This window comes from Pseudomonas sp. C2.3V (assembly GCF_058536325.1).
Genome location: NZ_JBZUBN010000001.1, coordinates 3752501 through 3809852 on the forward strand (window position 1 = coordinate 3752501; position 57352 = coordinate 3809852).

52 protein-coding genes, 2 tRNA genes and 1 pseudogene (2 of these 55 cut by a window edge) are annotated in these 57352 nt (G+C 55.4%); 28 read left to right on the forward strand and 27 right to left on the reverse strand.

Annotated elements, in window-relative coordinates:
- On the reverse strand, window positions 1-765 hold the 5' portion of the coding sequence (tyrS, locus tag AC4LF3_RS17785; RefSeq protein WP_491836072.1) for a tyrosine--tRNA ligase. Its footprint begins 435 nt before the window's first position; 765 of the gene's 1200 nt are visible here — the first part of the coding sequence; it begins with the start codon at window positions 763-765; its stop codon lies beyond the left edge, outside the window.
- Between the two features lie 171 nt (window positions 766-936).
- Here tyrS and AC4LF3_RS17790 point away from each other — a divergent pair, with 171 nt between their 5' ends.
- On the forward strand, window positions 937-2367 hold the full coding sequence (locus tag AC4LF3_RS17790; protein WP_491836073.1) for a peptidoglycan DD-metalloendopeptidase family protein: 1431 nt from the start codon (window positions 937-939) through the stop codon (window positions 2365-2367).
- A 5-nt stretch (window positions 2368-2372) separates the two neighbouring features.
- Window positions 2373-3467, forward strand: coding sequence for an anhydro-N-acetylmuramic acid kinase (locus AC4LF3_RS17795; protein WP_491836074.1), 1095 nt, complete (start codon window positions 2373-2375; stop codon window positions 3465-3467).
- Window positions 3468-3510: 43 nt separating this feature from the next.
- On the opposite strand, the gene erpA is transcribed toward AC4LF3_RS17795, so the two are convergent.
- A complete protein-coding gene (gene erpA / locus AC4LF3_RS17800) occupies window positions 3511-3861 on the reverse strand; it encodes an iron-sulfur cluster insertion protein ErpA (RefSeq protein WP_491836075.1) in 351 nt (116 codons plus the stop codon).
- Window positions 3862-4039: 178 nt separating this feature from the next.
- Between erpA and hemJ the strand changes: the two genes are divergently transcribed.
- The 5 genes from hemJ to coq7 all read left to right on the forward strand — a co-directional run bounded on the left by hemJ (window position 4040) and on the right by coq7 (window position 7415).
- Window positions 4040-4465, forward strand: coding sequence for a protoporphyrinogen oxidase HemJ (gene hemJ / locus AC4LF3_RS17805; RefSeq protein ID WP_010795956.1), 426 nt, complete (start codon window positions 4040-4042; stop codon window positions 4463-4465).
- Between the two features lie 69 nt (window positions 4466-4534).
- Window positions 4535-5473: a DUF805 domain-containing protein gene (locus tag AC4LF3_RS17810; protein ID WP_491836076.1), complete on the forward strand. Its 939-nt coding sequence runs from the start codon at window positions 4535-4537 to the stop codon at window positions 5471-5473.
- A 57-nt stretch (window positions 5474-5530) separates the two neighbouring features.
- The gene (locus AC4LF3_RS17815) at window positions 5531-6319 is read left to right on the forward strand and encodes an SDR family NAD(P)-dependent oxidoreductase (protein ID WP_122041493.1); all 789 of its coding nucleotides are present in this window, start codon (window positions 5531-5533) and stop codon (window positions 6317-6319) included.
- A gap of 65 nt (window positions 6320-6384) precedes the next feature.
- A complete protein-coding gene (locus AC4LF3_RS17820; RefSeq protein ID WP_239383559.1) occupies window positions 6385-6726 on the forward strand; it encodes a histidine triad nucleotide-binding protein in 342 nt (113 codons plus the stop codon).
- A 41-nt stretch (window positions 6727-6767) separates the two neighbouring features.
- Window positions 6768-7415 carry a 2-polyprenyl-3-methyl-6-methoxy-1,4-benzoquinone monooxygenase gene (gene coq7 / locus AC4LF3_RS17825; protein ID WP_125888580.1) on the forward strand — a complete coding sequence of 216 codons (648 nt, stop codon included), beginning with the start codon at window positions 6768-6770 and terminating at the stop codon, window positions 7413-7415.
- Between the two features lie 48 nt (window positions 7416-7463).
- On the opposite strand, the gene speD is transcribed toward coq7, so the two are convergent.
- Together speD and AC4LF3_RS17835 are read right to left on the reverse strand one after the other, a co-directional pair.
- A complete protein-coding gene (gene speD, locus AC4LF3_RS17830; protein ID WP_010795961.1) occupies window positions 7464-8258 on the reverse strand; it encodes an adenosylmethionine decarboxylase in 795 nt (264 codons plus the stop codon).
- A gap of 218 nt (window positions 8259-8476) precedes the next feature.
- Window positions 8477-8899, reverse strand: coding sequence for an OsmC family protein (locus tag AC4LF3_RS17835; protein ID WP_491836077.1), 423 nt, complete (start codon window positions 8897-8899; stop codon window positions 8477-8479).
- A 208-nt stretch (window positions 8900-9107) separates the two neighbouring features.
- On the opposite strand from AC4LF3_RS17835, the gene crp reads away from it, so the two are divergent.
- Window positions 9108-9752: a cAMP-activated global transcriptional regulator CRP gene (crp, locus tag AC4LF3_RS17840; RefSeq protein ID WP_010795963.1), complete on the forward strand. Its 645-nt coding sequence runs from the start codon at window positions 9108-9110 to the stop codon at window positions 9750-9752.
- Between the two features lie 50 nt (window positions 9753-9802).
- Here crp and trpC read toward each other — a convergent pair whose 3' ends face one another.
- From trpC to rpe, 6 genes and pseudogenes are all read right to left on the reverse strand, one after another.
- Window positions 9803-10639 (reverse strand): indole-3-glycerol phosphate synthase TrpC, encoded by an 837-nt coding sequence (gene trpC, locus AC4LF3_RS17845; protein WP_491836078.1) that lies wholly within the window; start codon window positions 10637-10639, stop codon window positions 9803-9805.
- Complete coding sequence (gene trpD / locus AC4LF3_RS17850) at window positions 10636-11685, reverse strand: anthranilate phosphoribosyltransferase (protein ID WP_286788980.1); 1050 nt, start codon at window positions 11683-11685, stop codon at window positions 10636-10638. The genes trpC and trpD overlap by 4 nt, the downstream gene beginning before the upstream one ends.
- Window positions 11686-11687: 2 nt before the next feature.
- Window positions 11688-12281: an anthranilate synthase component II gene (locus tag AC4LF3_RS17855; protein ID WP_010795966.1), complete on the reverse strand. Its 594-nt coding sequence runs from the start codon at window positions 12279-12281 to the stop codon at window positions 11688-11690.
- A gap of 12 nt (window positions 12282-12293) precedes the next feature.
- Window positions 12294-13784 carry an anthranilate synthase component I gene (gene trpE / locus AC4LF3_RS17860; protein WP_491836079.1) on the reverse strand — a complete coding sequence of 497 codons (1491 nt, stop codon included), beginning with the start codon at window positions 13782-13784 and terminating at the stop codon, window positions 12294-12296.
- Between the two features lie 64 nt (window positions 13785-13848).
- A pseudogene (locus AC4LF3_RS17865) lies at window positions 13849-14706 on the reverse strand (phosphoglycolate phosphatase).
- Complete coding sequence (rpe, locus tag AC4LF3_RS17870) at window positions 14703-15380, reverse strand: ribulose-phosphate 3-epimerase (protein ID WP_122041487.1); 678 nt, start codon at window positions 15378-15380, stop codon at window positions 14703-14705. The pseudogene AC4LF3_RS17865 and the gene rpe overlap by 4 nt, the downstream one beginning before the upstream one ends.
- A gap of 261 nt (window positions 15381-15641) precedes the next feature.
- On the opposite strand from rpe, the gene AC4LF3_RS17875 reads away from it, so the two are divergent.
- Entirely contained in the window at window positions 15642-16673 is a 1032-nt protein-coding gene (locus AC4LF3_RS17875) for an alpha/beta hydrolase family protein (protein ID WP_491836080.1), read from the forward strand.
- Here the strand turns inward: AC4LF3_RS17875 and AC4LF3_RS17880 are convergent.
- The 3 genes from AC4LF3_RS17880 to AC4LF3_RS17890 are packed head-to-tail and all read right to left on the reverse strand — an operon-like array spanning window position 16670 to window position 19103.
- Window positions 16670-17419, reverse strand: a complete 750-nt coding sequence (locus AC4LF3_RS17880) for a DnaJ domain-containing protein (protein WP_074826831.1) — start codon at window positions 17417-17419, stop codon at window positions 16670-16672. The two genes, AC4LF3_RS17875 and AC4LF3_RS17880, sit on opposite strands and share 4 nt — an antisense overlap.
- Complete coding sequence (murU, locus tag AC4LF3_RS17885) at window positions 17419-18090, reverse strand: N-acetylmuramate alpha-1-phosphate uridylyltransferase MurU (protein ID WP_491836081.1); 672 nt, start codon at window positions 18088-18090, stop codon at window positions 17419-17421. The genes AC4LF3_RS17880 and murU overlap by 1 nt, the downstream gene beginning before the upstream one ends.
- Complete coding sequence (locus AC4LF3_RS17890; protein ID WP_491836082.1) at window positions 18087-19103, reverse strand: aminoglycoside phosphotransferase family protein; 1017 nt, start codon at window positions 19101-19103, stop codon at window positions 18087-18089. The genes murU and AC4LF3_RS17890 overlap by 4 nt, the downstream gene beginning before the upstream one ends.
- A gap of 125 nt (window positions 19104-19228) precedes the next feature.
- On the opposite strand from AC4LF3_RS17890, the gene AC4LF3_RS17895 reads away from it, so the two are divergent.
- The 11 genes from AC4LF3_RS17895 (at window position 19229) to AC4LF3_RS17945 (ending at window position 33086) form a co-directional block, all read left to right on the forward strand.
- Complete coding sequence (locus AC4LF3_RS17895; RefSeq protein ID WP_491836083.1) at window positions 19229-22042, forward strand: LPS-assembly protein LptD; 2814 nt, start codon at window positions 19229-19231, stop codon at window positions 22040-22042.
- On the forward strand, window positions 22023-23318 hold the full coding sequence (locus AC4LF3_RS17900) for a peptidylprolyl isomerase (protein WP_491836084.1): 1296 nt from the start codon (window positions 22023-22025) through the stop codon (window positions 23316-23318). The genes AC4LF3_RS17895 and AC4LF3_RS17900 overlap by 20 nt, the downstream gene beginning before the upstream one ends.
- Complete coding sequence (gene pdxA, locus AC4LF3_RS17905) at window positions 23315-24313, forward strand: 4-hydroxythreonine-4-phosphate dehydrogenase PdxA (protein WP_491836085.1); 999 nt, start codon at window positions 23315-23317, stop codon at window positions 24311-24313. Before AC4LF3_RS17900 ends, pdxA begins: the two co-directional genes overlap by 4 nt.
- The gene (gene rsmA / locus AC4LF3_RS17910; protein ID WP_491836086.1) at window positions 24306-25109 is read left to right on the forward strand and encodes a 16S rRNA (adenine(1518)-N(6)/adenine(1519)-N(6))-dimethyltransferase RsmA; all 804 of its coding nucleotides are present in this window, start codon (window positions 24306-24308) and stop codon (window positions 25107-25109) included. The genes pdxA and rsmA overlap by 8 nt, the downstream gene beginning before the upstream one ends.
- Before the next feature lie 40 nt (window positions 25110-25149).
- On the forward strand, window positions 25150-25530 hold the full coding sequence (apaG, locus tag AC4LF3_RS17915) for a Co2+/Mg2+ efflux protein ApaG (RefSeq protein ID WP_010795978.1): 381 nt from the start codon (window positions 25150-25152) through the stop codon (window positions 25528-25530).
- The gene (locus tag AC4LF3_RS17920) at window positions 25530-26351 is read left to right on the forward strand and encodes a symmetrical bis(5'-nucleosyl)-tetraphosphatase (protein WP_491836087.1); all 822 of its coding nucleotides are present in this window, start codon (window positions 25530-25532) and stop codon (window positions 26349-26351) included. The genes apaG and AC4LF3_RS17920 overlap by 1 nt, the downstream gene beginning before the upstream one ends.
- Before the next feature lie 2 nt (window positions 26352-26353).
- Window positions 26354-26680, forward strand: coding sequence for a thiosulfate sulfurtransferase GlpE (glpE, locus tag AC4LF3_RS17925; protein WP_010795980.1), 327 nt, complete (start codon window positions 26354-26356; stop codon window positions 26678-26680).
- Window positions 26681-26939: 259 nt separating this feature from the next.
- Window positions 26940-28862, forward strand: a complete 1923-nt coding sequence (locus tag AC4LF3_RS17930) for a PrkA family serine protein kinase (protein WP_122041480.1) — start codon at window positions 26940-26942, stop codon at window positions 28860-28862.
- A gap of 138 nt (window positions 28863-29000) precedes the next feature.
- Complete coding sequence (locus AC4LF3_RS17935; protein ID WP_491836088.1) at window positions 29001-30275, forward strand: YeaH/YhbH family protein; 1275 nt, start codon at window positions 29001-29003, stop codon at window positions 30273-30275.
- On the forward strand, window positions 30272-31819 hold the full coding sequence (locus tag AC4LF3_RS17940) for a SpoVR family protein (RefSeq protein WP_491836089.1): 1548 nt from the start codon (window positions 30272-30274) through the stop codon (window positions 31817-31819). The genes AC4LF3_RS17935 and AC4LF3_RS17940 overlap by 4 nt, the downstream gene beginning before the upstream one ends.
- 91 nt (window positions 31820-31910) lie before the next feature.
- Window positions 31911-33086 carry a multifunctional CCA addition/repair protein gene (locus tag AC4LF3_RS17945; protein ID WP_491836090.1) on the forward strand — a complete coding sequence of 392 codons (1176 nt, stop codon included), beginning with the start codon at window positions 31911-31913 and terminating at the stop codon, window positions 33084-33086.
- Here the strand turns inward: AC4LF3_RS17945 and folK are convergent.
- Both folK and folB read right to left on the reverse strand, forming a co-directional pair.
- Entirely contained in the window at window positions 33065-33601 is a 537-nt protein-coding gene (gene folK / locus AC4LF3_RS17950) for a 2-amino-4-hydroxy-6-hydroxymethyldihydropteridine diphosphokinase (protein ID WP_491836091.1), read from the reverse strand. The genes AC4LF3_RS17945 and folK overlap by 22 nt on opposite strands.
- The gene (gene folB / locus AC4LF3_RS17955; protein WP_010795986.1) at window positions 33592-33945 is read right to left on the reverse strand and encodes a dihydroneopterin aldolase; all 354 of its coding nucleotides are present in this window, start codon (window positions 33943-33945) and stop codon (window positions 33592-33594) included. The genes folK and folB overlap by 10 nt, the downstream gene beginning before the upstream one ends.
- A gap of 112 nt (window positions 33946-34057) precedes the next feature.
- On the opposite strand from folB, the gene plsY reads away from it, so the two are divergent.
- Window positions 34058-34627, forward strand: a complete 570-nt coding sequence (plsY, locus tag AC4LF3_RS17960) for a glycerol-3-phosphate 1-O-acyltransferase PlsY (protein WP_239383545.1) — start codon at window positions 34058-34060, stop codon at window positions 34625-34627.
- Window positions 34628-34682: 55 nt separating this feature from the next.
- Here the strand turns inward: plsY and tsaD are convergent, their stop codons facing one another.
- Complete coding sequence (gene tsaD / locus AC4LF3_RS17965; RefSeq protein WP_026004189.1) at window positions 34683-35708, reverse strand: tRNA (adenosine(37)-N6)-threonylcarbamoyltransferase complex transferase subunit TsaD; 1026 nt, start codon at window positions 35706-35708, stop codon at window positions 34683-34685.
- 204 nt (window positions 35709-35912) lie between these two features.
- Between tsaD and rpsU the strand changes: the two genes are divergently transcribed.
- From rpsU to AC4LF3_RS17990, 5 genes are all read left to right on the forward strand, one after another.
- A complete protein-coding gene (rpsU, locus tag AC4LF3_RS17970) occupies window positions 35913-36128 on the forward strand; it encodes a 30S ribosomal protein S21 (protein WP_010795989.1) in 216 nt (71 codons plus the stop codon).
- Between the two features lie 248 nt (window positions 36129-36376).
- A complete protein-coding gene (gene dnaG, locus AC4LF3_RS17975; protein WP_491836092.1) occupies window positions 36377-38311 on the forward strand; it encodes a DNA primase in 1935 nt (644 codons plus the stop codon).
- Window positions 38312-38389: 78 nt separating this feature from the next.
- Entirely contained in the window at window positions 38390-40240 is a 1851-nt protein-coding gene (gene rpoD, locus AC4LF3_RS17980) for an RNA polymerase sigma factor RpoD (protein WP_010795991.1), read from the forward strand.
- Window positions 40241-40326: 86 nt separating this feature from the next.
- A tRNA-Ile gene (locus AC4LF3_RS17985) sits at window positions 40327-40403 on the forward strand.
- An 18-nt stretch (window positions 40404-40421) separates the two neighbouring features.
- Window positions 40422-40496 (forward strand) — tRNA-Gln (locus AC4LF3_RS17990).
- A 66-nt stretch (window positions 40497-40562) separates the two neighbouring features.
- On the opposite strand, the gene AC4LF3_RS17995 is transcribed toward AC4LF3_RS17990, so the two are convergent.
- The 11 genes from AC4LF3_RS17995 to glcD form a co-directional block, all read right to left on the reverse strand.
- A complete protein-coding gene (locus AC4LF3_RS17995) occupies window positions 40563-41852 on the reverse strand; it encodes a hybrid sensor histidine kinase/response regulator (RefSeq protein ID WP_219651603.1) in 1290 nt (429 codons plus the stop codon).
- The gene (locus AC4LF3_RS18000) at window positions 41845-42456 is read right to left on the reverse strand and encodes a chemotaxis protein CheB (protein ID WP_010795993.1); all 612 of its coding nucleotides are present in this window, start codon (window positions 42454-42456) and stop codon (window positions 41845-41847) included. Before AC4LF3_RS18000 ends, AC4LF3_RS17995 begins: the two co-directional genes overlap by 8 nt.
- Before the next feature lie 5 nt (window positions 42457-42461).
- Entirely contained in the window at window positions 42462-43283 is an 822-nt protein-coding gene (locus AC4LF3_RS18005) for a CheR family methyltransferase (protein WP_074826865.1), read from the reverse strand.
- A gap of 2 nt (window positions 43284-43285) precedes the next feature.
- Complete coding sequence (locus AC4LF3_RS18010) at window positions 43286-46834, reverse strand: response regulator (RefSeq protein WP_491836093.1); 3549 nt, start codon at window positions 46832-46834, stop codon at window positions 43286-43288.
- A gap of 145 nt (window positions 46835-46979) precedes the next feature.
- Window positions 46980-47138 (reverse strand): YqaE/Pmp3 family membrane protein, encoded by a 159-nt coding sequence (locus AC4LF3_RS18015; protein ID WP_010795996.1) that lies wholly within the window; start codon window positions 47136-47138, stop codon window positions 46980-46982.
- 273 nt (window positions 47139-47411) lie between these two features.
- Window positions 47412-49187 (reverse strand): acyl-CoA dehydrogenase C-terminal domain-containing protein, encoded by a 1776-nt coding sequence (locus tag AC4LF3_RS18020; RefSeq protein WP_312509356.1) that lies wholly within the window; start codon window positions 49185-49187, stop codon window positions 47412-47414.
- 185 nt (window positions 49188-49372) lie between these two features.
- Window positions 49373-51547: a malate synthase G gene (locus AC4LF3_RS18025; protein WP_491836094.1), complete on the reverse strand. Its 2175-nt coding sequence runs from the start codon at window positions 51545-51547 to the stop codon at window positions 49373-49375.
- A 29-nt stretch (window positions 51548-51576) separates the two neighbouring features.
- On the reverse strand, window positions 51577-51984 hold the full coding sequence (locus AC4LF3_RS18030) for a heme-binding protein (protein WP_491836095.1): 408 nt from the start codon (window positions 51982-51984) through the stop codon (window positions 51577-51579).
- A complete protein-coding gene (glcF, locus tag AC4LF3_RS18035; protein WP_475257193.1) occupies window positions 51953-53233 on the reverse strand; it encodes a glycolate oxidase subunit GlcF in 1281 nt (426 codons plus the stop codon). Before glcF ends, AC4LF3_RS18030 begins: the two co-directional genes overlap by 32 nt.
- Window positions 53233-54291 carry a glycolate oxidase subunit GlcE gene (gene glcE, locus AC4LF3_RS18040; RefSeq protein ID WP_491836329.1) on the reverse strand — a complete coding sequence of 353 codons (1059 nt, stop codon included), beginning with the start codon at window positions 54289-54291 and terminating at the stop codon, window positions 53233-53235. The genes glcF and glcE overlap by 1 nt, the downstream gene beginning before the upstream one ends.
- A gap of 8 nt (window positions 54292-54299) precedes the next feature.
- Complete coding sequence (gene glcD, locus AC4LF3_RS18045) at window positions 54300-55799, reverse strand: glycolate oxidase subunit GlcD (RefSeq protein ID WP_491836096.1); 1500 nt, start codon at window positions 55797-55799, stop codon at window positions 54300-54302.
- Window positions 55800-56033: 234 nt separating this feature from the next.
- Between glcD and glcC the strand changes: the two genes are divergently transcribed.
- Window positions 56034-56807, forward strand: a complete 774-nt coding sequence (glcC, locus tag AC4LF3_RS18050; protein ID WP_010796003.1) for a transcriptional regulator GlcC — start codon at window positions 56034-56036, stop codon at window positions 56805-56807.
- 115 nt (window positions 56808-56922) lie between these two features.
- Window positions 56923-57352, forward strand: partial view of a type VI secretion system Vgr family protein gene (locus tag AC4LF3_RS18055; RefSeq protein WP_491836097.1) — the beginning only. It continues 1646 nt past the right edge of the window; the window shows 430 of its 2076 coding nt (coding positions 1-430); its start codon is at window positions 56923-56925; the stop codon falls past the right edge of the window.

Consider the following 57352-nt stretch of genomic DNA (forward strand, 5'->3'; position numbering starts at 1 on the left):
CAGCGAGTCAGGCATTGAAACGATCTTATTGTACATAACGCCAGGCGCTTCCTGGATACCTATATAGTTGCCAAGCGACTTGGACATCTTCTTGACGCCATCCAGCCCCTCAAGCAAAGGCATGGTGAGAATGGACTGCGCCTCTTGGCCATAGGCACGCTGCAACTCGCGGCCCATTAACAAATTGAATTTCTGATCAGTTCCACCAAGCTCGACATCTGCTTTCAATGCAACCGAGTCATATCCCTGAACCAAGGGGTACAAGAACTCATGAATAGCAATGGGTTGATTAGTCGCGTACCGCTTACTGAAATCGTCACGTTCAAGCATACGTGCGACCGTGTACTGAGACGCCAAGCGGATAAAGTCAGCCGGTGTAAGCTTGTCCATCCAAGCAGAATTAAACGCCACTTCAGTCTTCGCCGGATCCAATATCTTGAATACCTGAGCTTTATAGGTTTCGGCGTTTTCAAGAACCTGGTCACGCGTCAATGGTGGACGAGTCGTGCTTTTACCACTGGGATCGCCAATCATGCCTGTGAAGTCACCAATCAGGAAAATGACCTGATGACCCAGCTCCTGGAATTGACGTAGCTTATTGATCAGAACGGTATGGCCTAAATGAAGGTCTGGAGCTGTAGGATCAAAGCCTGCTTTGATACGCAACGGAGTCCCTTTCTCAAGCTTTGTAATGAGCTCAGATTCAACCAAAAGCTCGTCAGCTCCACGCTTGATCAGCGCTAACTGTTCTTTTACTGATTTCATTAGCCAATCCCGCTTAAATTAATGGCGCAACCATACAAGATCACCTGATAAAAACAAGATTTCCAGAAACCTCTACCTATCAGGCACATATTGAAAATTATTAAGGGTTGTTCGGAACTTTATTTGATTATATTTTAGGCAGTTATTCATGCTCAAAAGCACCGCTACGTCATGACACAACCAACTCCAAAAAGCCCGTTGTATCCTAAAAGCCATATCCTGGCTGCTAGTGGGGTCGCTGCGCTTCTGAGTTTGGCTCTGCTGGTGTTTCCTTCTCGCGATGTCGAGGCAAAGAAAACGCTCGTTAATATGGATATTCAGAATAGTGCTGAGCGCATTATTCAAGAAAAGGATGACCTTCAACAGCTAAGCACTCTCTCAGAGCCTGAAGCGTCCACAACTGAAAGTCCGTTCGCCAGTATTCCTGAGTCAACCGAAACGGCTCAAGAACCCAACTCAGCTGAACCCTCTTCTACCGAAAGCCTTGCCTCAGTTGACCCTCAGTGGAAAGTCGAAACTGTTAAAAATGGCGACACGCTTTCCACATTATTCTCGGCAGCCGGTTTGTCAGCAAACGTTCTGCAAGACGTTTTAAATAGTGACAAAGAAGCCAAAGCCCTTAGCCGAATTCATATAGGCCAAAAGCTCGAATTCAAGGTATCTCAGACCGGTGACCTGCTCGGCTTCCGAAGCAAGCCAAACGCCTTGGAAACCATCACGATCTCCAAAGCTGAAAGTGGTTATGACTTTAAGCGTGAAATAGCACAGCCTGACGTTGAAAAGGCTTATGCACGCGGCGTTATTGATAGCTCTCTATTTACAGCTGGCCGGCGCGCCGGCCTGTCCCACGACATGATCATGTCACTGGCCAACGTGTTCGCCTATGATATTGACTTCGCATTGGATATACGAGAAGGCGACGAATTCGAGGTCATCTACGAAAAGAAGGTGGTCGATGGAAAGCGTGTCGGCAACGGCAACATTTTAGCGGCGCGCTTCACCAACCGCGGTAAAACCTTTACCGCGGTCCGCTATACCAGCAAGCAAGGCACTACGAATTACTACACGGCTGACGGTAGCAGCATGCGTAGGGCATTTATTCGTACCCCAGTAGAGTTTACCCGTATCAGCTCTCGTTTTTCCCTGGGTCGTTACCATCCTGTCCTGAGCAAGATTCGTGCGCATAAGGGTGTGGACTACGCAGCACCAACCGGTACGCCTATCCATGCGACAGGGGATGGCAAAGTGGTAGAAGCTGGGCGCAAGGGTGGTTACGGAAACGCTGTAGTAATTCAGCACGGACAGCGCTACAGCACTGTTTATGGACATATGAGCAAATTCGGTCAAGGCATTCGACCAGGCGTACAGGTTAAGCAAGGACAGGTTATTGGATATGTAGGCATGACAGGACTCGCAACGGGACCTCATTTGCACTATGAATTCCGCATCAATGGTACGCATGTCGATCCGCTCGGCGTAAAGCTACCTATGGCTGATCCTATCGCAAAAAATGAGGTGAAACGTTTCTTGAGCCAAAGCCAGCCTTTAATGGCCCGCATGGACCAGGAAAAGTCCACCCTTCTTGCCATGAACAAGCGTTGACAGGTATGACGCTTTATATAGGGCTAATGTCTGGTACCAGCTTGGACGGACTGGACATTGCCCTTATTGATCAAACGGCTAATAGATGCACGCTTATCGGCTCTCATTATGTGCCGATGCCATCGAGCCTCAAACATAAGCTTCTTGAACTGTGCAGTGCTGGCGACAACGAACTGGAACGTGCCGCACTGGCTGAGCAGGATTGGGTCCATTTGGCTGCTCAAGGTATTGAGCAACTCCTCAGCGAAGCGCAGCTATCGACCTCGCATATCAGAGCGATTGGTAGTCACGGGCAGACAGTCAGGCATAGTCCATCTGATGGCTACACGATTCAGATTGGCAACCCGGCACTTCTTGCAGAGCTGACAAGGATTGATGTTGTTGCAGATTTTCGTCGACGGGATGTGGCTGCTGGTGGACAAGGCGCTCCCCTCGTCCCCGCTTTTCACGCGGCCATCTTTGGAGATCCGGCGAAAGAGCGAGCCATTCTTAACATCGGTGGTTTTACTAATATTACATTGCTATCACCTAGCCACCCTATAGAGGGCTTCGACTGCGGCCCAGGTAATGTATTGATGGATGCATGGATAAATGAGCACAAAGGCGAGCCTTATGACCAGTTTGGTGCCTGGGCTGCCAGTGGCTCCATTTCATCCACGCTTCTTAATGCCTTTTTGTCTGATTCTTTTTTTGCCAAACAGGGGCCTAAAAGTACTGGGCGAGAGCTATTCAATTTAAGCTGGTTAAAACAAAAGCTCTCAGTGCTTCCTGCGATACCGGTAGCCGATGTTCAAGCAACCCTGGCCGAGCTTACCGCCATTTCTGTCTGTGATTCGCTGCGACTGGCTCAACCCACATGTGCCGAGCTATTTATCTGCGGCGGCGGTGCTCACAATGAGTTTCTGCTTAAGCGACTCTCTGCTCATTTACCAGAAACGCTCGTTACAACCACAGACGCACTTGGCGTTTCGCCAGACTGGGTAGAAGCAATGGCATTTGCCTGGCTGGCACATTGTTTTGTTGAGCGCATACCGGGTAACTGCCCGGACGTAACAGCGGCTAAGGGGCCTAGAATCTTAGGCGCGCTGTATCCTGCCTAAGCGAAAGCGCCGCGTTTAAACGCGGCGCCTCAGTAAAGCCTTCTTAGATTGAGAAAGACTGACCGCAGCCACATGTAGTTGCCGCATTAGGGTTCTTAATGACGAAACGCGAACCCTCCAGCCCCTCCTGATAATCGACTTCAGCGCCAGCCAGATACTGGAAGCTCATGGGATCGACAACCAGACTTACGCCGTCACGCTCTACAATGGTGTCGTCTTCAGCCGTATCTTCATCAAATGTAAAGCCGTACTGGAAGCCAGAACACCCTCCCCCCGTCACAAACACGCGCAGCTTAAGACGAGGGTTGCCCTCCTCATAGATTAAGTTCTTTACCTTATTGGCTGCACCGGGGGAGAACAATAAGGGAGTCGGAATGAAGGTTTCGATGGTCATGCTTGAATCTCCCGGCTTTCGCCGATACCAACTGCAATATGCAACATTATCCGCTTAACCCAGAAAAATGGTCAACTATTCTGCGACCGACCGATAATTAAAACTTAAATCGCTTATAAGGTGACGCCTGTAACACGGGCATCTACTATCTCTGGTTTTATATTGCCGGAGATACTTGATGCTCTATCTATGGATCAAAGCGTTACACATCATAGCTTTAGTCTGCTGGTTTGCCGGTCTGTTCTATTTGCCCCGACTGTTTGTCTACCACGCGCAAAGTGAAGACACCGTTAGCCGTGAGCGCTTCATTCTGATGGAGCGAAAGCTGTATCGAGGAATCATGCTGCCTTCAATGTTGGCTACGCTTGTTTTCGGCATTGTATTACTGGTCCTGAATCCAGGCTGGCTGAGTCAGGGCTGGATGCATACCAAGCTTGCACTTGTCTTTTTGCTGGTCGGCTATCACCACATGTGCGGTGCCATGCTGAAACGCTTTGCGCGAGGTGAAAACAAACACAGTCATGTATTCTACCGCTGGTTTAATGAAGCTCCTGTCCTGATCCTGATTGCGATCGTGATCCTGGTTGTCATCAAACCCTACTAAATTTCCAGACGCAGCATATCCTGACAATATGCTGCGTGCCTCTTCTATTGTGCGACAAGGAAGCTCGCCATGTCCGATACGCGTTACAAGATTACTTTTGATGGGCAATTGATCCCCGGTGTCAGTCGAGATGATGTACTGGAGAATCTTGCGAAACTTTTCAAAAGTGATACGCAGAAAATAGCCCAGCTGTTTCGCGGTCCCGTTACATTAAAAAGGGACCTTTCGGAACCTGAAGCTGATCGTTATCTGGCAGCCTTGAGACAAGCTGGCGCTCAAGCCAGGAAAGAACAGGACTTGGCCTCCATGCTTACGCTGGTTGAGGACAAAGAAACACCAGCAAAAGAAAGCACACGGTTAATGACTTGTCCAAAATGTGGACATGAGCAGACCAAGCGCGACGAATGCGAGCAGTGCGGCATTATTGTTGAAAAGTACCTGGCACGTCAGGCTGAGCTAGCGTCAGAGCCGCCCGCACCGTCAACTGCGCCAGTCATGGCCGCGTCTCCTTATGCTCCGCCTCAAGCAGACCTTTATACCCATGGCGAACATGAATACGGTACCCTGAAGGTCTTCAGCCTCAAAGGTCGAATAGGACGCCTGCGCTTTTTAGCTTGGTCGCTTGTAGCATCTGCCGCTTTTTTTGCCGCCTTTTTTGCACTACTGACAACGGTAGGGATCGCAAGGCTCATGACGTCGCATCCCTCAATCCTTACAGGGCTTGGGCTTAGTGCGCTGCTTGGTCTTGCAATGCTATTTATTAACCTGAGCATAGGTGTTCAACGCTTGCATGATTTAGGCTGGTCAGGCTGGCTCTGGCTTTTGAGCATCGTTCCGCTCATAGGAGGCCTGTTTACTTTCGTGCTGATGGTCTTACCAGGATCACGTACAGCCAATCGCTATGGTGCACCGCCTCCACCTAACAGCATAGCGGTCAAGCTTTTAGCGGGTGTCTGGCTATTTATTGTGATCGCTGTGATTCTGGCCTCCCTTGTGCGCCCTAGCTAAGGGCACCCTGCCACGCCGGAGCGGTCCAACTCCATGCCGTACTTCTGAGGGAGCATCATGCCTCGCTATGCATTAATTACTGGCGCCTCTAGTGGAATAGGCCTTGCGCTTGCTGAAGCACTGGCGCGCCGCGGTCATCCCTTGATCTTACTTGCCCGAAAGCGGGAGGCACTTGAAAGCATTGCCAGTGAACTGGCCCAGCGATTTGGCGTGGAAGTACTTTATCGCGTTTGCGATCTGTCGGAGCCGCTGCATGTGACAGGGCTTCTGCACGAGCTTGAGCAGAGCGAGAAGGTTATCGACCTGCTTGTGAACTGTGCAGGCATGGGGACTGGCGGCCCCTTTCTTTCCTCCGACTGGTCACGCGAGCAGCACCTTATTGAATTGAATGTGCTGGCCTTGACTCGCCTCTGCCATGCCCTAGGTGAGCACATGGCTCAACAGGGCGGCGGACAGATTCTCAACGTGGCTTCGACGGCCGCCTTCCAGCCCATTCCGCTTATGAGCAGCTATGCCGCCAGCAAGGCGTATGTCCTGCATTTTTCCGAAGGGCTGCGTGAAGAGCTAAAAAGCCGAGGCATTTCCGTCTCGGTGTTATGCCCCGGCCCAACGCGTACAAGCTTTTTCCGAAAAGCCGGCATGCAGACTGCCTCAATGGAGAAAGGCAAAACCATGATGGGCGCCGAGGAGGTTGCATTGATCGCCATGCATGGCCTCGCCAAGCGCAAGGCCATCATTCATTGCGGATGGCGAAACCGCCTGACGACGATGGTACCTCGTTTTTTGCCACGCTCACTTGTAAGAAAAGTTACCGCCAGAATAGGCCGCATGCTGACATCACCTTGACTTGCGTCTGTGCGCAAAAGATAACCCTCGCTACACTTCGATCTTCAAATACACAGGAGACATCCATGGACTGCCTGTTCTGTAAAATCGTGGCGGGAGAGATTCCAGCCCGCAAGCTTTATGAGGACGATCATGTCATTGCCTTCCATGACATATCGCCTCAGGCCCCCGTTCATTTTCTTGTCATTCCCAAGAAGCATATCGCCACGCTTCATGACCTGAGCGAAACCGATGACAAGACGCTAGCAGGTCATATCCTGCTTACGGCACAACGCCTGGCCCAGGAACAAGGTTGCGATGAAGGCTTCCGGGTGGTCATGAACTGTAATCCAATGGGTGGACAAACGGTTTACCACATCCATATGCATGTACTTGGCCAACGGCAAATGACGTGGCCGCCGGGTTAAGCGTTCCTTTACCCTCCCCTGATTTGAACCTGGAGACTGGAATGGCTAACGATCGTCACTATTCCCCTGCAGATCACCTGTTCATGCAGGTTGATGCTGCATTAAAAACACTACTGCCCTTCAATGGACACCCTAATAGGGCCTCTCCTGCGCTGAGTCATTCGGAAGCCGAGCTGGATGAGCCCAGCACCCGGCACGTGGCTGGACTGATGCGCATCAACCACACCGGAGAAGTGTGCGCACAAGCGCTCTATCAGGGACAGGCCTTGACAGCCAAGCTGCCTGAAGTTCGAAGCGCCATGGAAGAAGCCGCTGACGAGGAAATTGATCACCTCGCCTGGTGCGAACAGCGAATTAAAGAGTTGGGAAGCCATACCAGCGTACTTAATCCCTTGTTCTATGGCCTATCATTTAGCATCGGCGCGACTGCTGGCCTGATCAGCGATCGTCTCAGCCTTGGCTTTGTCGCCGCGACAGAAGAGCAAGTCTGTAAGCATCTTGATGAGCACCTGATGCAACTTCCTTCGGAAGACAAGCGCTCCCGAGCGATTCTTGAGCAGATGCGCATTGACGAGGAGCAACATGCGGATCATGCCCTGGATGCAGGCGGGCTACGCTTCGCTACGCCTATCAAACTTGGCATGACGCTTCTTTCAAAGGTCATGACCAAAAGCACATACCGCATTTAAGACAACAAAAAGGGCGCTCAAAGCGCCCTTTTAATTTCAACCTGCTGCTTAACGAGGCAGGTTACGACCAGAAAATATCTCACGCATCTCATGCTTGAGGCGTTGCGTTACCTGCTCACGCTGCTCACGCGAAAGATTCTGAGTAGCATCACCAAACAGGTAATTTTCTAGCTCGAACTCTTTCAATAGCATCTTGGTGTGGAACAGATTGTCCTGATAGACGTTTACATCCGTCATCTGATAGGCCGAACGCGTGTCTTCAGACAGGTAGTTCTGGATGGAATTGATCTCATGATCGATAAAGTGCTTGCGTCCTTCCACATCGCGGGTAAAACCACGAACGCGATAATCGACAGTCACAATATCCGAATCAAACTGATGAATCAGATAATTCAATGCCTTTAGCGGTGAGATGACGCCACAGGTAGACACATCGATATCGACACGGAATGTGGCGATGCCGTCAACTGGATGAATTTCCGGGTAGGTATGAACCGTAATATGGCTTTTATCCAGATGCCCTAGAATTGTTTCGCGTAGCGGACCGGGTGATTCCTCGATCTGGCTTTCGGTAGGCTCAACAGGCTGCTCCGAAATGAGAATGGTCACGCTGGCGCCCTGAGGGTCATAATCCTGGCGAGCGATATTCAGAATATTGGCACCGATGATATCCACGACGTCTGTCAGGATCTGAGTCAGACGCTCGGCGTCATACTCTTCATCAATGTACTGTACATAGGCTTGCTGATCTTCTGACGTCTCTGCATAGCAGATGTCATAGATATTGAAGCTCAAGGTCTTCGTCAGGTTGTTGAAACCATGGAGCCTGAGTTTACTTTTCACCGTAGGGAACTCCCATAGGTACGGTCTCTGACCGTGGTCGTGAATGCCCGTCATCTGCATAAAGCGCAGGTGCGTAGGGCCGTTTCATACCTCTTCGCATTGGCGATTGTGGCTGTGCTTGTCGGGCCTTGCCCTGAAAAGGGGCGCATTATGCAGAGCCTGAGGGCTATCCGCCAGAGGTTGCGCCCGAAAGACGATGAATTGATGACAGTCAGGGCTTAATTAAGCTCTATGATCTCGTATCCGTGCGAAATCTCGACGCCCGCACGCTCCAGCATGATGGAAGCTGAACAATACTTTTCTGCAGATAGCTCAATGGCGCGCTTGACCTGCGCTTCCTTCAGGTCACGGCCCTTGACCACAAAGCGGATGTGTATCTTGGTAAATACCTTGGGTTCGGATTCAGCCCGCTCAGCCTCAAGAAAGGCCTCACAGTTCTCTACAGCCTGGCGAGATTTCTTTAAGATACTCATCACATCAAAGCTGGTGCAGCCACCCAAGCCGATTAGCAGAGCCTCCATTGGGCGGACGCCCAGGTTACGACCGCCATGATCAGGAGGGCCATCCATGACAACCACATGGCCACTGCCCGACTCGCCCAGAAACATGGCCTCACCGGCCCATTGAATTCGTGCTTTCACCATGAGACTCCACAGCAAGTAAAAAAATAGAGTACCACAGCCCCATAAATGTGATGGAATGCCATCAAACTGCCATTAAACTGTTAGTCACGTCGCACACTTCACAAGTCGTGATCTGCAGAGTAAAAATTCACTTTAATTTAGTGGCAAACTTGCCGATATGTTCAAATCCCTGTAGACAAGGCTTGTCTCAACTTCAGGAACCAGCATGGCCGCTATTATTCCTCCTGCAAAACTTCAACATCTCGATAAACTGCTCGCGCATTGCTCGCGTCGCCGCTATACCGCCAAGACGACTATCATTTATGCGGGTGATAACAGTGAAAGCCTGTTCTTCATCCTCAAAGGGTCGGTAACGATTCTGATTGAGGACGACGAAGGTCGCGAAATGATCATCGCCTATTTGAATGCGGGCGACTTTTTCGGCGAGATGGGGCTATTTGCCAAGGAAGGAAGCGAACCCGAACGCAGCGCCTGGGTTCGTGCACGCACGGAGTGCGAGGTTGCCGAGATCAGCTACAGCCAGTTCAGAGAACTGAGCCAGCAAGATCCCGACATGCTCTTCTCGCTGGGCCGCCAGATGGCCGAGCGTCTGCGCCAGACTACGCGTAAGGTAGGTGATCTTGCCTTCCTGGACGTGACTGGTCGTGTCGCTCGTACGCTGCTTGACTTGTGCAAACAGCCCGACGCCATGACGCATCCGGACGGTATGCAGATCAAAATCACGCGCCAAGAAATTGGCCGCATCGTTGGATGCTCACGTGAAATGGTCGGTCGCGTACTCAAGTCTCTGGAAGAACAGGGCCTTGTCCATGTGAAAGGCAAGACGATGGTTGTGTTTGGTACTCGCTAAACACACCATGCTCTGACAAAAAAGCCGGCTCGCGCCGGCTTTTTTATTAATCACTCTACGTCGAGAGAGGAGATCCCCGTGCGTCTTTCAGGAAAGAACAGCCGGTGCAGCTCGTGTCCGGGATCCTCTGCACGCATGAATGCTTCACCTACTAAAAAGGCATGCACATCGCTGACTTGCATCAGCTCAACGTCAGCCCTGTTCAGAATGCCACTCTCGGTTACCACCAGACGTTCTCGTGGAATAGACGGCAAAAGGTCCAGTGTTGTTTCCAAGCTCACTTCAAATGTATGCAGGTTACGGTTATTGATACCGATCAGCGGCGTATCGAGCGTTTTCAGCGCTCGCTCCAACTCATTTGCATCGTGAACTTCAACAAGCACATCGAGGCCAACCGACTTTGCCGTAGCGGCTAGCTCTGCCATCAAGGTATCGTCCAGGGCGGACACGATGAGAAGAATGCAATCAGCACCAATCACACGGGCTTCAACGACCTGATATGGATCGATCATGAAGTCTTTACGAATGATAGGTAACGAGCAGGCTGCCCGGGCTTCCTTCAAATAGGCATCGCTGCCCTGAAAGAAATCGATATCCGTCAGGACCGAAAGACAGGTCGCGCCGCCTGCTTCATAGCTTCGTGCAATATCTGCCGGTACGAACTCCTCACGTAGGACACCCTTACTGGGCGAGGCCTTCTTGACCTCAGCAATGACCGCTGGTTCTCTGCGTGCCACGCGATCTATCAGGGCCTGGGCAAATCCCCTTGGTGATTCAGAGGCCTGCGCCAAGGCCTCCAGATCGGCCAGTGGAAGCGCTGACTTACGCTGTGCTACTTCTTCAGCTTTGCGGGCCAGGATTTTTTGCAGAACGGTAGGTACGCTCACGCTTGATTCTCCACTTTGTATACCGCTGTAAAGCTGGCCAACTCATCCATTTTTTCCCGGGCAAGGCCGCTGTACAACGCGTCATGCGCCAGATTGACACCTTCTTGCAAACTTGAAGCTAGATCAGCTGCATACAATGCGGCTCCCGCATTAAGCACAATCATGTCAGCGGCCTTTTGCCCAGCCTCGGTTTTCCGACGCCCCAGGGCATCCCGGATCAGACTTAATGAAGCCTCCGGGCTGTCGACTGTAAGCCCGATCAAGCTCTGACTCTTGATACCAACATCCTCCGGAAGGACTTCATACTCTTGAATTTGTCCATCCTTGAGTTCAGCAACACGTGTAGGCGCCGCCAGGCTGAACTCGTCAAGCCCATCCCTGGAGTGAACAACCAGCACATGCTTGCTGCCTAGCCGCTGCAGCACTTCGGCAAGGGGACGGCACAGTGCAGGCGTGAATACCCCTACTACTTGATGCAAGACACCGGCTGGACTGGTCAACGGACCTAGCATGTTGAATAACGTACGCAGCCCCAGAGACTTTCGAGGGCCTGCAGCATGGCGCATCGCACTGTGGTGCGATTGGGCAAACATAAAGCCTACCCCTATCTCGTTAACGCAACGGGCTATTTGTTCGGGCGTCAGGTTGAGATAAATCCCCGCCGCTTCAAGCAGGTCGGCACTGCCGCTTTTACCTGAAACAGCACGGTTGCCGTGCTTGGCTACTTTTCCCCCAGCAGCCGCGACAACAAAGACAGAAGCCGATGATACGTTGAAGATATTGGCCCCATCCCCTCCTGTTCCCACAATGTCCACAACGTGCTCAAGGCTGGGCAATTCAACCTTGGTAGCCAGCTCGCGCATCACGCTTACGGCACCACAGATTTCATCGATGGTTTCGCTCTTGATACGCATGCCCATGAGAAAAGCGCCGATCTGGGCATCATCACATTGCCCGGTCATGATCTGGCGCATGACGTCCTGCATTTCGCTTGTGGTCAGGTCGAGTTGACTGACGATTTTGCCGAGCGCTTCCTTGATATCCATGACTAGCGTGCGCCTCCGGTCTGCTTGAGGAAATTGGCCAGCAGGTCATGACCGTATTCGGTAAGAATCGACTCGGGGTGAAACTGGACACCTTCCAGCATGTACTCGCGGTGACGGAGCCCCATGATTTCATCCATGGTTCCATCTTCGTGTTGAGTCCAGGCAGTAATTTCCAGACAGTCCGGCAGCGTTTCTCGTTTCACCACAAGCGAATGGTAGCGCGTGACCGTAAAGGGGTTGGGCAATCCGGCAAATACACCCTCACCCTTGTGATAAACCAGGCTCGTTTTGCCATGCATCGGCTCACGCGCTCTGACCACCTCACCTCCAAATGCCTGCCCCAGGCTCTGATGACCAAGGCACACACCCAAAGTAGGCACTTTGCCTGCGAAATGTTTCAGCAGTTCGAGCGAGACGCCTGCCTCATTCGGTGTGCAGGGGCCTGGGGAAACGACAATGCGCTCCGGCGCCAGCGCATCGATTTCGTTTACGGTCGTTTCATCGTTGCGTACGACTTTTACGTCTGCCCCTAACTCGCCCAGGTATTGCACGAGGTTATAGGTGAAGGAGTCGTAGTTATCCAGCATCAGTAACATGGTAGCGCTCCTTCAGGTACGCGAAGTCGTAGAAGTTTGTTCAGCCAGTGCAACCGCGCGGAACATCGCACGACGTTTATTGATCGTTTCTTCCCATTCCGCAGCAGGTTGAGAGTCTGCAACGATGCCCCCACCGGCCTGAACATGAAGCTCACCGTTTTTGATGACGGCAGTACGAATCGCGATGGCAGTATCCATATTGCCATTCCAGGCCAGATATCCTACGGCACCGCCGTAGACACCTCGCTTGACAGGCTCCAGCTCGTCGATGATTTCCATGGCGCGGATCTTCGGCGCGCCGGACAGCGTACCTGCCGGCAGGATGGCACGCAGGGCATCCATGGCATTGAGACCGTCCTTGAGCTGGCCGGTCACGTTGGACACGATGTGCATGACATTGGAATAACGCTCGATCACCATTTTTTCGGTCAGCTTGACCGAGCCGGTCGACGATACGCGGCCAACATCATTACGACCTAGATCGATCAGCATCAGATGCTCGGCAATTTCCTTTTCATCACTGAGCAGATCTTTTTCGAGTTCAAGATCCTGCTCCTCAGACGCTCCTCGTGGACGCGTTCCGGCGATAGGTCTAACCGTTACCAGCCCTTCCTCTACTCGAACAAGGACTTCCGGCGAACTGCCTACGACATGGAAATCACCGAAGTTGAAGAAGTACATGTAGGGCGTTGGGTTGAAGCAGCGTAGCGCGCGATAGAGGTCGATGGGGGCGGCCTTGAAATCGATGGACATCCGCTGGGAAGGCACGACCTGCATGCAGTCCCCAGCCAGGATATAGTCCTTGATCTTGACAACCGCCTGTTCGTAATCCGCTTGAGTAAAGCTGGCTCGAAACTTGGGCTCCTGCGCCTGAGGTGCACTGAAATCGAGCCCACGGCGCGGCATAATAGGCTGACGCAGGCGCTCCAGTAATTCATCCAGGCGCGCTTTGCCTTGGTCGTAGGCATTTTCATCGGCCGGGTCGACCAGCACGATGGCATGCATCTTGGTAGATAGATTATCGAACACCACGACAGCATCAGATACCATCAGCAGGATATCGGGATTGCCCAGCGGGTCAGGATTGGGGCAGGCACCCAGGCGCTTTTCAACGTAGCGGACACAGTCGTAGCCGAAATAGCCGACCAAGCCACCATTGAAGCGCGGAAGGTTAGGCAGTGTGGGCACGCGATAGCGCTGCTGGAATGCTTCGACAAACGCTAGCGGGTCTTCGACCTCAACGGTTTCGACGACCTCATCGCCCTCATGAATCGTGGCCTGGTGGCCATAGACTCGCAGTACGGTGCGACTGGGCAGCCCGATAATGGAGTAGCGACCCCATTTTTCACCACCTTGGACAGACTCAAGCAGGTACGTATTGGTGGTATCGGCCAACTTGAGATAAAGCGACAGCGGCGTGTCGAAATCAGCCAGGGTTTCGAATGTCAGGGGAATACGGTTATAGCCGGCAGCGGCCAAATGCAGGAATTCTTCGCGGGTCATGATCAGCCTCGTGGAGGGTAAAGGTCAGGTGCAAAACGCGCCGGGCATGCCGGCCAGGAATGAGTCAGGCGCGCCAGCGCCAACGCGCCAGGGCCTTGATGACCTTCATCCACAGTTTGCAGGTGACCACCACGATTCGATCTCTTCGCCGGGTAGATAGGAATACGGCCACACTAGCTCAGGCAACTCGCTGAATCAACCTCTTTGCCATAGCGAGTGTGGCATTTTATCGCTAAGCCAGTAACTGCCTAAGGTCGTCCAGTAGCCAGTCAGGTGACTCATCAGCTATGGGCTGACCATGATTGTAGCCATAGGTCATCGCGACGCAGCGCACTCCGGCAGCCCGTGCGGCGCGGATATCGTTACGTGAGTCGCCAATGAACAGGGCGTCGTCAGGCTTGGCACCCGCCTTGCCCATGACATAGAGAAGCCCGGCAGGATCAGGCTTTTGTTGAGGTAACGTATCCCCTCCTACGATCCATGAGAAAAAATCGCCCAACTGCATGTCATCCAGAAGTGGGCCAACAAAGCGCTCCGGCTTGTTGGTAATGACGGCCATCGCAATCCCTTTGGCCTTGAGCGTCGCCAGCGCTTCCTGAACGCCGGGGTACACGACCGTGAGCTCGTGGCTGCCCCCATAAAGAGACATGAAAAGGCTCAGTGCCTCATCTGCCTCAGCCTCCGTGATGTGGCTGTGCTCCATCTGATCCGCCAAGGCACGACGAACCAGCACACGGGCTCCATTGCCAATCCACAGCCTGACCTTATCCAGCCCTGCAGGGGGTCGACCTAGCGTTTCAAGCATGGCATCAACCGCTGCGGCCAGATCTGGGGCTGAATCGAGAAGCGTGCCGTCCAGATCAAACATGATCAGCCGTGGCTGCTCTCCATCAAACAAGGTTTCCAGCACGCCTTGACTCATACCGCACGTGCCTTGGCCAGCTCATTACGCATGGTCTTGATGACCTCTGCATAATCCGGCGCATTAAAGATGGCGGAGCCCGCAACAAACGTATCGGCACCGGCACGTGCGATTTCACCGATGTTGGAAACGTTGACGCCGCCATCAATTTCCAGACGAATCGGCAGGCCGGAGGCATCAATCAGCTCACGTGCCTCGCGCAGCTTGTCGAGTGTTTTCGGAATGAACTTCTGGCCACCAAAGCCCGGATTCACACTCATCAGCAACACCATGTCGATCTTGTCCATGACATATTTCAGGCAGTCCAGGGACGTCGCCGGGTTAAAGACCAGCCCTGCTTTACAACCACCTGCCTTAATGAGCTGCAGTGAGCGGTCGATATGCTCTGAGGCCTCGGGGTGAAAGGTGATGAACGAGGCGCCCGCCTCGATGAAATCACCGATAATACGATCCACTGGCTTGACCATCAGATGCACATCGATAGGCGCCGTCACGCCATACTTGCGTAGCGCCGAACAGACCATGGGGCCAATCGTGAGATTGGGCACATAGTGGTTGTCCATAACATCGAAATGGACGATATCGGCGCCCGCTGCGAGCACCTTGTCTACATCTTCACCCAGACGGGCAAAGTCAGCGGAGAGGATCGACGGAGCGATAGCATAAGGTTGCATGGAAAAGCCTCAAGGCAAGTCAGCGGAAAGCGGCATTGTACCCAATGCAGCGGCTGGGCATTCATGCATTAGAGAGCTGACAACCGGCATTTCTCCCCGCTGCTGTCTTGCACAGCACATCTTGCAGGGCACACTTGCCGCTTGTGGCGGTCAGTGCAAGTAGATGCCTCTTATTTGCGTGCCGCGGTAGACATCGCCCATGACAGCATGACCAAAGGTGATTAGTCTTCCGCCCATTCTGGACAGGACGAAGTGCACTTCATGTTTAGCCGACCCGGTGTGTTCAACAAGACCCTGCTGCTGATTGCTCTTGGCATGGCCAACAATGCCTCTGCCGAAGAAGCTACTACCCCGCCAGCCCCTGCTGCCGAACGAGCAGCTCCGATTGGACGCAGTCAGGATACTGCGCAGGCGCTGGAGCGCACGCTCCCCAAAAGCGAGCAGCAGACCCTGACGGCGGACAACGAGCAATTCCTGGCGTTATGGAAACCTGCCAATACTGCCCAGCCTCAGGGAACGATCGTCCTGATACCGGGCGATGGCGAGTCCGCTGACTGGCCCAACACCATCAGCCCACTCAGGCAAAAATTGCCCGACGAAGGTTGGCAGACACTTAGTCTGACCCTGCCCGACCCGCAAAACCAGGCTCCACTGCCGCGTAACGCCAATGGGGCGACTTCTGCTCCTGCCGATGCCGATGCATCCACTGCAGAGGGTGCGTCCCCCACACCCGTAGAAGGTGTGACCGGCACCGCACCAACACCTGAAACCCAAGCTGAAATAGGTAGTGGCGAACCCGCACAGGCAGGCAAGGCACCCTCGGATGCCAAAGCATTGCAGGATGCCTATGCGGAGGGCGTCATGGCTAGACTGGCGGCCGGAATCGACTTTGCGCTACAGCGAGGCTCCAAGCAGGTGATTCTGCTCGGTCACGGTACCGGAGCCTATTGGGCAGCTCGCTACCTCGCTGAACGAGAGCCCAGCGAGCTTCATCACTTGATTATCATTGATGGCAAGGCACCGGTTAATTCGGGCTCAAATCTGGATGCGATCGTGCCCAAGCTCAAGGTAGCAACAGGCGACTTCTATCATAACCAGTCTTCGATCGCTCAAGCCTCAGCCCAGCAGCGCCGCCAGGCTGCCAAGCGGGAACAGGCCAGCGATTACACCCAGGTTGCCCTAAAGACGATTCCCGGCGACCCCTCCGATGAGCAGGAACAGTTGTATCGTCGTGTGCGAGGCTGGCTTAGCACACACATAGCGGCAGGCGGCGGAGAGCAGCCTGCGCCCTAACGAAAGCCATGCCGTTCTTTGATAAGCCGATAGGCTGCGTGCAAGGCAGCGGTTTTTTCCGCTGCCTCCTGAACCACATATTTATTGGCGCCGGCACCTTGAACCTTGTCGGGATGATGCCTGCTGAGCAATCGCCGATAGGCTTGCTTGATACTTTTGCTATCGCTGCTCTCGCTTACCCCTAGCAGCGCCAAGGCCTCTTTATAGCCATTGTTTGCCCGCGGCTTCTTCGCTGACCGCATGGGCTGCAGTTCATCTACTCGCGTTTGTGAGAGCCCGGCCCACAATCCCCATTGCCGGATCAGGTCCCGCTCACCAGGCCGGACGCTGCCGTTCACCCATACCATTCGCCAACAGGCACGAATGATAATTTCAGCCTGACTTTCCGCTGCAGCCAGCCGGGTACGAGCCGAGCGAACTGCCGTTTTACCCTGATTGAACGCAGCGATTGCACGGCGGCGGCCCTCAACGTCCAAACCCAATCGCTTAATTTCACCTTCAGCCTGGCGAATATGTGCCGTCGACACTTGCCCCCCTGCCTTGGCCAGATGGCCGAGCAGTTCAAACAAGAGCTGATGCTCAAAACCAACCTGCCCCAGCCGCAGGCGCAGCGCAGACCAGGAGGTGAGTCCCAGCTTACGCTCGGCCGCATGCCCTAACATTGCACCCAGCAATGCCCCAGAAAGATCGGCTGCCGCCCAGCCGGTAAGCGCCCCGGACAGCGTTAAAGGCCATGGCCAGAACACTAGGCGCTCGCCTCGATCAGTTGCTCGACTTCTGCCAGCCGCTCATGGGTTCCTACATCGACCCAACGACCGGTATGCAGCGTCCCGCTGACGCGCCCCTCTGCAATGGCTGCGCGCAGTACAGGCGCCAACTTGAAGGCGCCTGCCTCGCAGGTGCGAAATAGATCGGGATGCAGTATTGCAATACCGCTGTAGGTAAACCTGTCGCAAGCCTCGCCAGCTTCAACCACGCGTCCATTACTCAAAAAGAAATCCCCTTCAGGGTGGTGAAGAGGGTTATCGACCAAAATCAGATGCGCTAAATCGCCGGCGGTCAGCTGTAACGGCCGATAGTCGTAATCCGTCCAGATATCGCCATTAGCCACCAAGAAAGGCTCTTTGCCTAACAGAGGAAGCGCCTTGAAGATGCCGCCGCCGGTTTCCAGCGGCTCACCTTCAGACGAATACACGATGCTGACGCCTAACCGCGAGCCATCTTGCAGGTAGTCTTCTATCTGCTGCCCCATCCACGCATGGTTGATGACGAAATCGTTGAAGCCAGCCGTTTTCAAAGCCCGAATCTGATATTCGATCAACGGCACTCCGCATGCTTTAACCAAAGGCTTCGGGGTATGCAAGGTAAGCGGGCGAAGCCGCTCCCCACGCCCTGCTGCAAGAATCATAGCTTTCATATGGTAGAGGCCTCCCGAAGCTCGGCGAGCAAGGCCCTCAAAGGCGCGAGTTCAGGGCGCCGCGCGATAACCGCCTCTATATAGGCGAAGAAACGCGGCACGTCAGCCAAATACTTGGGCTTGCCGTCTCGATGGCAAATGCGCGCAAAGATCCCGATGACCTTGAGGTGTCGTTGTACGCCCATCAGGTCGCTGGCTCGGTAAAAATCTTCAAAATCCTCGCCAACCGGCAAGCCTTGCTGCCGGGCACGGGTCCAGTAAGTTTCGAGCCACCCTCTGACACGCTCCTCCGGCCAACTCAGGAAGGCATCCTTGAAAAGGCAGGTCACGTCATAGGTAATCGGGCCGTATACCGCATCCTGAAAATCCAGGACACCCGGATTTGGCATACTGGCCATCAAGTTGCGCGGCATGTAATCGCGATGTACCAAGACGCGCGGCTGCGCCAGTGCGCTGTCAATCAGCAGCTCACAGACCGACTCCCACGCGTCCTGTTGCGCCGCATCGAAGCGATGATCAAGAACGTAGCGGACATACCAGTCAGGAAATAGCTGTAGCTCACGTGCCAACAGGGCGCGGTTGTACTCTGGCAGACGACCTTCCGTCGGAAGAACCTGATAGGTCAATAACGCACTCAAAGCGTCATTAAAAAGCGCGTCGGCATTATTGGATGTCAGGACGTCAAGGTATGTTTGCCGCCCTAGATCATCCAGCAGTAAAAAGCCCTGTTCTATATCCTGAGCCAGGATTTCCGGCACATGCACACCGGCCTTGGCCAGTAGCGCGGCCACATGCACAAACGGCCGGCAGTCTTCCTGTGGAGGTGGTGCATCCATAACGATCAGGGTACGGCCGTCACATTCCCAGCGAAAATAACGACGAAAACTTGCATCGCTACTGGCGGGGGTCAGCTCGCCTTCTCCAGGCGCTCCCCAGCCTTTTTTATTGAACAATTCAGGCAGACACGCGTCCAGCCACTGACAGAGTTGGGTAAAGCGAACATCTTCAGACATTTATAACGGTTTCCCTCGGCCCTAGCCGTTGCGCAGGTCATGCTTTATTATCCGATATCTTTTTGAGCCCATCGAGAGGCCTGCGGTCCGTTTCCGGGCCGATGGCGCGCAGGATAACTTTAAGGATGGCCGTGAAATCCCCCGCGTTTCGCAGAAAGTTTCCCTTGCTGGTTACTGGCAGTCTGCTGGCTTTTCAGCCGCTGACCTCCGTTCTTGCTGCCCCGGCAGCCCAGCAGTTCAACTGCGCTCCTTCCGCCACAGGCGGCTGGGCGTGTAATACTACCGAGGCCACGAGTAATGTGCCTCCCCGCCCAGCTCATACAGAGTCGGCTGTCAGTGCAGGCGATGGCCCGCAGAACGCAGCCGCCCGCGAGCCGGAGAAGACGCTGGTCACCGAGAGCGAAGGCCGAGGCCTTGCTTCCCGAAGCGCGGACTATAGCCATCTGGATTGGGTGCCGCGTGAAAAGCTGACCCCTGCGCAGCTGGCGGAAACAGGCCCCTACTGCTCGGGCGCCTATGTCGAGCCACAGCGCCCCGGCATGAATGACAAAACGCCGATGAGCGAATCGCCGACGTACGTCACCGCCAAGGTGTCTCGCTATCAGGAAGAGACTCAAACCGCCACCCTCGCAGGTGATGTAATCCTGCGGCAAGGTCATATGCAGGTCGAGGCGAATGAGGCCAACCTGCATCGAACTGAAAACCGGGGCGAGCTGAACGGTAACGTCAAGTTCCGTGACAATGGCATGCTCGTGGTGGGCGACAATGCTCAAGTGCAACTCGACAACGGCGCCGTTCAGGTGGATAACGCCGAATACGTTGTGCACCAGAACCGCATTCGGGGCAGCGCGCTGTATGTCAAGCGCGGCGAAGACGCCATTATCCGTCTGAAAGACGGTACCTATACAACATGCGAGCCGGGCAGCAACTCATGGACCGTCAAGGGCAACAACGTCACGTTGAACCCGGCGACCGGCCTGGGCTATGCCACTAACGCGACCTTGCGCGTCAAGGACTTTCCAGTCCTCTATACACCGTTCATTTATTTCCCGATCGACAATCGTCGTCAGTCAGGCTTCCTGCCGCCGACTATTGCCTCGTCGAGCGATAACGGTCTGACCGTCGTAACGCCCTATTACTTCAACCTGGCGCCCAATTACGACGCGACTCTGTACCCACGCTACATGGCCAAGCGCGGCCTGATGATGGAAGGTGAGTTCCGTTATCTGACGCATAGCAGCGAAGGTCAGATCAGCGCGGCGTACCTGAACGATCAGGAAAATGATCATGAAGGCATGCCGGAAGCAACGGACAGGCGCTGGCTGTACGGTTGGAAAAACCGCACAGGCCTGGACTCGCGTTGGCTGGCAGAAATCGATTACACCAAGATTAGTGATCCGTATTACTTCCAGGATCTGGATACCGACCTAGGCATCAGCAAACCCACCTACGTCAACCAGCAGGGCCAACTGACATACCGTGGCGACACTTACACGGCTCGCCTGAACGCTCAGGCCTACCAGCTGGCTACGGTATCCGACGTGACACCATATAACCGCCTACCTCAAGTCACGCTGGATGGACGCTTGCCTTACAACCCAGGCGGCTTGCAATTTACCTATGGTACCGAGTTTGTTCGCTTCGAGCGCAGCTTAGATGATGATGAATATCCTGTATTTAATGATAATGACGAGCAAATCGGTACTAGGCGACGCCCAGATGTAAACCTGTTTGGTTTGACGCGGGCTGAAGGTGATCGTATCCATGCTGAGCCTGGTATTTCTTTACCTATGAATGCCAGCTGGGGCTATCTGACGCCATCTGTTCGGTATGCTTACACCCGTTACGACTTGGACCTTGACGCCCAAGGCAAAAGCGATTTGAACTCTCCATTATCAGCTGGGCGCCGGCAATTTTCTGGCTCCAGCCTACAAAGCTTTAATGACAGCCCAAGCCGCTCCGTCCCGATCATAAGCATCGATAGTGGTCTTTATTTTGATCGTGAGTCCAATCTGTTTGGTGAGGGTGGCAAGCAAACCTTGGAGCCTCGAGCCAAATACTTGTACGTTCCGTACAAGGATCAGGACGACATCCCAGTATTTGATACCAGCGAGTACACCTTCAGCTATGATTACCTGTGGCGTGACAATCGCTTTACCGGTAAGGACCGGATTGGCGATGCCAATCAGTTAGCACTGGGCGCAACCTCTCGATTCATTGAGCCAAGTGGATTCGAACGAGCCAATGTCAGCTTTGGCCAGCTGTTCTATTTCCGCGATCGCCGCGTACAGCTGCCAGGTTTGACGGAAGATGATATTGCTTACGCCCGCAGCCTTGGCCAGGACGTCGACAATCCTCAGGCTGACTCCTGGCGCTCGCCTTATGCATTGGCCGGTATGTACCGCTTTAATCGCGACTGGCGCGTCAATGGTGAATTCAATTGGGATCCGACCATTAACCACACGGACTCTGGCAGCGTAATGTTCCATTACCAGCCGGAAAACGATCCTCGGAAGATCGTCAACGCAGGCTATCGCTACCGCAATAACACCCGTGTCTATGATCCTAATTTAGGCCGTTTTGCTTACAGTAGCGATGATTACAAAATCAATCAGCATGATTTCTCCGTGATCTGGCCGATCGTTCCGCAATGGTCCGCTATTGCCCGCTGGCAATTCGACTATAACAAGAGCCGTACGCTCGAGGCCTTTGGCGGCTTCGAATATGACAACTGCTGTTGGAAGCTGCGTCTGATCAACCGCTACTGGGTCGATACGGATGATGATGCTTTCTACAGCTCACAAACGTCCAAGTCTGACCGCGGCGTCTTCCTGCAGATCGTCCTGAAAGGGCTCGGCAACGTCTTCGGTGGCAAGACCGAAGGCTTCCTGGATAAAGGCATTCAAGGCTATCGTGAACGTGAAGACCAAGCTATGTAACGCCATGCGCCCACTTGCTTTAGGTGTGGCGCTGACTATCAGCTCAATGGCCCATGCTGCCGTGGTACCGCTGGACCGAGTGGTTGCCATCGTAGACAACGATGTGGTGATGGAGAGTCAGCTCAGACAGCGCCTGACCGAGGTGAAGCAGAACATTGCCAAGCGGGGCGGCGAAGTACCGCCCGACAGTGCTGTAGAAAATCAGGTACTGGAACGGCTGATTCTGGAAGACATACAGCTGCAGATCGCTGAACGTAGCGGCATTCGTATCTCGGAAGACGAGCTAAACCAGGCGGTTGCCACAATCGCTCAGCGCAACGGACTGAGCGTGGCTCAGTTTCGTCAGGCGCTGGCTCAGGATGGCCTGACCTATGACGATGTTCGCGACCAGGTACGTCGTGAGTTAACTATCAGTCGCGTACGGCAGCGTCAGGTGGCCCAGCGCATCCAAATCAGTCAGCAGGAAGTGCAGAACTTCCTGAACTCCGATTTGGGCCGCATCCAGCTATCAGAAGAATACCGCCTGGCCAATATTCTGATTCCTGTCGCGGATAGCGCTTCTTCCAGTGAAATCCAGGCTGCTGGCCAAAAGGCCATGCAGATCTATAACAAGGCTCGTCAGGGTGCTGACTTTGGCGAGCTTGCCATTGCCAACTCGGCTGGCGATAACGCCTTGGATGGCGGTGAGATAGGCTGGCGGAAAGCCGCCCAGCTTCCACCTCCCTTCGATCAGATGATCAGCTCGATGAAGCCAGGTGACGTCACTGAGCCTGCTCGTGTACCAGGCGGTATTATCATCCTCAAGGTTGAGGACAAGCGTGGCGGCGAAAGCTCGGTGGTTGACGAAGTTCATGTTCGCCATATCCTGCTAAAGCCAAACGAAATTCGCAGTGACGAGGAGACACGTCGTCTAGCGGAACGCCTGCGTGAGCGCATCGAGGGTGGTGAAGACTTTGCCGAACTGGCCAAGAGCTTTTCGGAAGATCCCGGTTCGGCACTTAACGGTGGCGACCTGAACTGGATCAACCCGGAGTCTCTGGTACCTGAGTTCCGCGAGGTCATGAACAGCACCTCTGCAGGCCAGCTGTCTCAGCCTTTCCGTACGCAATATGGCTGGCACATTCTGGAAGTCCTGGGTCGTCGTGCTACGGACAACAGCGAGCAGGTTCGTCAACAGCAAGCCCTCAACCTTCTGCGTAACCGCAAGTACGATCAGGAGCTGCAGCTGTGGCTGCGCCAGATCCGCGACGAGGCTTACGTGGAAATCAAAAAGTGACAGGGCCAAAGCGCTTTGCTTTGACGCCCGGGGAGCCAGCAGGCATTGGTCCGGACCTTTGCCTGCTGCTTGCCCAGCATCCTCAGCCCTACCCTCTTATTGCTATTGCCAGCCAGTCTCTACTGGCCGAGCGAGCCCAGCAGCTCGGCCTCTCAATTTCCCTTATCAGCGTTACGCCATCTGACTGGCCTGTGCAGCCCACTAACGCCGGGGCGCTTTATGTATGGGACACACCACTAGGCGCACCCGTGGTGGCTGGCCAATTGAGCCCTGCCAATGGTCACTATGTTCTGGAAACCCTGACTCGGGCCGCGCAGGGCTGCCTCAATGGCCACTTTGCCGGCATGATTACCGCACCGGTTCACAAGGGCGTGATCAATGAAGCAGGCGTTGCGTTCTCCGGACATACCGAATTTCTTGCCGACCTGACCCATACTCCGCAGGTTGTCATGATGCTGGCAACGAGGGGCCTGCGCGTAGCGCTTGTCACTACGCACTTGCCCTTACGTGAAGTGGCGGACGCCATCACTGGCGAGCGTGTCCAGGGTGTAGCACGGATACTTCAGGCCGACCTGCAAGAGAAATTCGGTATTCCGAAGCCGCGAATTCTGGTCTGTGGCCTCAATCCCCACGCCGGCGAAGGCGGACACCTGGGCCGGGAAGAGATCGAGATCATCGAGCCTGCACTTGAGCAGTTGCGTGAAGAAGGTCTTGAACTGATAGGCCCTTTGCCAGCTGATACACTATTCACACCCAAATACCTCGATCACTGCGACGCCGTGCTCGCCATGTATCACGACCAGGGCCTGCCTGTGCTCAAGCACAAAGGCTTTGGTGCCGCGGTCAATATTACCTTAGGCCTACCGATCATTCGTACATCGGTCGACCATGGTACTGCCCTAGATCTGGCTGGAACGGGCCAAGTCGATACCGGCAGCCTGAGCGTTGCCCTGGAGACGGCCTATCAAATGGCCGAAACACATATCAATGACTGAGCTTTATCAACACAAGGCGCGCAAGCGTTTTGGACAGAATTTTCTTCATGATGCCGGCGTCATCCACCGCATTCTGCGCGCCATCAATGGAAAGGCAGGTGAACATCTGCTGGAAATCGGCCCTGGCCAAGGAGCGCTCACGGAAGGACTGCTGTCCAGTGGCGCAACGCTAGATGTCATAGAACTTGACCAGGATCTTATCCCCCTGCTCAAGCTAAAGTTTGGCCTGAACCCTCAGTTCATCCTCCATCAGGGTGATGCCCTCAAGTTCAATTTTGCCGAACTGGTTAGTGGCGAGAAGCTGCGTGTCGTGGGCAACCTGCCCTACAACATTTCCACTCCATTGATCTTCCATCTTTTGGACCATGCAGACGTTATCTCCGACATGCACTTCATGCTGCAGAAGGAAGTCGTCGAGCGGCTGGCAGCAGAGCCAGGCGGCGGCGATTGGGGACGTCTGTCAATCATGGTTCAATACCATTGCCGCGTTGAGCACCTGTTCAATGTAGGCCCTGGTGCATTCAATCCTCCACCCAAGGTGGATTCGGCCATTGTGCGCCTTGTTCCACATACCGAACGTCCGTATACCGCTAAAAATCCAAAGATGCTTGAGCGAGTCGTACGTGAAGCGTTCAATCAGCGCCGCAAGACTCTGCGCAATACACTCAAGAGTCTCATGAACAGTGATGCCATCGAGGCTGCCGGCGTTGAGCCGGGTCTACGCCCCGAGCAACTCGATATCGCAGCCTTTGTCCGCTTGGCCAATGCCTTGGCAGATCAGCCACAGAGCAACTAAGGTCATCTGAATAACCTGAATATTTAAGAGGTCAGCCTCAGTGTCCGACCCACGCTATTCCATTAAAGTGGCTGTTTCCACACGCTACCTGCCGGAGCAGTCTCAGGAGGCGCAGAATCGCTTCGCCTTCGCCTATGACGTCACCATTACCAATGAGGGCAGCCTGCCGGCACAGCTGCATGCACGCCACTGGATCATTACCGATGGCAATGGTCGGACCCAGGAGGTGCGCGGTGCTGGCGTGGTAGGCGAACAGCCTGTACTCGCACCAGGAGCAACGCACCAATACAGCAGCGGTACGGTGCTCGAAACCCGCGTAGGCAGTATGCGTGGCAGTTATCAGATGGAGGCCAGTGACGGCCATACCTTCGATGCCGTTATTGCGCCCTTCCGCCTCGCTGTTCCAGGTTCCTTACACTGATGACGCTTTATGCCGTTGGCGACTTGCAAGGTTGCCTTGACCCGCTCAAGTGCCTGCTCGAAGAAGTAGACTTCGATCCTGCGCAGGACCGTCTCTGGCTGGTTGGTGACCTGGTCAACCGTGGCCCGCAATCACTGGAAACGCTGCGTTTCCTGTATGACATGCGGGAATCCATCGTCACCGTACTGGGCAACCATGACCTTCATCTTCTGGCGGTTTCGCTCCATCCCGAACGCATGAAGAAAAGCGATACGCTGCGCAAGATCCTCAAGGCGTCAGACTGCGACGAGCTGCTCTCCTGGCTTCGCCAGCAGCCGCTTCTTCATTACGATGAGCCGCGCGATACGATTCTGGTTCATGCTGGTCTGCCGCCGCAGTGGACGCTGGAGAAGGCACTCTCCCTGGCCAAGGAAGTAGAAACTGTTCTGCGGGATGATGAGCACTTTCCACAGTTCATAGACGGTATGTACGGCAATGAGCCGGCACTCTGGGAGGAGAGCCTGGAGGGTGCTACTCGCTGGCGCGTTATTACCAACTACCTGACGCGCATGCGTTTCTGCGCACCGGACGGCACGCTGGAGCTGAAAACCAAGGAAGCCTCCGGCAGTGCGCCTGACGGCTATGCCCCCTGGTTCAGCCATCCTGGTCGTCTGACGCGTCAGCATCGGCTGATCTTTGGCCATTGGGCGGCACTCGAAGGCCGCTGCGATGAGCCGGGCGTGTTTGCGCTGGATACCGGCTGTGTCTGGGGCAACAAAATGACCTTAATGAATGTCGATACCGGCGAGTGCCACAGTTGCGCCTGCCAGGAAGGAGGCTAAAGATGAGCGAGTTTCACTGCATTGATCCTGAACAGGCGCTGGAGCTGCGCCAGCGTGGCGCAACAGTTGTGGATATCCGCGACCCTCATAGCTACGCCACCCTGCATATTGCGGGCTCTCAGCGGATCGATAACCAGACCCTGCCCGACTTCATGGCCCAGGCCGATATGGATCAGCCGCTGGTTGTCGTGTGCTATCACGGTCATTCAAGCCAGAGCGCTGCCGCCTTTTTTTCCCAGCAGGGCTTCAGTGAAGTCTACAGCCTAGATGGCGGCTTCGAAGTCTGGCGAAGCGTATATCCCGACGAGACGGAAAGCGGCTCGTTTTGATTGATCCTTCAAGTGCTTAGCACACGCTTTTGACGATCCCGTTACACATAAGTCCAAAGAGGGGCTTCCACATCTCCATAATCGGACTATTCTTGGATTAGGCCTTCCCATTCAGGGAGCCGGATTTCCGGCGGGCCATCGGTACGACCATTAGGTGTTCGGGGGAATTCCAAACGGTTGCTCCGTCGACTGTTGCTGTTTTCCGTGCACGCGTACGACCGATCCCAGCCGGCTCGAGGGTATCCAGCGAGGAGACGTCATGAGCATTTTCAGTCACTTCCAGGGGCGTTTCGAAGCGACTCGTCAGGAAGAATATTCCCTTCAGGAATATCTTGAGATCTGCAAGAAGGACCGTACTGCCTATGCCAGTGCCGCTGAGCGCATGCTCATGGCTATTGGTGAACCGGAGCTGGTAGATACCGCCAGCGACCCGCGCCTTTCGCGCATCTTTTCCAACAAGGTGATCCGTCGTTACCCTGCTTTTGCAGACTTCCACGGGATGGAAGATTGCATCGAGCAGATCGTTTCGTATTTTCGGCACGCAGCCCAAGGCCTCGAAGAGAAAAAGCAAATTCTTTATCTCCTGGGTCCTGTAGGGGGCGGTAAATCGTCATTGGCGGAAAAGCTCAAGCAGCTGATCGAGCGTATTCCGTTCTATGCCATCAAGGACTCTCCGGTCTTTGAATCTCCGCTGGGCCTATTCAATCCTGATGAAGATGGCCAGATTCTTGAAGAGGACTATGGCATTCCTCGCCACTATCTGCGTAGCATCATGTCGCCTTGGGCAGCCAAGCGATTGCAGGAGTTCGGCGGAGATATCAGCAAGTTCCGTGTTGTAAAGCTGCACCCCTCCATCCTCAACCAGATCGCTATCGCCAAGACCGAGCCAGGCGATGAGAACAACCAGGACATTTCCGCGCTTGTCGGCAAGGTCGACATTCGTAAGCTTGAGGAATATCCGCAAAACGATGCAGACGCCTATAGCTACTCAGGCGCTTTATGCCGAGCCAACCAAGGCTTGATGGAATTTGTGGAAATGTTCAAGGCACCTATCAAGGTGCTGCACCCACTCCTGACCGCGACTCAGGAAGGCAACTACAACAGTACCGAAGGTCTGGGTGCCCTGCCCTACAGCGGGATCATCCTGGCTCACTCTAACGAATCAGAATGGCATACCTTCCGTAACAATAAGAATAACGAGGCCTTCATCGACCGTATCTACATCGTCAAGGTCCCGTATTGCCTGCGTGTTTCGGATGAAATGAAGATCTACGATAAGCTCCTCATTAACAGCTCTCTATCCAAGGCTCATTGCGCGCCCGATACGCTCAAAATGTTGGCGCAGTTTTCTGTACTTTCACGCCTGAAAGAGCCTGAAAACTCGAATATCTACTCCAAGATGCGAGTGTACGACGGTGAAAACCTGAAGGACACCGACCCCAAGGCCAAATCGATTCAGGAGTATCGCGACACAGCAGGTGTCGATGAAGGCATGAACGGTTTGTCGACCCGTTTTGCCTTTAAGATTCTTTCACGTGTCTTCAACTTCGATGCCAACGAGATTGCAGCCAACCCTGTTCATTTGCTGTATGTGCTTGAGCAGCAGATCGAGCAGGAGCAGTTTCCGGCAGAAGTCCGCGAGCGCTACATGCGCTTTATCAAGGAATACTTGGCACCTCGTTATGTCGAGTTCATCGGCAAAGAGATTCAAACCGCCTACCTTGAATCGTACAGCGAATACGGACAGAACATTTTTGACCGCTACGTGTTGTACGCCGATTTCTGGATTCAGGATCAGGAATACCGTGACCCGGAAACAGGTGAAATTCTCAATCGCGCGGCGCTGAACGAGGAGCTGGAGAAGATCGAGAAGCCGGCAGGCATCAGCAACCCGAAAGACTTCCGCAACGAGATCGTCAACTTTGTGCTGCGCGCGCGTGCCAATAACAATGGCAAGAATCCCAGCTGGCTTTCTTACGAGAAGCTGCGCACGGTCATCGAGAAGAAGATGTTCTCGAACACCGAGGATCTCCTGCCGGTTATCAGCTTCAACGCCAAGGCAAGCAAGGAGGACCAACAAAAACACAACGACTTCGTGACTCGCATGGTCGAGCGTGGCTATACCGAGAAGCAAGTGCGGTTGCTGTCCGAGTGGTATCTGCGGGTACGGAAATCGCAGTAAAGAACGCAGTCGTATCGTCACAGGCAGAGGCGGCGTGACCGTGCTCTGCCGTGACCTGTCCGGCGGTAGGCAAATCGCAATATGCCAAGCCTATCGTAGGACCGCGGACTGCTCCATTTCCGAGCCCGGAGGGCGTCTATGAGTTATGTCATCGACCGGCGTTTGAATGGCAAGAATAAGAGCACGGTAAACCGTACACGTTTTCTGCGGCGTTACCGCGAGCACATCAAGAAGGCGGTCGAAGAGGCCGTGAGCCGCCGTTCCATTACCGATATGGAGCATGGCGAGCAAATCAGTATTCCCGGCCGCGACATTGATGAGCCCGTGCTGCATCACGGTCGTGGCGGCAAGCAAACGACCGTTCATCCCGGTAACAAGGAGTTTTCTTCAGGAGACCGCATTCCGCGCCCCCAAGGAGGCGGTGGTGGCGGCGCAGGCCAAGGCAAGGCCAGCAACAGTGGCGAAGGCATGGATGACTTCGTGTTCCAGATTACCCAAGACGAATTTCTCGACTTCATGTTCGAGGATCTTGAACTGCCGAATCTGGTGAAAAAACAGCTGACCGGCAGCGACACGTTCAAGACAGTACGTGCTGGTATCAGCAGCGAAGGGAACCCGTCGCGCATCAATATCATCCGGACTTTACGCTCCGCTCATGCCCGGCGAATTGCTCTGTCGGGCGGGAGCCGCAACAAGCTGCGCGAAGTTAAGGCAGAGCTTGCACGCCTGCGTGTCGAGGAGCCGGACAACATCACTGATATCCAGGCGCTCGAAGCCGAGATTGTGCGTCTGCGCGCCCGGATCGATAAGGTCCCGTTCCTGGATACCTTTGACCTCAAGTACAACCTGTTGAGCAAACAGCCTACGCCAAGTTCAAAGGCAGTGATGTTCTGTCTGATGGACGTTTCCGGCTCGATGACCCAGGCGACCAAGGACATCGCCAAGCGCTTTTTCATCCTGCTCTATCTGTTTCTCAAGCGTAATTACGAGCGAATCGATGTGGTGTTCATTCGCCACCACACCAGCGCACGTGAAGTGGATGAAGAAGAGTTTTTCTATTCCCGTGAAACGGGCGGCACGATTGTGTCCAGTGCATTGAAGCTCATGCAGGAAATCATGGCGGAGCGGTACCCCATCAACGAGTGGAACCTGTATGCCGCGCAGGCTTCGGACGGTGATAACTGGAACGACGACTCGCCTATCTGCAAGGATATCCTGGTCCGCCAGATACTGCCGTTCATGCAGTACTACACCTATGTAGAGATCACGCCACGGGAACATCAGGCCTTGTGGTACGAATACGAACAGGTGCGCGGGGCGTTTCCCGAGTCCTTTTCGCAACAGCAGATCGTATCGGCTGCCGATATTTACCCGGTGTTTCGTGAACTGTTCCAGCGGAGGCTTGTGTCATGAAGCGTCAGCCTATTTCCACCGGCTCGGAATGGACATTCGAGCTCGTACAGGCCTACGACCGGGAAATCGGTCGTATCGCTAAGCGCTATGCCCTGGATACCTATCCCAACCAAATTGAAATCATCACAGCCGAGCAGATGATGGACGCCTACGCGTCCGTTGGGATGCCCATCGGCTATAACCACTGGTCCTACGGCAAGCACTTCCTGCATACCGAAAAACATTACAAGCGCGGGCAGATGGGCTTGGCCTATGAAATCGTGATCAATTCGGATCCTTGCATCGCCTATCTGATGGAGGAAAACACCATCACGATGCAGGCCCTCGTAATTGCCCACGCCTGTTATGGGCATAACAGCTTCTTCAAGGGCAATTACTTGTTCCGGACCTGGACAGACGCCAGCTCCATCATCGATTACTTGGTGTTCGCCAAGCAGTACATCACGCAATGCGAAGAACGCCATGGCATTGATGCGGTAGAGGACCTCCTCGATTCCTGCCATGCACTGATGAATTATGGCGTGGATCGCTACAAGCGGCCCTATCCCATTTCCGCTGAAGAGGAGCGCCGTCGGCAAAAGGAGCGTGAGGAGCTCCTGCAGCGACAGGTAAACGATCTCTGGCGCACCATCCCCAAGATGGGTGACAAGGATAAACACGAAGAGGATGCGCGCTTCCCCTCTGAGCCTCAGGAAAATATTCTTTATTTCCTTGAGAAACATGCCCCGTTGCTAGAGCCCTGGCAGCGTGAAGTTATCCGGATCGTGCGCAAGATCGCTCAGTACTTCTATCCGCAGCGGCAAACGCAGGTAATGAATGAAGGCTGGGCAACCTTCTGGCATTACACCTTGCTCAACGATCTCTACGATGAAGGCCTCGTAACCGATGGCTTCATGTTCGAGTTCCTGCAGTCTCACTCAGGCGTGATCTACCAGCCAAGCTTCGACAGCCCCTATTACAGCGGCATCAACCCTTACACCTTGGGCTTTTCCATGTTCCGCGATATTCGTCGGATCTGTGAGAATCCCACCGAAGAAGACAAGCGCTGGTTCCCGGATATCGCAGGCAGCGACTGGCTCTCTACCGTTACGTTCGCGATGAAGAGCTTCAAGGACGAAAGCTTTATCCTTCAGTTTCTGTCGCCCAAGGTTATCCGGGATCTCAAGCTGTTCAGCATTCTGGACGATGATCACCGTGATGAGCTGGAAGTCGCGGCAATTCATGATGATCGGGGTTATCGCCTGATCCGTGAGCAGCTGGCAGCCCAGTACAACCTGGGCAATCGTGAGCCTAATATCCAGATCTGGAATATCAACCGTCGCGGTGATCGCTCGCTCACGTTGCGGCACACCCAGCATGATCGCAAACCCCTGGGCGATTCTACCGAAGAGGTACTCAAGCACTTGCATCGCTTATGGGGCTTTGACATTCACCTTGAAACCGCTCAGGGCGATCAGATCGTCAGCACCCAGCACGTTCCGCCCCGGAACGGCCACCGGGACCTTGACCCTCGGCGTACCGACATCGCCATCTCGCCCATCTAAACCCAAGGCCTCCTGTGAGGCCTTGTTTCTTTACATCCTTTTTGGCGTTTACCTACTTCATCGTTATCCTGCTGCCTTCAGGAGGTGAAGCATGCAGATATACAAGGTGGGTGGCGCGGTCCGGGATCGATTGCTAGGACAGCCCGTTACGGAAGTCGATTGGGTTGTTGTCGGAGGTACCGCTGAAGAGCTTACCGCTCAGGGTTTTCGCCCCGTCGGTGCGGACTTTCCCGTCTTCCTTCATCCCAAGACCGGTGAGGAATACGCCTTGGCGCGCACTGAACGTAAAAGCGGTCGTGGCTATGGCGGCTTCACCTTTTTTGCAGACCCGGACGTCACCCTGGAAGACGATCTCATCCGCCGCGATCTGACTATCAACGCAATGGCAGAAGACGAAGCGGGCCACGTGATAGATCCCTATGGCGGCCTGAAGGATCTACACGCACGTCTGCTGCGCCATGTGTCCCCAGCGTTCATGGAGGACCCATTGCGGGTGCTGCGCGTAGCTCGTTTTGCAGCCCGCTATGCTCCGCTTGGGTTCAATGTCGCTCCGGAGACCCTTGAGCTGATGCAGCGCATGGCGACCAGCGGTGAACTGGACGCCCTGACACCCGAGCGCATGTGGAAAGAAATCTCCCGGGCGCTGATGGAGTCAAGGCCGGATGTTTTCATTCAGACCCTGCATGTCTGTGGTGCGCTGGCTGTACTGATACCCGAGATCGACTCCCTGCTCAAAGCCGATGCCGATCCGTCTACCAGCCATACCTTGCGGGTACTGCGCCAATGCGCCAGTCATAAGCAACCCCTTCCCATACGCTGGTCATGTCTACTCATGCAGGTGAAGAGCGATCAACACGAGCCAAACCAGGTTACCGACACGATCGAAGCCATCAATAACCGCTTCAAGTTGCCGCGTGACTGCAGTGAGCTGGCGTTATTGGTCAGCCAGTATCACCCGCACGTCCAGCGTGCAGCCGAGCTGAGCTCAACAGCGCTTCTGGCGCTATTCCAGTGCTTCGACCTGTTCCGTCGGCCGGCTCGCTTCGAGGAGTTCCTTCAAGCCTGTGAAATGGACCACTATGACGCAGCACTCCCCTATACGCAGGCAAATTACATGCGCTCGGTTGCGCAGGCTGCACGCGCAGTAACAGTACAACCTTTACTGGAGAAAGGACTTAAAGGCGCCGAACTTGGGGAGGCTTTGAAGCAGTCGCGCCTCGAGGCCATCGAGGCGTATTGCCGTGACTATTCAGCTGGAAAGGCCTGACACAGCGTGGCTGGCGTCAATGCCTGTCCACGCCATGTAAACGGTACCGGCCATAAACGCTGGACCTTGGGCATCGCAGCCCAAAGAGAAGCGTAATCACGGCCATCGACAGGATGCCTGACTGTGGCGGCTAATAACGAGAGCGGCCAAAGCACGAAGGCATTCTTGAGAATTTCTGCCCGCGGCAGAATCAGCCCATCCAGGTTTCCTACGAGATCGCCATAGGTCAGAATGTCGATATCAAGCGGCAAACCGGTACGATCTGCCGCGTATCGGCCATTATCAGCCTCGATGTGCTTTAAGCGAACACTCAAGTCAGCCAGGGACAATTCTGTCTGGGCCTTGACGACCATGTTGAAGAACGGCTCGCTCTTGATACCCACGGCCTCGCTTTCAAAAACGGGAGAACATGCCAGCTCTCCGCATAAGGCGGACAAGGCCTCCAGTGCCGCCGTCAGATGCTGCTCACGCGCGGTATTGCTGCCAAGGCCCAGGTATACCGTGGTCAGAGACATCCGCGCTCGATCTCCACACCAACCCCTGCCGCCGTCGGTACGGCACCCGGCTTGGTAATCTTCAGCCGCAACCCGGGCAATTGAAACTCCTGCATCAAGAGACTGGCCAGACGCTCGGCAAACGTCTCGACCAACTGGAAGCTCGACTGCTGGGCGAACGCTGTAATACGTTCTGCCACCGCGGCGTAATTCAACGTCTTGTCCAGTTCATCGCTCTCGGCGGAAGGACGAATGTCCCAAGCCATGGTGACATCCAGACGCAAGCATTGACGAATTTCGCGCTCCCAGTCATACACACCAATAACGGTGTCAACTTCCAGTCCCTCGATGAATACCTTGTCCACGACCCTCTCCAGCGCCCATATGCGCATTATTTGAAAAGCCCAGCCACCGTATCGCGGTCAGACGAAGATTCCCATTAGAATCTGAAGGGACTGCCCCTCCGGGAACATCATCATGGTTTGGTTGCTGGCCACTTTTGCCTACCTGCTCGGCTCCGTATCGTTTGCCGTCCTGCTCAGCCGCGCCTTTGGCCTTAACGATCCCAGAACCAGTGGATCAGGCAATCCCGGTGCAACCAACATGTTTCGTCTTGGTGGCAAGCGCCTTGCCATCCTGACATTACTAGGCGACCTGAGCAAAAGCCTCGTCTCTATTCTCCTGGCACGTACCCTGGGCCTGTCAGAGGTCGAGCAGGCCTGGATCGGTCTGGCAGCAGTACTGGGCCATGTCTATCCGCTCTACTTTCAGTTTCGCGGCGGCAAAGGCGTCGCCACAGCGGCCGGTATGCTGCTAGGCCTGTATCCCTGGGCTGCATTGCTGGCGGCTGGCATCTGGGGAATCGTCTTCGCAATGACCCGTATCAGCTCCCTGGCTGCACTGGCCGCCACGTTGCTGTGCCTGCCGCTTATCGCCTGGCAACAACATGCCGCGTTATTGCCTCTGCTCGCGCTGACCATCCTTATCGTGCTTCGCCACCGTGCCAATCTCAAAGCCTTGCTGGCAGGACGAGAACGTCACTTCTAGAGAGCGTGACAGCTTTTGTCCCAAAAGATTTGCCAGACCACGCCCTTGACGTTACTCAGACCGCCGGCAACTGCTCCATTGGCCAACGCGCCTGCACCTGAATGGCGGGACCATCCTGCTGACCGGCCAGCAGACGCTGGCAACCGGCATACGCAATCATGGCGCCGTTGTCCGTACAGAAACGTGGGCGGGCATAAAAGACATGCCCACGTAGCTCCTTGAGCATGGTCTCCAACGAAGTTCTCAGCGCAGTATTGGCGCTGACACCGCCAGCAATTACCAGAGACTTGAGGCCTGTTTGCTTAAGGGCACGCTTGCACTTGATCGTCAGCGTCTCGACGACCGCACGCTGAAAGGCCAAGGCGATATCGCAACGCGTCTGCTCACTGTTATCCCCTGCCGCCTCGCATTGCTGCCAAGTGTTGAGAGCAAAAGTCTTTAAACCGCTGAAGCTGAAATCCAGACCAGGCCGGTCTGTCATCGGACGCGGAAAGACAAAGCGATCAGGATTGCCATTGAGCGCAAGTCGAGCAATCTCCGGCCCGCCTGGATAACCGAGCCCCAGGAGCTTGGCAGTCTTGTCAAAGGCTTCCCCCGCAGCATCGTCTACCGACTCGCCCAGAAGCTGATAACGGCCGATACCGTCCACCCGTACAAGCTGCGTATGGCCACCAGACACCAACAAGGCGACGAACGGAAATTCCGGCGGCTGCTCCTCCAGCATGGGCGCCAACAAATGGCCTTCCATGTGATGAACCCCCAACGCCGGAACACCCCATGCCAGACTCAGCGCCTGGGCAAAGGAGGCGCCTACCAGCAGCGCACCGACCAGGCCCGGACCGGCCGTATAGGCAATGGCATCGACATCGGCCGGCTTGCTGCCTGCCTCAGCCAATACCTGATTAATAAGAGGAAGCATTCGTTTTACATGGTCACGGGAGGCCAATTCAGGCACTACCCCACCATAAACACGATGCAAATCGATTTGACTGAATAGCGCATCGGACAAAAGTCCACGTTCGCTGTCAAAGAGTGCGACACCTGTTTCGTCGCAGGACGTTTCGAGTCCCAGAACACGCATGGGCAGATGGCCTTCGGCCTGACGATGAATGAAGGAAGGCATGATAATCCCACCCATTTGCTCAGACCAGTGCTTTCGTCCGGAAGCTTTGCATTTACCCCGGCGAAGCGTTACTATCCGCAACCCTTAAAAACCGACGCTTTACATGGCCAAGGCCTCAAGCGTTGAATCAACCCCCGGTAAAACATTGAAGGTACGACCTGGATGCCCGCCGTCAAAGTCAAAGAAAACGAACCCTTCGACGTAGCCCTGCGTCGTTTCAAGCGCTCTTGCGAAAAAGCCGGTGTTCTGGCTGAAGTTCGCAGCCGCGAGTTCTACGAGAAGCCTACTTCCGAGCGTAAGCGCAAGGCAGCTGCTGCTGTTAAGCGTCATGCCAAGAAAGTGCAGCGCGAACAGCGCCGCCGCGAGCGTCTGTACTGATCAGACGCCTGCAAGGCTAACGGCTCCGCCCGACCACTGGTCGGGCTGAACGTATGTGATCTGCTAATCCGCACCACCTGTCAAGCATGTCCCATGCCTGGCGCATTCCTTTTGAACATCCTTTCGCAACGTGCGTTAGTATGCTCAAGTTTCGATAGTCGAATTTATAATTCAACCAAGCGACCTGCGCATGGAAGCAACCGTTTTTCATCGCGTATGCTAATGGCCCTCCCTGAGCCGAATGCACCATGGCCGGATTGATCCCCCAGAGCTTTATCGACGACCTGCTCAACCGCACCGACATTGTCGAAGTGGTAGGGTCACGCATCAAGCTAAAAAAAACCGGCAAGAATTTTAGTGCGCTCTGTCCTTTTCATAACGAAAAGAGCCCTTCGTTCAGCGTAAGTCCAGACAAGCAGTTCTATTACTGCTTCGGCTGCGGCGCAGGCGGAAATGCCCTCGGCTTTGTCATGGACCATGACAATCTGGAGTTTCCCGAAGCTGTTGAAGAGCTGGCCAGAAAAGCCGGTCTTGACGTTCCCCGGGAAGAAAGCACCAGTGGCGGCCCACGCAAGCCGCGGCAGATGGTGGACTCTCCGCTGTATGCGCTGCTGGCCGATGCAGCCACGTTCTATCGTCAGTTGCTCAAGAGTCACCCCCAGCGTAAAGCCGCAGTGGATTACCTGAAGAAACGCGGCCTGACCGGCGAGATCGCGCGTGATTATGGCCTGGGATTCGCACCGCCTGGCTGGGACAATCTGCTCAAGCATCTGGCAGGTGACGAGCTTCAGCAAAAAGCCATGATCGAGGCCGGCCTGCTGATCGAAAATACTGAAAACGGCAAACGCTACGATCGCTTCCGTGATCGGGTCATTTTTCCGATCAAGGACAGCCGTGGACGCGTTATCGCGTTTGGCGGTCGGGTACTGGGCGATGAGAAACCCAAGTACCTGAACTCTCCGGAAACGCCTGTTTTCCATAAGGGTCAAGAGCTGTACGGGCTGTTCGAGGCTCGCCGAGCCAACCGCGATCTTGACGAGATCATTGTCGTGGAAGGCTATATGGACGTGATTGCCCTGGCGCAGCAAGGCATACGAAATGCTGTTGCCACCCTGGGTACGTCTACTAGCGAGGAGCACATCAAGCGCTTGTTTCGTCTGGTGCCTCAAATTCTGTTCTGCTTTGATGGCGACAAGGCCGGTCGTAGCGCAGCATGGCGCGCGCTGGAATCAGCGCTCCCCACCCTACAGGACGGTCGCAAGATCCGCTTTCTCTTTCTTCCCGAAGGCGAAGATCCAGATTCTCTCGTCAGATCAGAGGGCCCGGACGCGTTTCAGGCACGTTTCGTCCAGCAGGCGCTGCCACTGGCCGAGTATTTCTTCCAGCAACTGGCAGCCGAGGCTGACCCGTCTACTCTGGAGGGAAAGGCGCACCTGGCGACATTGGCCATACCGCTGATTGAAAAGGTTCCGGGAAATAACCTGAAAGCGCTCATGCGCCTGCGCCTGACCGAGCTGACCGGGCTCAACAACGAGTCGCTCAATCAGTTTGCCAGCGCACCAGCCGCGACACCACGGCCTACGGACGAGCCTTACTACGAGCAGGATGCCTACTACGACAGCGGCTATGACTCACCTGCGCCTGCTGCGCCCTACCCGAGCACTCGCACAGGCAAGCCCTCGTATGGCGGGAAAAACGGGTTCCGCGGCAAGAAGTCGTTCGGCTTCAAAGGTGACCCTGCCATGCGTGCCCCACGCGAGCCGGTAAAGGTTGAACCGCCTACGCTTGCCGCATTACGCAGCCTGGTACACCGCCCTTCGCTGGCCTTGCAGGTTCAGGATGCAAAGAACATTGCCGAAGAAAATGACCAGTACGCACAGCTTCTTGTTGCCCTGGTTGATGCCTTGCAGAAGAAGCCCGAACAGAGCACGTTGCAGCTGCTGGCACGCTGGCACGGCACTGAACAAGGCAAACTATTACGTGTTTTAGCCGAAAAAGAGTGGTTGATTTCAGGTGATAACCTTGAACAACAGTTTTTCGACACCATTACTAGGCTTGCAGCAAGCCAGCGTGAACGCAGCCTTGAACAGCTGCTCCGCAAGGCGCGCCAAAGCGAACTCAGCATTGAAGAGAAGGACCGTCTGCGCGAGCTTCTTAGCCGCCCAGCTGTGCCATCAACCTGATTCTGGCAAGAAAGCCGCCTGATCGGCTATAATACTCAGCTTATTTTTGCCCGCCTATGCCTTCGTGGAAGGGTGTTTATGTCCGGAAAAGCGCAACAGCAATCTCGTCTTAAAGAGTTGATCGCCCGCGGTCGCGAGCAGGGTTACCTGACGTACTCGGAAGTCAACGATCACCTGCCGGAGGATATCTCCGATCCAGAACAGGTGGAAGACATCATCCGCATGATCAACGACATGGGGATCAACGTATTCGAAACAGCTCCGGATGCGGATACCCTACTGCTCGCAGAAGCGGATACCGATGAAGCCGCCGCTGAAGAAGCCGCCGCCGCACTGGCAGCAGTTGAAAGCGATGTTGGTCGTACCACCGACCCCGTGCGCATGTACATGCGTGAGATGGGTACCGTTGAACTCTTGACCCGTGAAGGCGAAATCGAAATCGCCAAGCGTATCGAGGAAGGTATCCGTGAAGTCATGAGCGCTATCGCTCACTTCCCGGGCTCGGTTGAATACATTCTCAGCGAATATGATCGGGTTACGTCCGAAGGCGGTCGCCTGTCTGACGTTCTCAGCGGCTACATCGATCCCGATGACGGCACGCTGCCTGAGAGCGAAAGCGATGACATTCCTGTGCCCAAGGCCAAGGATGCCGCTGCAGCCCAGAGCGACGACGAAGAAGAAAGCGAGAGCGATGATTCCGAGGAAGAGACCGAAAGCGGTCCGGACCCGGAAGAAGCTCGTCAGCGCTTCGCAGCCGTAGCCGAACAACTGGAGAAAACCCAAAAGGCGCTCCAGAAGCATGGCCGTAGCAGCGATCAGGCCATTGAAGAGCTGGTGGCCCTGGCCACGCTGTTCATGCCGATCAAGCTGGTACCCAAGCAGTACGAGATACTGGTAGGCCGCGTTCGCGAGTCGCTGGATCGTGTTCGTGCCCAGGAACGCGCCATCATGCAGCTGTGTGTACGTGATGCACGTATGCCCCGTGCTGATTTCCTGCGTTCGTTCCCGAGCAACGAAACCAACCTTGAGTGGGTAGACAAGGTTCTCAAGAACAAGCCCAAGTATGCCGAAGCGATTGAGCGCCTGCGTCCTGATATCCAGCGCAACCAGGAAAAGCTGATTGCCCTGCAAAAGGAGCTTGATCTGACAGTTGCCGAGATCAAGGAGATCAACCGCAACATGTCCATCGGCGAAGCCAAGGCTCGTCGGGCGAAAAAAGAGATGGTTGAGGCCAACCTGCGTCTCGTGATTTCGATCGCCAAGAAGTACACAAACCGTGGTTTGCAGTTCCTTGATCTGATCCAGGAAGGCAATATCGGCCTGATGAAGGCGGTAGACAAGTTCGAATACCGCCGCGGCTACAAGTTCTCCACCTATGCGACCTGGTGGATTCGTCAGGCGATTACCCGCTCCATTGCGGACCAGGCACGGACCATCCGTATTCCGGTTCACATGATCGAGACGATCAACAAGCTCAATCGTATTTCCCGCCAGATGTTGCAGGAAATGGGTCGCGAGCCGACGCCGGAAGAGCTGGGTGAGCGTATGGATATGCCTGAGGACAAGATCCGCAAGGTATTGAAGATCGCTAAAGAGCCAATCTCCATGGAAACACCGATTGGTGATGATGAAGATTCGCACCTGGGTGATTTCATCGAAGACTCCACCATGCAGTCTCCGATCGAGGTAGCGACCAGCGAAAGCCTGAAGGAAGCGACTCGCGATGTACTGGCAGGACTGACGGCTCGTGAAGCCAAGGTACTGCGCATGCGTTTCGGCATCGATATGAATACTGACCATACACTTGAAGAGGTCGGTAAGCAGTTCGATGTGACACGCGAGCGTATTCGCCAGATCGAAGCCAAGGCCTTGCGTAAGCTGCGTCATCCGTCTCGTAGCGAGCATCTTCGCTCGTTCCTCGACGAGTAAATGAAAAACCGGAGCAAACGCTCCGGTTTTTTATGCGCTTTATTTTGCCATTTGCTTCTATATGGGTATAATGCGCCCCTCTCGTAGGGCCTGTAGCTCAGTCGGTTAGAGCAGAGGACTCATAATCCTTTGGTCGAGAGTTCGAGTCTCTCCGGGCCCACCAGAAATTCGAAAGTATCACAGGGGCGTCGCCAAGCGGTAAGGCAGCAGGTTTTGATCCTGCCATGCGTTGGTTCGAATCCAGCCGCCCCTGCCATATCTCAGCGCCAAGCGCGTAATAAAAAAGGCTTACCTCGGTAAGCCTTTTTTATTTCTGCTCTCCTTACGCCTTCAGACCTGACGATCCGGAGGCCGAGCCCTGCGCGGAATGCATACCTGTCTCTACCAGGGTCAACCTCGGCTTAGCCGATTCAGTCGCCGTCGACTCGCCGAGAGGAAGCGTCACGCTGAACGTAGCCCCCTGTCCTTCGATGCTGCAGACACCTATCGTGCCACGGTGCGCCTTGACGATCTGATCGGCGATATAAAGCCCCAAGCCCAGCCCTGCAACGCCTTCGCTTCCACTAGCGCGCTCAAACTGGCGGAAAATACGCTCCTGATTCTCAGGCGAGATACCGATACCAAAGTCGCGTACGCTAAGTACAGCGCAGCCGTCCTTGACATCCAGTTTCACATGAACGGGCTTGCCTGCACCGTAGCGCATGGCATTGGTAAGCAGATTGGCAACAACCTGCTCGATTCGGAATTCGTCCCACTCCCCTTCGATGTATTCGGGAAGCTCTACCGTGACGTCACAGCCAGTCGCGTTGAGTTGCGGCATGAAATTTTCGACGATACTGGAAACCAGTTTCACCAGATCGAAACGGGAAGGTCGGATAGACAACTTGCCCGTCCGGATACGGGATACGTCGAGCATGTCATCGATCAGACGTACCAACTTCTGTACCTGACGCTCGTCCCTCTCGACCATCTCCATCAGCTTTTCAGGCGTAAAAGCTGCCATATTATTCTTGCCCAGGTAGATCTTGCGCAGCTGGGCTTCAAGAATCAGGGTATTGAGCGGGGTCTTCAGCTCATGGGAAACGATAGACATGAAGTCGTCGCGCATCCGCACCGCATGCTGCAACTCAACTTGCGTCTGGCGCAGCTCGGCCAGCAGCACCTCCTGCTCCTGACGGCTACGCTCAAGCGCCTCAAGCTGACGCCGCATGCCCTTGCGGTGCCGGTACAGGTCCACGAATACGCTGACCTTACTCTTGACCGCATGGATGTCGAGCGGCTTGTAAAGAAAGTCTACAGCTCCGCTCTCATAGCCTTTGAAGGCATAGTTGCGGTCATGACCGGCAGCACTGACAAAGACGATTGGAATATGTTTGGTCTTCTCGGTACTTCGCATCATTTCGGCAAGCTCGAAGCCGTTCATGACCGGCATCTGCACGTCCAGAATGGCAAGCGCAAATTCGTGCACGAGCAATAGCTCAAGCGCAGCCTCGGCAGAACCTGCCTTGAATACAGAGAGGTCCTCGTGTTTCAACAACGCCTCAAGTGCCAAAAGATTCTCTGGAAGATCGTCAACGATGAGAATCTTTGCTGTATTCACTTCTTTAAGCATTGTTCTGTTCCAGCTCGACGAGCAATGTATTAATGTCTCTGACAGGCAAAATGAAATCAGGAGTAAACAACTTGAGAGCCGCTTCCGGCATCGTAGGCACGAAGGCTTCAGCCGGATCCTGAACAACGGTCAACCCACCGGCACGGTGGATCGCTCTCAAGCCTGCCGCGCCGTCCTCATTGGCTCCGGTCAGTAGAACACCACAAAGGTGCTCGCCAAATACGTCTGCAGCACTTTCGAACAATACGTCGATTGAAGGCCGCGAAAAGTGCACACGCTCTTCCCGGCTCAGGGAGAGCGTTTTGTCCTGTTCGATCAGCAGATGGTACCCAGGCGGCGCAAAGTACAGCGTGCCAGGGTGCAGCGGTTCCTTTTCATCTGCTTCCTTGACGTCTATCTCCAGACGCAGCCGGAAAATTTCCGCTAGTTTACTGTCCTTGTCCTCGGGCATGTGTACTACCACGACGATAGGCAGGCGAAAAGTTTCGACCAAGCCGACCAATAGTACACTAAGTGCTTGTAGCCCACCCGCGGAAGCGCCTACAACAATTGCTTCAATTTGCCGCTGCGGCAGCGAAAAGAGGGTATCCGGCCCTTGTTTCATGACGATTATAACCGCCTGAAAAGTCGTTCTTTTTTGACGACCGGTTCGAAATGACCCGCATAGGCAGAGAAATCGAGCGACTCCTTGCTGCCGAGCCCGAGAAAGCCCCGGTGGCACAGCGACTCATGAAACAAACCGAACGCGCGATTCTGTAAGCCTTTGTTGAAATAGATCAGAACATTTCGGCAGGAGATGAAGTGCGTCTCAGAAAACACCATGTCCGTAGCCAGGCTATGGTCGGCAAAGGTGACATTGGCCATCAGTGACTTATCAAACAGCGCCCCATCATAGGCGGCTGTGTAATAGTCGGAAAAGGAGCTCTTGCCGCCGGCCTGCTGATAGCTTTGTGTGTATTTACGCACCCGCTCCAGCGGAAAGACGCCCTGCCGGGCACGATCCAGCGATTGTGGGTTGATATCGGTAGCGTAAATCAACGTACGGTCCAGCAGCCCCTCTTCCTTGAAGAGGATGGCCATGGAATAGACTTCTTCCCCCGTACTGCAACCGGCAATCCAGATCTTGAGCGATGGATAGGTCTTGAGCACAGGGACTACGTGCTCTCGAATGGCCAGATAATAGGTGGGGTCACGAAACATCTCGCTGACCGGAATCGTCAGAAACTGGAGCAGCTCGCTGAACAGCTGCGGATCATGCAGCACGCGAGCCTGCAGCTCTGAAATGGTTTCGCATTCAAACTTCGACAGCGCATGGAGCACTCGGCGCTTGAGCGAAGCGCCGGAATAGTCCCGAAAGTCGTAGCTGTATTTGAAATAGATACCCTCGATGAGCAAGCGCAGCTCAATATCCAGGGTACGGTCGGGACACATGGTTACAGCTTCTCCAGTGACGGCATCCATACCCTGATTAATGAGAACAGCCGGTTCAGATCGACAGGCTTGGCCAGATAGTCATTGGCACCGGCACGCAGACAACGCTCCTGGTCGTCCTTCATGGCCTTGGCAGTAATGGCAATAATGGGTAATTTTTGCAGGTAAGGAATCTTGCGAATTTCCTGCATGGCCTGATAGCCGTCCATCATTGGCATCATGATGTCCATGAGTACAAGGTCGATACCCTCGATTGTTTGTACCTTCTCCACCGCCTCAAGACCATTGCGGGCGATTTCGACGATTGCTCCCTTCTGCTCGAGCGCACTGGTCAGGGCGAAGATATTGCGTACGTCGTCATCTACCAACAGGAGCTTGCGACCTTCGAATGCCTTGTCGCGGCTGCGGGCAGTCTTGAGCATTTTCTGACGCTCAGGTGGCATGTCGGCTTCGATCTTGTGCAGGAAGAGTGTGACTTCATCCAGCAGACGCTCGGGCGAACGGGCTCCCTTGATGATGATCGAACGCGAGTACTTCATCAGGTTCGCTTCTTCGTCACGGGTCAGACTGCGCCCGGTATAGACAATGACCGGCGGGAAAGAGCAGATTTCCTCATTGGCCATGCGCTCAAGCAGCTCGTTGCCTTCCATATCGGGCAGCTTGAGGTCGATTACCATGCAGTCATAGATATTGTTGCGCAGCAGCTCAAGCGCTTCTTGGCCAAGCTCTACCGCGGTAATTTCCACATCCGAATCACCGATGAGCTTGGTGATGCTGTCGCGCTGCAGCGCATCGTCTTCGACCAGGAGAATGCGCTTCATCTTCTGCGAAAACTTGGCTTCGAGTCGACTGAAGACAGTCTTGAGTTCATCACGGGTGGTGGGCTTCATGGCATAGCCAACGGCCCCCATGTGCATAGCTGCCTCGACCCGATCCTCAACCGATACCACATGCACCGGAATATGCCGTGTATGGGGATTCTCCTTGAGCCGCTCAAGCACGGTAAGGCCTGAATGGTCAGGTAGGCGCATGTCCAGCAGGATGGCATCCGGCGTGAACTCGGTTGCGACATCAAAACCTTCATCAGCCCCGTGCGCCACTAGGCAGCTGTACTTCAGCTCATGGGCCAGATCGTAAAGAATACGCGCGAATTGTGGCTCGTCCTCAATCACCAGTACCTTGCGATCCGGGAAAGGGAAGCTTTCACGGTCGTCCGGGAACGGTCTCGGGCGGGCCGGGCTTATTTCGTCAGCCGTTACTACTGGCACCGATGACGGCGCGGCAGCAACGGATGCAGCAACCGCGACTGGAGCTGGCGCCTCGTTGGTAGGACGTGGCGCAGGAGCGGCCTGAACACGGGAAGCAGGTGCGTCGGCAATGAGTGGCTGCTCATATTGCAGGGGTAGGCGCAAGGTGAAGGTACTGCCCTGCTGCGGAACGCTCTGCACTTCAATGGAGCCCCCCAGCAGCTTGGCCAGGTCGCGGGAAATAGAAAGTCCCAGACCGGTACCGCCGTAACGACGGGTCGTTGCGCCATCGGCCTGACGGAAGGCTTCAAAGATGACCTCCTGCTGATCTGGCGCAATACCAATGCCCGAGTCGGTGACCGCGAACGCGACCTGGTTCTGGTCGAGCGTCACCTTGAGCGTAACGCCGCCTCGTTCGGTAAACTTGAATGCATTGGAAAGCAGGTTTTTGAGAATCTGCTCGATACGCTGCCGATCCGAGTACACAAAGCCAGGCAGATCGTCGGCAAGATCCACCGTGAAAGACAGCTCACGGCTATCGGCCACGGGATTGAACGCGTTTTTCAGGGTGTCGACGACACGCTTGACGGACACTTGCTCAGGCCTGATTTCCAGCATGCCGGCCTCGACCTTGGAAATGTCGAGGATATCGTTGATCAGGTTGAGCAGGTCATTGCCAGCAGAATAGATGGACTCTGCAAAACGGACCTGCTCGGCAGTAAGGTTCGCATCCGTGTTATCGGCCAGCAGCTTGGCCAGGATAAGCGAGCTGTTGAGCGGTGTCCGTAGTTCATGGGACATGTTGGCCAGGAATTCGGACTTGTACTGGCTAGCCCGCTCAAGCTCGCGAGCCCGATCTTCCAGTTCAGTCTGCGCTGCGTTGAGCAGGTTGTTGCGCTCGTCGAGCATGTCGCGCTGCTGTTGCAGCTCATGGGTCTGCTCGGAGAGCTGCTCGTTGGTCTGCTCAAGCTCGGCCTGCTGCTGCTCGAGGTGCGCCTGAGACTCCTTGAGCGCACGGGACTGCTCTTCGAGTTCTTCGTTGGCGGTGCGGAGTTCTTCCTGCTGTACCTGCAGTTCTTCGTTGAGCTGCTGGGTCTCGGCCAACAGCTTTTGCAGACGCTGGCGATACTTGCCGGCCTCGATGGAAGAACCAATCGCTGAGGAGACAAGCTTGAGCAACTCGGTATCCCGCGCTTCCAGACTGCGGGTAAAGCCGAGCTCCACCACGCCATTGACCATGCCATCGCTTTCAATCGGTACGATGAGGGCCGCTGCGGCAGTGGTCTCGCCGACGGCCGAGCTGACCTTCAGATAATCACGTGGCAGATCCTTCAGCTCAATGATGCGCGACTCCAGAGCCGCCTGTCCCACCAGGCTTTCACCCAAGGCCAGCGTGCGTCTCGTGGAGAGGTTCTCTTCGCTCAACGCATATTCGGCTACGCGCTCCAGCTTGCGGTTATCGTCCTGGACGATATAGATCGCCCCTGCAGAAGCACCCAGGTAGCGGGCCAGGAACTGCAGGATACTTTGCCCCAGCAGTGGCAACGTCTGCTGGCCAATCACCTGTTCGGAGAGCTGCATCTGTCCGGCACGGTACCAAGCTTGCCGTTGCATTTGCTCGGCATGATCGAGCTGCTGATCCAGCGCGGTGGTGTAGGTATTAGACAAGCGCGTCAGTTCACGGCGCCCCAGGAAGGCCAGCAGGCCGCTCAGCAAGAGGCTGACACACAGAAATGACGCAACAATGATGATGGTGGCCTGACTGGCCGTTGAACTACGCTCGGCTCGTTGCTGCTGCTCCAATGCAATGAAATCATTGAAGTCGCGACGGATAGCATCAATCAAGTCTTTGCCTTCGCCGTCGCGTACGTGCTTCATGAAGTCGCCGTTCTGCTGATTCAACGCGATCATTCGAGACGCATATTCACGCCAGGAACGATGCAAGCTTTCAATGCGCTCAAGCCGACGTAGCTGGACCTCGTTATCTGAAACCAGACTTTTCAGCTCATCCAACTGAGGCTGAAACGTAGCCTGTGCACGCTGGTAGGGCTCAAGAAAGGATTGATCATCACTTAGCAGATAACCCCGCATACCTGTTTCCAGATCTACCGCGAGCCTGAATACATTGTTACTGCTACTGATAACCCGATCGGTATGCTCGATCCACTGGTTTACGGAAAGAAGGTAATAAACGACAGCAACAAAGAACGCCGAAGTAAGAAAACCGATCCCTAATGGCAGAGTCAGGTTACGGCTCAGGATTCGACGAAAGCTTTGCTGATCGACAGGCGACTCACGATTCATGCGTTACTCAATATCAGTCATGAATGAAAAAGCGGCCACCTGCTGCAAGGCAGCCGCAGTACGGCAAGCATGCACGAAAAAACGAAAAGCGAAGCGGCCCGCGTTAAATTAATTCAATCGCGGGCCGAATTATCCATTGCCTGGACTAGCGCCGAGCGATGATCCAGACAGCATGAATAATGCCTGGAATATAGCCCAAAAGGGTCAGCAGGATGTTCAACCAGAAAGCGCCTCCGAGACCAACCTGGAGGAAAACGCCTAGGGGCGGAAGGATGATGGCGCAGATGATTCTGATCAGGTCCATTTGCAAGCTCCTCGTAACAGGCCGTCGAAACAGCTATAGGACCTATTGCACGGGAGTCGGTTCCTCGAATGCCAGGCAGAAAAAACCCCGCTGTAGCGGGGCTTTGCAGACTATGGAGGATTTCCGTATCGGGCACCGTCCTGGTGCAGTCCTCTAACTCCCTGTTTTAACTGGGGCGCTTCCTGCGCTGAACTCGATAGCTGAATGATATTCCCTATAAATGTAGGGTTAATAGAGCCAAGTCATGCAACATTCTGTAAGTATTTGCTTACATCAGAATTGCTCAGCCTCCAGCTCATACAACACACCGCTGCCTGCCTTTACCGAAGCCGTCAACGAATGAATGCGAGGTAGCAGTCGGGCAAAGTAGAACCGTGCCGTTGCGAGCTTGCTACTGCACAGCTCGGCATGATCGTTTTGCAATGCGGCTTCAGCCATGCGCGCCCACAGGTAGGCATAGGCGGTATAACCCAACACATGCAGGTACTCCACCGATGCTGCACCTATCTCGTTCGGATTGGTTTTGGCCTCGTTCATGACCCACTCGGTCAGGGCGTCCAGGTTATCCAGCGCTGCTCGCAACGGTTCGGCAAACTCGGACGATTTGCTATTCAGTGTTTCGATATAGGCTCTGACCTCTTCCGAGAAAGGCCGATACAGGCTTCCCGCCGAACCTACAACCTTGCGCCCCATCAGATCCAGCGCCTGGATACCGTTGGTGCCCTCGTATATCTGGGTAATACGAACGTCTCGTACCAACTGCTCCTGTCCCCATTCACGAATGTACCCATGCCCACCAAAGATCTGCTGGCCATGCACGCAAATCTCGAGCCCCAGATCTGTCAGGAAAGCCTTGGCTACAGGAGTCAATAGCGCCACCATGCCTTCGGCACGTGAGCGCGCCTGAGCATCGTTGCTGAACTTGGCGATATCGAGCTGCATCGCAACATAGGTAGAAAATGCACGACCGCCTTCGTTCAGAGCCTTCATGGTCAATAGCATGCGACGCACATCAGGATGAACGATGATAGGGTCAGCCGCCTTATCGGGCGCAGACGGGCCGGTCGCCGCGCGGCTTTGCAGGCGCTCACGGGCGTACTCAACGGCACTCTGATAGGAACGCTCCCCTGCTCCCAGCCCTTGAATACCTACACCCAGGCGTTCGTAATTCATCATAGTGAACATGGCAGCCAGCCCTTTATTGAGCTCACCGACCAGATAACCCTTGGCACCATCAAAGTTCATCACGCAGGTACTGGAGCCGTGAATACCCATCTTGTGCTCGATGGAGCCGCACGCCAGGGTATTGCGCTCGCCAAGGCTGCCATCCTCATTGACCAGGACCTTTGGAACCAGGAAAAGTGAAATGCCTTTGGAGCCGGCAGGCGCGTCCGGAAGCTTTGCGAGCACCAGGTGGATGATGTTTTCCGTCAGATCATGCTCACCGGCTGTAATAAAGATCTTCGTACCGGTAATGGCATAACTGCCATCCGCCTGCGGTTCGGCACGGGTGCGGATGATGCCCAGGTCTGTGCCGGCATGGGGCTCGGTCAGGCACATGGAGCCTGCCCATACACCGGAATAGAGGTTGGGCAGATACCGCGTTTTCAGCTCTTCGCTGGCATGGGCATGGATGGCCAGGCAACCGCCTGCCGTGAGCATGGGGTACAGGCCAAAGGATAGATTGGCCGCATGGACCATTTCCTCGACCTGAGCAGAAATCACCTTGGGCATGCCCATACCGCCGTACTCAGGATCACCACCTACGCCTACCCAACCGCCTTCGGCATAGACGGTATACGCCTCCCGGAAGCCTTTTGGCGTAATCACCTTGCCCCCATCCCAACGGCAGCCCTCTTCATCCCCATTGCGGTTGAGTGGAGACAGAGTGCGGGCAGCCACCTTGGCCGCCTCTTCCAGAATAGCGTCGGCCGTCTCGGTATCGACCCGTTCCGCCAGCTCAGGTAACTGCTGCCATGCCTCCTGCACCCTGAACACATCATTGAGCAGGAAACGGATATCACGTAGGGGAGCTTGGTAGTCAGCCATGGGGCAATCCTCCAGCAGAGGCGCAGGGTATCCGGCGCTTTTTTGTGAGTATTCCCTGAGTGTAGCGAACACGCTAAAAGGGCCATAGGTTCATGATGCGACCAGACAGTCAGCTTCGGTCACCCACCTGATCCTTGCTTGAGCCAACGAAAAAGGGACGCTGTTAGCGTCCCTTTTCAAGGCTTTTACAAGCCTGCCTTGGCTTTCAATCGCCACTCGTGAAGCAGCGGCTCGGTGTAACCGTTAGGCTGTTCGCGTCCCTTTAGAACCAAGTCCCGGGCGGCCCGGAAGGCATAGGACGTTTCGAAGTTGGGCGCCATGGGACGATACAGGGAGTCACCTGCGTTTTGCTCATCCACGATACGGGCCATCCGCTGCAACGTTTCGATCACCTGTGCCTGATTGGTTACGCCGTGGCGCAACCAATTGGCAATATGCTGACTGGAGATACGCAGTGTGGCGCGGTCTTCCATCAGGCCGACGTTATGGATATCCGGCACCTTGGAACAGCCGACGCCCTGGTCTACCCAGCGCACGACATAACCCAGAATGCCCTGGGCGTTGTTGTCCAGCTCCTGCTGAATCTCTTCGGCAGACCAGTTGGCAGACTCGACAACTGGAATGGTCAGCAAATCGTTCAGAATGCTGTCACGGGCGGCGTTGACATCGACCTGCTCCAGTTCTTGCTGGATCGCCTGCACATCGACCTGATGGTAGTGCAGCGCATGCAGGGTCGCAGCCGTAGGCGATGGCACCCAGGCGGTATTGGCGCCAGCTTTAGGATGACCAATCTTTTGCTCTAGCATGGCGGCCATGAGGTCAGGCATGGCCCACATGCCCTTACCGATTTGGGCGCGGCCACGCAGCCCGCAGGACAAACCAACCAGGACGTTGTTGCGCTCGTAGGCGGCGATCCACTTGCTTCCTTTCATGTCGCCCTTGCGCAACATCGCGCCCGCTTCCATGCTGGTGTGCATCTCGTCACCGGTGCGATCCAGGAAACCGGTATTGATAAAGGCCACGCGGGAAGCCGCCTCGGCAATACAGGCCTTGAGGTTGACGCTGGTACGGCGCTCCTCATCCATGATACCCATCTTGATCGTGTCGGCAGGCAGTCCCAGCATGGACTCGACCCGTCCAAACAATTCAGCCGCAAAAGCCACTTCCTTCGGCCCGTGCATCTTTGGCTTCACGATATAAATGGAGCCGGTACGGGAGTTGCCACGGCGCGCCAGATCATGCAGGGCGATGGTCACGGTCATCACCGCATCCATGATGCCTTCAGGAATCTCCTGACCATCGGCATACAGAATGGCCGGGTTGGTCATCAGGTGACCGACATTACGTACGAACAGAAGCGAGCGGCCGTGCAGCGACAGGCTCTCACCGTTGGCCGCCGTATACTCACGGTCCGGGTTGAGCGTACGCGTGAAACGCTTGTCACCCTTGGTCACCTCTTCGGCCAGATCACCCTTCATCAGGCCCAGCCAGTTACGGTAAGCCAGGACCTTGTCCTGTGCATCCACAGCAGTAATCGAGTCCTCCAGATCCATGATGGTGCTGACGGCCGACTCCATCAGGATGTCCTTCACACCAGCACAGTCGGTCTGGCCGATCTGGGAGTGACGATCGATCTGAATTTCAAAATGCAGACCGTTGTGCTTGAGCAAAATGGCCGATGGTTCGGATGCATCGCCCTGATAGCCGATAAAGGCTGACGGATCGGCCAACTCGCAGGCCCCACTCTTCATGTCTACCACGAGACGGCCGCCGTCGACCCGGTAGCGCGTTGCCTCTTTATGGGAGCCTTTGGCCAACGGAACGGTTCGGTCCAGGAAGTCGCGGGCGTACGCGATAACCTTGGCTCCGCGAGCGGGGTTGTAGCCCTTGGCCTTCTCGGCGCCGTCGTCCTCTGGAATGGCATCGGTGCCGTAGAGTGCATCGTAAAGCGAGCCCCAGCGCGCATTCGCAGCGTTCAGGGCATAACGCGCATTGAGCACCGGTACAACCAGCTGCGGACCAGCCTGCTGCGCGATTTCAGTATCGACATTGGCTGTGGTCGCCTGGACCTTCTCCGGCTGCGGCAGCAGGTAGCCAATCGACTCCAGAAAGCGGCGGTAGGTCGCCATGTCCTTGATCGGGCCGGGATTGGTAAGATGCCAGTCATCCAGCTTTGCCTGGATCTGATCACGCTCGGCTAGCAGTGCCTGGTTACGCGGTGCCAGGTCATGCACCAGAGCATCGAAGCCCTGCCAGAAAGCAGCGCTATCGATTCCCGTACCGGGTAACACTTGCTCCTCGACAAAGCGATGCAAGGAGGTGGCTACCTGTAAGCGATGGCAAGAAGTGCGTTGAGTCATGTCGTAATCCCTGTGTTCTTCTTATCGGTTCAACCCAAAACAGCCGCAGCACCCGCTTTGGCCACCTGTGCATCCTGATCGGCCTTGACGCCTGAAACGCCTACCGCGCCGACAACCTGTCCCTCGACCATGACCGGTACACCACCCTCCAGCATGCCAGCCAACACCGGCGCGGACAGAAAAGCGGTGCGTCCGCCATTGATCATGTCTTCAAACCCTTTAGACTCACGGCGCCCCAGGGCTGCGGTCCGGGCTTTTTCCATAGAGATGTAGCCGCTGGTTGGCGCGGCATTGTCGAGCCTGAGCAGCGCCAGCGGATGTCCGCCATCGTCCACTACCGCAATGGAGACGGCCCACTGGTTGCGCTCGGCCTCAGCGCGTGCGGCCTCCAGGATGCGATTCACTTCAGTGACGGTCAGGACGGCTTTGCTTTGCATGCAGATTCTCCACGTGAGGATGGTAGGGTTCGGAATTCAGAGCGGCATCGACAATCTCGATCCAATGTCGGACCGGTGTACGACTAACACCGCCCAGATGGGTCTGGCAACCGATATTGGCGGTAACGATCAGATCGGGCTGCCCGCTCTCAAGCGCGGCGAGCTTGTTGTCTCGCAACTGACGAGACAGCTCCGGCTGGGTGAGCGAATAGGTGCCGGCAGAGCCGCAGCACAGATGTGCGTCCGGCACTGGCGCCAGCGTATAGCCTAGACGCTGCAAGACCTCCTCTACAGCGCCGCCCAGCTTCTGGGCATGTTGTAGGGTACAGGGGCAATGAAAGGCCAACCGGTGATCCGCACTCACCACCAGCCGCTCCAACGGCTCGGCACGAACCACCTCGACGATATCCTTTGCCAGTTCGGATACCCGGCGGGCCTTGGCGGCATAGGCGGAATCATCCTTCAGCAGATGACCGTAATCCTTGACGAATGCGCCGCAACCGCTGGCCGTCTGCACAATTGCCTCCGCGCCTGCTTCCACGGCAGGCCACCAGGCATCGATATTGCGGCGGGCACGGTCAAGTCCGTCATGCTGGGCATTAAGGTGAAACTCAACGGCGCCGCAGCATCCTGCTCGCGGCGCATCGACCACGCTAATCCCCAAGCGATCCAGCACCCGCGCCGTTGCAGCGTTGGTGTTGGGCGATAGTCCTGGTTGAACACAGCCCTCCAGCATCAACACGTGTCGCTCATGACGTACCGCAGGTCGCTCTCCCGCGGGGAGCGGATCGGCAGGAAGTTTGCTCTTTAGCGCATCCGGTAAGAGTGGACGCAGTGTTTGCCCTGCGTCCGCCAGTGCCTTGAATAACGCAGGACGCGGCAGCACGGTGCGCAAGCCGGCACGCAGAAGGCGCTCCCCCATGGGGCGAGGCACGCGGCGCTCCAGTTCGGCACGGCCGATATCCAGGAGATTGTGGTAAGTCACGCCGGATGGACAGGTCGTCTCACAGTTGCGACAGGTAAGACAGCGGTCCAGGTGCAGTTGTGTTTTCGTTGTTACGGGTCCGCCTTCCAGCATCTGCTTGATCAGGTAGATACGTCCGCGTGGCCCATCCAGCTCATCGCCCAACAGTTGATAGGTCGGGCAGGTCGCGTTGCAGAAGCCGCAGTGTACGCAGCTACGCAGTACGCGTTCGGCCTCCGCTGCCTGCGGTAGGCGACGTGCTTCTTCACTTAGTATTGTTTGCATTACAGCTCCGCATACAGTCGACCAGGATTGAACAGCCCATGCGGGTCCATTTGCTGCTTGAGCTGACGCTGATATTTGAGAAGCGCAGGTGCCAGTGGGTGGAATGGCTCGCGCGTGATATCAGGCGTGAAACAGGTGGCATGCCCCCCGACCTGCTCGACAAGAGGCCTGAGCGTGGCGGCATCCATATCGCTTTTCAGCCACCGCTGGGCACCGCCCCAATCCATCAGGACCGAGCCCGGCAGCTCCAATACAGGGATGTGATTGGGTAGCGACAGGCGCCACAGTGGACGTGGATCAGCGAAAAATTCCAGTCGGTGCTCGCGCAGATCCGTCCAGTACGCAACGGACAGGTCTTCACCTCCAATGCGATCCCGAGCGGCCGCGACAGAACCCTCACCGCCCTCCAGACGAATATGTAATGCGCGGCCATCATGGCAGGCCCCTGCCAGCGGAATGGCCTGGCGCTCCCACTCGGCCAGCTTGCTCAGCGCGCGCGGGGCATCCAGCTCCAACCTTAGACGGGTACACGTCCGCGGCTTGGGCAGAACCTTGAGAGACACCTCGGTGATCAGTCCCAGACAACCAAAGCTCCCAGCCAGCAGACGAGACAGGTCATAGCCCGCCACGTTCTTCATGACTTCACCGCCAAAGCGCAGGTGCTTGCCCTCGCCTGTGATGACCCGGGTCCCCAGAACGAAATCCCGTACCGAGCCTACCCAAGGCCGACGCGGGCCGGAAAAGCCCGTCGCAATCATGCCGCCTACCGTCGCGCCCGGGCCAAAATGCGGCGGCTCGCAGGGCAGCATCTGGCCGTTGGCTTCCAATGCAGCCTCCAACTCAGCCAGTGGAGTGCCCGCCCGCACCGTTACTACAAGCTCAGTAGGATCATAGGTAACGATGCCTCGGTGGGCGCGCACATCGATTTCCATACCGTCTACCGGTCGGCCCAGGTGACGCTTGCTGTCGCCGCCCCGGATGCGCAGCGGCTGACGTTGTTCAATAGCCTGCAGCACTTCGTCCAGAAGCGTCTGAGAAGCATCATGGGAAGCAGTCATGGCGTCCATCAAAAGCGCTCCAATTCAGGAAAAGGCAGCTTGCCGTGATGTACATGCATGCCGCCAAACTCAGCGCAGCGGTGCAGCGTCGGCACGTTCTTGCCCGGGTTGAGCAATCCCTTCTCATCAAAGGCTTTCTTGACGGCGTGAAATAACGTCAATTCATCAGGCTTGAACTGCGTACACATGGAGTTGATCTTTTCTCGCCCTACGCCGTGCTCACCGGTGATGCTGCCACCTACCTCCACACACAGGTCGAGGATCTTGCCGCCCAGCTCTTCTGCGCGCTCAAGTTCGCCCGGCTGATTGGCATCAAACAGGATCAGCGGATGCATGTTGCCGTCCCCGGCATGGAAGACATTGGCAACCCGCAGGCCGTAGTGCTCGGACAGATCCGCAATTCCCTTGAGAACGCCCGGCAATGCACGGCGGGGAATGGTGCCGTCCATGCAGTAGTAATCGGGAGAAATCCGGCCTACTGCCGGGAATGCGTTTTTGCGGCCTGCCCAGAATTTCTGCCGCTCGGCCTCGTCCCGGGCTAGCCGAATCTCGGTGGCTCCGGCCCGAGCCAGGACATCACGAACGCAATCGCAGTCAGCATGAACGTCAGACTCCACCCCATCCAGCTCACACAGGAGGATAGCCTCGGCGTCCACCGGATAGCCTGCATGGATGAAATCTTCCGCCGCTCGAATGGAAAGGTTATCCATCATTTCCAGACCGCCAGGAATGATGCCTGCAGCGATGATATCGCCGACTGCTCGACCGGCTTTTTCAATATTGTCGAAGCTGGCCATCAACACCTTGGCCGTTTGTGGCTTGGGCAGAAGCTTGACGGTCACCTCCACCACCACGCCTAGAAGCCCCTCCGAACCTGTGAACAAGGCCAGCAGATCAAACCCGGGCGTGTCGAGCGCCTCACTACCCAGGGTCAAACGTTCTCCCTCAATGGTCACAATGTCGACCTTCAGGATGTTGTGAACCGTAAGGCCATATTTCAGGCAGTGCACGCCCCCTGCGTTCTCAGCCACATTGCCGCCAATGGAACAGGCGATCTGGGAGGACGGGTCCGGGGCGTAATACAGCCCGTAAGGATTGGCTGCCTGGGAAATCGCCAGGTTGCGCACGCCGGGCTGAACCCGTGCACGGCGCGCATCCGGGTCAACTTCAAGGATCCGATTGAATTTCGCCATGACCAGTAGCACGCCCTGCTCCAGCGGCAGAGCGCCACCGGAAAGCCCCGTTCCCGCCCCTCGGGCGACGACCGGGACGTTACGCTCATAACAAAGCCGCATTAGGGTCTGCACTTGCTCAATAGTGCTTGGGAGCACGACGGCCATGGGTGTCGTACGGTATGCCGACAGGCCATCACACTCGTAGGGTTTCAGGTCTTCGCGTGCGTGGAGGAGCTGAACGCCGGGCAACGCGGCCTCCAGTGCCTTAATCAGACTAGCCTTGTCGACCTTGGGCAGTACGCCATCGACGCGTTCGTCATACAGGATATTCATTGCCAGAGTACCGATCTTGTTGTTTTTGTGCCGGAGGGCCTGGGCCTTTCAAGGCTACGTGCTTTTCTTTTACTCCCCGTTTGCCAAGACGTCTATGCCACTAAAAGCTGGTCAGACCAGTTTTTTAATACTCAGCCTTAGCCGAAAGTCTTAGCCCCACAGGCGCCATGCACCTTGACGAAAGACCATGCACTCATGCCCACTAAGCCTTTACCAACTGGTCAGACCAGAGCCATGAGCACTCTTGAAGTCACCAAGCGAAGACAGGTTGCCGATGCTGTAAGCGAGCAGATCGAACGGCTGATCGTTGATGGCGTATTAAAGGTCGGGCAAGCCCTGCCCTCCGAGCGTCGCCTGTGCGACAAGCTGGGGGTTTCGCGGGCGGCCCTGCGTGAAGGACTCGGTGTGCTGAGAGCAAGGGGCATCATTGAAACCAGCCAGGGCCGCGGCTCCTTTGTAGCTCGCCTCAGCGCCTCGAATGACACCAGCCCACTGCTGCACCTGTTTGGCAGTCAACCCCGTACGCTCTTCGATCTGCTCGAAGTGCGCGCCCTGCTCGAAGGAGAAGCCGCCCGGTTGGCAGCCTTGCGCGGTACAGAGGCGGACTTTGTGTTGATTGGCCGGCGTTATCAGGCGCTGTGCGAGGCTTGTGAAAACCCGGAAGCGTTGGACGCAGATACCCATGCCCGATTGGACCATGCGTTTCATCTCGCCATCAGCGAGGCGTCACACAATCCCGTCCTGGTGCATACCCTCCAGTCGTTGAATGATCTGCTGCTCGGATCGGTGTTTGCCTGTATAGCCAACCTCTATCACCGCCCGCCGCAACGCAGGCAGATCGACCGCCAGCACACCCGCCTCTATCAGACTGTTACCCAACGTTTGCCCGATCAGGCCCGCCGCGCGGCGCTCGACCATATCCACAGCATTCGTGACAATCTGCGGGAGATCGAACAGGAAGAGCAACGTCTGGTTCGCGCAACAATGCGGCTGGAGGGATGGGTCTAACCATTCGGGCAGGTTTATTGCCCTATAGCCATTATTGCGACACAGTTCACGGTAATGTGCGGTCTAGTTCGGCACTCTCCGCGCCCTGTTCTTCAAGGAAAGAAGGCTCAGCAGGATGCTGGACGCAAATGAAAGCCATATCACCCTTTCGCTCGAAGGCCTGTCGACAGACCTGCAGGTCCTGAGCTTTGAAGGCCACGAAGCCCTCAATCAAACGTATCGTTTCGATATTGAGCTTGTCAGCGAACAGCCTGATCTCGATCTGGAAAGCCTGCTGCACAAGCCGGCCTACCTTGCTTTTGGCCCTAGCGGCTGCGGTGTTCACGGACTTATTTACCGTGCCGCTCAAGGCGACTCGGGCAAGCGCCTGACGCGCTACCGTGTCAGCCTTGTGCCTCAACTGGCCTACCTGGCGCACCGCGTCAATCAGCGTATCTTTCAGCAGCTTACCGTCCCCAAGATCATCGAAGCGATCCTCAAGGAGCATGGTCTGTTCGAAGGAGCTTATCGCTTCCAGCTCGGCAAGACGGTCTATCCACCGAGGG

What these genes read in the sequence shown, in the direction of transcription:
- AC4LF3_RS17790 (WP_491836073.1), top strand. Translation starts at nt 937, where the DNA reads ATGACACAACCAACTCCAAAAAGCCCGTTGTATCCTAAAAGCCATATC.
- AC4LF3_RS17795 (WP_491836074.1), top strand. Translation starts at nt 2,373, where the DNA reads ATGACGCTTTATATAGGGCTAATGTCTGGTACCAGCTTGGACGGACTG.
- erpA (WP_491836075.1), bottom strand. Translation starts at nt 3,861, where the DNA reads ATGACCATCGAAACCTTCATTCCGACTCCCTTATTGTTCTCCCCCGGT.
- hemJ (WP_010795956.1), top strand. Translation starts at nt 4,040, where the DNA reads ATGCTCTATCTATGGATCAAAGCGTTACACATCATAGCTTTAGTCTGC.
- AC4LF3_RS17810 (WP_491836076.1), top strand. Translation starts at nt 4,535, where the DNA reads ATGTCCGATACGCGTTACAAGATTACTTTTGATGGGCAATTGATCCCC.
- AC4LF3_RS17815 (WP_122041493.1), top strand. Translation starts at nt 5,531, where the DNA reads ATGCCTCGCTATGCATTAATTACTGGCGCCTCTAGTGGAATAGGCCTT.
- AC4LF3_RS17820 (WP_239383559.1), top strand. Translation starts at nt 6,385, where the DNA reads ATGGACTGCCTGTTCTGTAAAATCGTGGCGGGAGAGATTCCAGCCCGC.
- coq7 (WP_125888580.1), top strand. Translation starts at nt 6,768, where the DNA reads ATGGCTAACGATCGTCACTATTCCCCTGCAGATCACCTGTTCATGCAG.
- crp (WP_010795963.1), top strand. Translation starts at nt 9,108, where the DNA reads ATGGCCGCTATTATTCCTCCTGCAAAACTTCAACATCTCGATAAACTG.
- trpD (WP_286788980.1), bottom strand. Translation starts at nt 11,685, where the DNA reads ATGGATATCAAGGAAGCGCTCGGCAAAATCGTCAGTCAACTCGACCTG.
- AC4LF3_RS17855 (WP_010795966.1), bottom strand. Translation starts at nt 12,281, where the DNA reads ATGTTACTGATGCTGGATAACTACGACTCCTTCACCTATAACCTCGTG.
- trpE (WP_491836079.1), bottom strand. Translation starts at nt 13,784, where the DNA reads ATGACCCGCGAAGAATTCCTGCATTTGGCCGCTGCCGGCTATAACCGT.
- rpe (WP_122041487.1), bottom strand. Translation starts at nt 15,380, where the DNA reads ATGCAACCTTATGCTATCGCTCCGTCGATCCTCTCCGCTGACTTTGCC.
- AC4LF3_RS17875 (WP_491836080.1), top strand. Translation starts at nt 15,642, where the DNA reads ATGTTTAGCCGACCCGGTGTGTTCAACAAGACCCTGCTGCTGATTGCT.
- murU (WP_491836081.1), bottom strand. Translation starts at nt 18,090, where the DNA reads ATGAAAGCTATGATTCTTGCAGCAGGGCGTGGGGAGCGGCTTCGCCCG.
- AC4LF3_RS17890 (WP_491836082.1), bottom strand. Translation starts at nt 19,103, where the DNA reads ATGTCTGAAGATGTTCGCTTTACCCAACTCTGTCAGTGGCTGGACGCG.
- AC4LF3_RS17895 (WP_491836083.1), top strand. Translation starts at nt 19,229, where the DNA reads ATGGCCGTGAAATCCCCCGCGTTTCGCAGAAAGTTTCCCTTGCTGGTT.
- rsmA (WP_491836086.1), top strand. Translation starts at nt 24,306, where the DNA reads ATGACTGAGCTTTATCAACACAAGGCGCGCAAGCGTTTTGGACAGAAT.
- AC4LF3_RS17920 (WP_491836087.1), top strand. Translation starts at nt 25,530, where the DNA reads ATGACGCTTTATGCCGTTGGCGACTTGCAAGGTTGCCTTGACCCGCTC.
- glpE (WP_010795980.1), top strand. Translation starts at nt 26,354, where the DNA reads ATGAGCGAGTTTCACTGCATTGATCCTGAACAGGCGCTGGAGCTGCGC.
- AC4LF3_RS17930 (WP_122041480.1), top strand. Translation starts at nt 26,940, where the DNA reads ATGAGCATTTTCAGTCACTTCCAGGGGCGTTTCGAAGCGACTCGTCAG.
- AC4LF3_RS17935 (WP_491836088.1), top strand. Translation starts at nt 29,001, where the DNA reads ATGAGTTATGTCATCGACCGGCGTTTGAATGGCAAGAATAAGAGCACG.
- AC4LF3_RS17940 (WP_491836089.1), top strand. Translation starts at nt 30,272, where the DNA reads ATGAAGCGTCAGCCTATTTCCACCGGCTCGGAATGGACATTCGAGCTC.
- AC4LF3_RS17945 (WP_491836090.1), top strand. Translation starts at nt 31,911, where the DNA reads ATGCAGATATACAAGGTGGGTGGCGCGGTCCGGGATCGATTGCTAGGA.
- folK (WP_491836091.1), bottom strand. Translation starts at nt 33,601, where the DNA reads ATGTCTCTGACCACGGTATACCTGGGCCTTGGCAGCAATACCGCGCGT.
- plsY (WP_239383545.1), top strand. Translation starts at nt 34,058, where the DNA reads ATGGTTTGGTTGCTGGCCACTTTTGCCTACCTGCTCGGCTCCGTATCG.
- tsaD (WP_026004189.1), bottom strand. Translation starts at nt 35,708, where the DNA reads ATGCGTGTTCTGGGACTCGAAACGTCCTGCGACGAAACAGGTGTCGCA.
- rpsU (WP_010795989.1), top strand. Translation starts at nt 35,913, where the DNA reads ATGCCCGCCGTCAAAGTCAAAGAAAACGAACCCTTCGACGTAGCCCTG.
- dnaG (WP_491836092.1), top strand. Translation starts at nt 36,377, where the DNA reads ATGGCCGGATTGATCCCCCAGAGCTTTATCGACGACCTGCTCAACCGC.
- rpoD (WP_010795991.1), top strand. Translation starts at nt 38,390, where the DNA reads ATGTCCGGAAAAGCGCAACAGCAATCTCGTCTTAAAGAGTTGATCGCC.
- AC4LF3_RS17995 (WP_219651603.1), bottom strand. Translation starts at nt 41,852, where the DNA reads ATGCTTAAAGAAGTGAATACAGCAAAGATTCTCATCGTTGACGATCTT.
- AC4LF3_RS18000 (WP_010795993.1), bottom strand. Translation starts at nt 42,456, where the DNA reads ATGAAACAAGGGCCGGATACCCTCTTTTCGCTGCCGCAGCGGCAAATT.
- AC4LF3_RS18005 (WP_074826865.1), bottom strand. Translation starts at nt 43,283, where the DNA reads ATGTGTCCCGACCGTACCCTGGATATTGAGCTGCGCTTGCTCATCGAG.
- AC4LF3_RS18010 (WP_491836093.1), bottom strand. Translation starts at nt 46,834, where the DNA reads ATGAATCGTGAGTCGCCTGTCGATCAGCAAAGCTTTCGTCGAATCCTG.
- AC4LF3_RS18015 (WP_010795996.1), bottom strand. Translation starts at nt 47,138, where the DNA reads ATGGACCTGATCAGAATCATCTGCGCCATCATCCTTCCGCCCCTAGGC.
- AC4LF3_RS18020 (WP_312509356.1), bottom strand. Translation starts at nt 49,187, where the DNA reads ATGGCTGACTACCAAGCTCCCCTACGTGATATCCGTTTCCTGCTCAAT.
- AC4LF3_RS18025 (WP_491836094.1), bottom strand. Translation starts at nt 51,547, where the DNA reads ATGACTCAACGCACTTCTTGCCATCGCTTACAGGTAGCCACCTCCTTG.
- AC4LF3_RS18030 (WP_491836095.1), bottom strand. Translation starts at nt 51,984, where the DNA reads ATGCAAAGCAAAGCCGTCCTGACCGTCACTGAAGTGAATCGCATCCTG.
- glcF (WP_475257193.1), bottom strand. Translation starts at nt 53,233, where the DNA reads ATGCAAACAATACTAAGTGAAGAAGCACGTCGCCTACCGCAGGCAGCG.
- glcE (WP_491836329.1), bottom strand. Translation starts at nt 54,291, where the DNA reads ATGACTGCTTCCCATGATGCTTCTCAGACGCTTCTGGACGAAGTGCTG.
- glcD (WP_491836096.1), bottom strand. Translation starts at nt 55,799, where the DNA reads ATGAATATCCTGTATGACGAACGCGTCGATGGCGTACTGCCCAAGGTC.
- glcC (WP_010796003.1), top strand. Translation starts at nt 56,034, where the DNA reads ATGAGCACTCTTGAAGTCACCAAGCGAAGACAGGTTGCCGATGCTGTA.